This is a genomic window from Pseudolysinimonas sp. (assembly GCF_057350545.1).
The window spans coordinates 1-53,453 of the sequence record NZ_JBMRCP010000079.1; the positions used below are offsets into that span (position 1 = coordinate 1).

The window sequence follows — 53,453 nt, forward strand, 5'->3', positions numbered from 1 at the left end:
CCGCTCCTGGAAGTCGTGCGAGCCCATGAGCTCGTAGAGCGTCGGGATGAGGTCGGCGAACACGGCGTGCGCAGCACCCGCCGCGCGCGGCGCGGGAGACCCTGCGTCTCGGACGCCGCGCCGTCGAGGGTGCGTCGCACGCCGTGTTCGCCGACCTCATCCCGACGCTCTACGAGCTCATGGGCTCGCACGACTTCCAGGAGCGGCTCGCCGCGATGCGCGAAGGTCGCACGCCCGTCTACACGGGCGAGTAGCCCGGCGAGGGATCGAGAGAGCCGCGCCTCCGCCACCAGGGGCGCGGCTCTCTCAGCTTCGGGGGCCGTCGCCCCTCAGGTCGTAGAGGCGCTTGAGCTTGCCCTCACTGCGCGGCAGGTCGCCGGGTGCGGCGAGCACGACCGCGACGCTCGACCCGATGCGCTCCTTGATGCGGCGGCCCAGCAGCGCAGCGGCTTCGGCGCTCGCGGTGTCCCCGACCTCGGGCCGACGCTCGACCTTGACGGCGAGGGCATCCATTCGACCCTCCCGGGTGAGCTCGAGCACGAAGTGCGGGGCGAGCTCGGGGATGCCGAGCACGAGCTCCTCGATCTGCGTCGGGAAGAGGTTCACGCCGCGCAGGATGATCATGTCGTCGTTGCGGCCGGTGATCTTCTCCATGCGGCGCATCGCCGGGCGCGCGGTGCCGGGCAGCAGGCGGGTGAGGTCGCGCGTGCGATACCTCAGCACGGGGAACGCCTCCTTGGTGAGCGACGTGAACACGAGCTCACCGACCTCCCCGTCCGGCAGCGGGTTGCCCGCGTCGTCGATCACCTCGGGCAGGAAGTGGTCCTCCCAGAGGTGAGGACCGTCCTTCGTCTCGACGCACTCGTTGCCGACGCCCGGCCCCATCACCTCGCTCAGCCCGTAAATGTCGACGGCATCGATGCCGAGACGCTGCTCGAGCTCCTGCCGCAGCTCGTTGGTCCACGGCTCCGCACCGAGCACCGCGATCCGCAGGCTCGTCGAGCGCGGGTCGATGCCCTCCTCCTCCATCGCGTCGGCGATCGTGAGCAGGTAGGTGGGCGTGCACAGGATGACCTCGGGCTCGAAGTCGCGGATGAGCTGCACCTGGCGTGCGGTCATCCCGCCCGACACCGGGATGACGGTCGCGCCGAGTGCCTCGATGCCCGCGTGCGCGCCCAGCCCGCCCGTGAAGAGCCCGTAGCCGTAGGCGTTGTGCACCTTCATCCCGGGCCGCACGCCGGAGGCGCGCAGCGACCGCGCGACGAGCGACGCCCAGGTCTCCAGGTCGCGCGACGTGTAACCGACGACCGTCGGACGGCCGGTCGTGCCGGAGGAGGCATGGATGCGCGCGACCCGATCCATGGGGACGGCGAACATGCCGAACGGGTAGCTCTCGCGCAGGTCGTCCTTCGTCGTGAAGGGGAGGCGCCGGAGGTCGTCGAGCGAGCGGATGTCGTCGGGGCCGACGCCCGCGGCGTCGAGCTTGCGGCGGTAAAGGGGCACGTTCGCGTACGCGTGGGCGACGGTCTCCTGCAGCCGGACGAGCTGGAGCGCCTCGAGCTCCGGCCGGCTCAGGCGCTCACCCTCGTCGAGCTCGACGTTCATGCCCAGCCGAGCGCCTCGACCTCGGCGCCGAGCGCGAGCAGCGCGTCGTCGCCGAAGAAGCGCCCCTCGAGGGTGAGGCCGACGGGAAGTCCCGACTCCGCGCGCCCCGCCGGCAGCGTCAGCATCGGCACCCCGGCGACGGTGCCCGGCGCGGTGTTGCGGGTGAGCGTCGCGAAGAGCGGCTCACTGCGCCCGTTGAGCTGCACGACGTCGTCGACGCCGAGCGGCGGGGGCAGCACCGCGCACGACGGGGCGATCAGGGCATCCACCCCCGTCTCCTCGAAGACCCGGGAGTACCGGCGCCGCAGTTCCCAACGCCCCCGGCGAGCGGCTTCGTAGGCCTCCGCCGGGAACGGCTGTGCGGCGAGCATCTCGGCGAGTCCGCGCACGTCGGGCGATGCGATCTGCGCGGCGACCTCGGCGAAGGTCAGGTCGCGGCCGGCGGCTTCCCGCGCGCGAGCGAGCAGGGCGAGCACCGACTCGTAGAGCACGAGTTCGAGCCCCGGTCCGGCGCCGAGCGCGAGGTCGTCGGCGATATCGACGTCGACGAGGGTGACGCCAGCATCCCGCAGGCTGTCGAGCGCCCGAGACGCCACCGCGGCGACGTCGGGGTCGATGTCGTCGAAGCGCGAGCGCGGGATGCCGAGGGTCACGTCGCCGAGGGAGACGGCGGCCGCGCGGGGGGTGCGTGCGATCACGGCGTCGACGCGCCGGGCCTCGGCGACCGTGCGGGTGTGGAGCCCGACGGTGTCGCGCGTCCACGACAGGTTCACGAGGCCGTCGGCGGGGTAGCGCCCGACCGTCGGCCGGAACCCGACGATGCCGCAGAACGACGCCGGCAGCGTGATCGACCCGCCCGTGTCGGTGCCGAGGCTGAACGACACGTCGCCGAGAGCCACCGTCGCCGCACTCCCGCCGCTCGACCCGCCCGCGCTGAACGCGGGGTTCACGGGATTCTTCACGGGGCCGTACTTCGCGTTGTTCGACGTGACGCCGAACGCGAGCTCGTGGAGGTTGGTCTTGCCGATGACGACCGCTCCGGCCTCGCGCAGCACGCTCACGACGCCCGCGTCGACGGCGGGGAGGTGACCGGCGAGCAGCGGGCTCCCTCCGGTCGTGGGCAGCCCCGCGACGTCGATGTTGTCCTTCACCGCGAACGGGATGCCGGCGAGCTCGCCCGTCGACGCGGGATCGGCCGCGGCATCCTTCACCACCGCGATGTAGGCGTTGTGCGACTCCTGGGAGCGGGCGGCCGCGGCGACCGCCTCGGCGACGGTCACGCCTGCACGCCGATCGCGATCGGCGCGAAGCCGCGGGCACGCAGCACGTACGGCACGAGCAGCATGAGTGCCTCCGGGCCGCGCGCCGAGGCGATGCCGCCGAGGTCGAGCAGTTGCTCGGGCTTCCAGCCGAGGTCGGCCAGGAGCCCGGCGGTCAGCGCCTTCGCGTCGGCGTCGTCGCCCGACAGGAAGGCCGTGGCCGGATGCGTGAGCGCTCCGGGAGCGGTCATCACGGGGAAGAGCATCGTGTTGAGCGTCTTCACGACCCGCGTCGCCGGGAGGGCACGCTGGAGGTTCTCGGCGAGGCTGCTGTTCGGGTAGAGCAGGTCGCCGGGAGCCCCCGACGGGTCCTTCTCGGTCGCGTTCGACACGTCGATGAGCACCTTGCCCTCGAGCTCCGAGCGCAGCGCGGAGAGGTTGCCGAGCGCGACGTCGCCGGGGCTCGCGTTGATCACGACCTCGGCGCGCGCGACGGCGTCGGCGACGGTGCTGATCTCGGCGGGCGCGTCGGCCCACGCGGGGGTGGCCGCTTCGGGGTCGCGACTGCCGACGACGACCTCGTGGCCGGCGGCGGTGAGCCCGGTGGCGAGCGTGCGGCCGACGCGGCCGGAACCCAGGATGGCGATGGTGGTCATGGTGCTGCTCCTCTTCGAGTGGCGGGATGGGTGTTACGAGATGGCCGAGAGCACCGAGATGGCCTCGGCCTGGAGCGCCGGGGTCGTCGCGAGGAAGTCTCGGCTGCCGAGACCCCACGGTGCGCCGGCCGTGTCGGTGACGACCCCGCCGGCCTCGTGCACGAGCAAGGCACCGGCGAGGAGCCCCGAGCGCACCTGGCTGAACTGCCAGAACGCCTCCATGCGCCCCGCGGCGACCTGGATGAGTTGAAGGGTCGCGGGCACGGAGACGCGGATGACGAGGGCGGCGTTGAGCATCGCGGTCGTCGAATCGCCGATCCGTCGGAAAGTCTCCGCCGACTCCCCCGGCCTGGCCTGGCCGGTGCCGACGAGCGCGCCGTCGAGCGCGACCTTTCCCGAGGGGGTGAGCGGGACGCCGTTGCAGAAGGCGCCCCCGCCGGCGACGGCCGTGAAGGTCTCGCCGGTGAGCGGGAGATGCACGACGCTCACGACGGGCGCGTTGTCGCGCACGAGGGTCGCGGTGACGCCCCAGTCGTTCATCCCGTGAACGTGGTTGATGTTGCCCTCGACCGGGTCGGTCACCCACCATTCGCCGGGCGGCAGCGCGCCGCTCTCGAGTTCGTCCTCGACCCAGCCCGCCTCCGGTCGCAGCCGCGTGAGCATGGGCTGGAAGACCGCGAGCGACTGCTCGTCGTTGGCATGGATGGCGGCGACGACCTCGTCGCGGGTGCGGTATCCGGGGTGGCGGTCGAGCAGCTCGGCCATCCGTCGTCCGGCGGCCTGCACGGCGGCCGCGACGTCGAGGGCGAGCGCGCGGTCGTCGTCGAGCGAGGGGTTGGCTCCGCCGAAGGCGGCGGGGGCGAGGTTCTCACGGGAAGTCGGCACGGAGCCGACGGTATGGAGCGCGAAGGGCAACGTCAAATGCATTATTCGCACCAAACAGTTGCGTCAGACGCACTGTTTGTGACGGCAGGCCACAGCCGGGTAGATTTACCGCCGTGCAACTGGACCTCAACCTGCTCACCGCGCTCGACGCCCTGCTCGAAGAGGGCAGCGTCGCGGGTGCCGCGGCCCGCCTCCACCTGTCGGCCCCCGCGATGAGCCGCACGCTCAGTCGCATCCGCCGGGCGACGGGCGACCAGATCCTCGTGCGCACCGGGCGCACGATGACGCCCACGCCCCACGCCCTCGCGATGCGCGGCGAGGTGCACGACCTCGTCCAACGGGCGCAGGCGGTGCTCGACCCGGAGATCGAACTCGACCTGGCTTCGCTGCACCGCACCTTCACGATGCGCGGACACGACGCCGTGACGGCGGCGATCGGCCCGGCCCTTCTCGTCGCCATCCACCGCAGCGCACCCGGCGTCGCCCTGAGGATGCTCGCCGAGGGCAGCGTCGACACCAACGAGCTGCGCCACGGGCAGGTCGACCTCGAGGTTGGCTCGACGAAGCCGGAGCTCCCGGAGATCAACCACGTGCACATCGGCGACGACCACCTCGTCGCCGTGATGCGTCCCGATCACCCGCTCGCGGGCGGCGATCTCACCGTCGCGCGCTTCGCCTCGGCCGAGCAGCTCACGGTGTCGCGGCGCGGTCGCCTGCGTGACCCCATCGACGACGAGCTCGACCGGCTCGGGGTCACCCGACGCGTCGTCGCCTCGGCACCGACGAGCGCGGCCGCGATGCTCTTCGCGGCGCGGAGCGACCTCGTGGTGGCGATCCCCGAGCGGATGTGCGCGCACGCCCTCGACTCGCTCGGGCTCGTCACGAAGCGGCTCCCGTTCGTGACGCCACCCGTGTCGCTCTACCTCGCCTGGCACCAGCGCTACGACAACGACAAGGCCCACGCCTGGCTACGCGGCCAGGTGCGGGGAGCCTTCGCCGACGTGTTCGGCGGCACCGTCGCCTGAGCGAACGGCACCGCCGAACCGGGCTCAGCCGAAGAGCGCCGCGATGCGCGCGTGCTGGGCCGGATCGAGCCGGATGCTCTCCGCCGCCGTCACCCCGTCCCACTGCGCCGACGTGCGCGGTGCGACGATCGGCGCCGTCACGGCGGGATGGTCGCGCAACCAGGCGAGCGCGAGGCCGGAGACGCTCACGTTGAGTTCGCGGGCGATCTCGCGCAGCGCGGTGACCTTCTCGAGATTCTCGGGCGTGTGGAATCCCTTGTAGTACATGTTGCCGGCGACGGCGATGCGGCTGCCCTCTTCGGGCTCCGCCCCGTCGAGGTAGCGCTCCGAGAGCACCCCGCCGGCGAGTGGCGAGAACGGCGTGTAGCCGAGCCCTTCGGCGACGACGATCGGCAGCACCTCGGCCTCGTCGCCGCGGTCGAGCAGGTTGAGCCGATTCTCGACGGTGATCGGCCGGTGCAGCCCCCGCTCGTCGGCGACGTCGAGGATCTGCCGCAGCTTCTCGGCGCTCACGTTGCTGACGCCCCAGGCACGGATGCGTCCGGCATCCTGGGCCTCGCTCATGACGGCGAGCGACTGCTCGACCGGCGTGACCGGGTCGGGCGCGTGCCAGAGGTAGACGTCGACGCGCCCGAGTCGCTCGAGGCTCTGGGCGAGCTGCCGTTCGATGTGCTCGGGCGTGAGGTCGACGCCGCGGGTGCCGTCGGGTTTGCTGACGAGTCCGACCTTCGTCGTGACGATCATGTCGGCGGAGTCGCGCTCGTGCAGCCATCGTCCGACGGCCTTCTCGCTCTCGCCTCCGCCGTACGCGTCGGCGGTGTCGATGATCGTGATGCCGAGTTCGCGCGCCTCGTCGAGACGCTCGATGCCCTCGTCGGCGGTGAGGCCGAGACCGCGGGTGGCCGACGAGGTTCCGACGCCTCCGATCGAGCCCGCGCCGAAGACGAACTCGCTGACCTGGATGCCGGACGAGCCGAGGGGGACAGTGCGCATGGTGCGCTCCTTTCGATGTCGGGGGCGAGCCTAGGCAGGCCACTCGAATAACGGCAAGTGCATGCTCGACATCTGATTAGTTACCGTGATGCACTCGTGATGCGACCCGAAAAGCACTGGACTCCGTGGCGCGGGCTGGTCAGGATCGCCCCATGCACGTCTTGCTCGAAGGTCTTCCGATCGCGCGGGAGCTTCCCGGCTTCGAGGGCCGTTGGACCGAGTCGGGAGACTGGCACTTCGCGTACCAGAAGGCCGCCGCCGGCACGAACCTCGACCGGATGCTCGCCGGCCTGCCCGACCAGGCGTGCCCGGTCGAGCACTGGGGCTATGTCTTCTCGGGCCGGCTGCAGGTGCGCTACGTCGACGGGAGCGAGGAGATCGTCGAAGCCGGCGAGGCGTTCCACACCTCACCCGGCCACCGACCGCACATGCTCGACGACACCGTCATGCTGCAGGTGAGCCGCCGTGCCGACCACGACGAGCTGCTCCGCGCCGTCGCCGCGACGACACCGTCCTGACCTCTCCCCCACCCGACCACGAAGGAGTGCTCCCGTGAAGATCACCGTCCTCGGCGCGACCGGACGCACCGGCCGCCACGTCGTCCGCCAGGCGCTCGAACGCGGCCACACCGTGACCGCCGTCGTGCGCGACGCCTCCAAGCTCGAGCCCGCCACCGGCCTCACGGTCGTCACGGCCGACGTCCACGACGGCCCCGCGATCGCCGCCGCACTGCGCGGGTCCGAGGTCATCGTCTCGACGCTCGGGGTCGCGAAGGGCGAGAAGGGCGGCACCCTCGAGCTCGGCGCCCGGGCGGCGACCGCCGCGAAGCCGACGCGCCTGGTCTGGATGGGAGCCTTCGGCACCGGGCCTTCCGCGGGCCGCGCCGGCGGCTTCACGCGCCTCATGCTCAAGCTCGCGATGGGCTCCGAGCTGCCGGACAAAGTCGCGGCGGACGCGGGCGTGCTCGCCGCGGGCGGCACCGTGCTGCACTGCGGTCTGCTCGGCGACGGCGAGGCGAGCCCCACGCGCCGCTTCGTGCCGCTCGCCGAGGCGCCGACCGGTTGGCCGAAGAAGGTCAACGCCGCGACGGTCGCCGCCGCGATGCTGGATGTCGTGGAGGCCCCGTCGGCCAAGCCCGGCGTCTTCGCGCCGCTCGAGAGCTAGAGCGCGCGCACCGCCTCGAGCAGCGGTCCGGCGGCGTGCTTCAGGAACTCCTCCTGATACTCGTCGCCGACCTGCACGAGGGCCACATCCGTGAAACCCGCCTCGAGGTAGGGCCGCACCGCTTCCGCGAGCGTCGGGATGTCGGGGCCGCAGGCGATCGCCGCAGCCGTCATCTCGGGTGTCGCGTTCGCGGTCGCCTGCGCGAAGCTCGCGGGGGTCGGCAGCTCGGAGTTCACGCCCCAACCGAGACCCGACCAGCGGAACTGCTCGTGCGCGACCCTCACGGCATCCTTCTCGGTCGGTGCCCAGCACACCGGCACCTGCCCGATCTTGCGCGAGCCGGGGCCGTGCTCGGCGTCCCACTGCTCGACGAGTTCCTTCTCGGGCTGCACGGCGACCATGTGGTCGACGAGGCCACCCCAACGGTCGATGCCGGCGTCCCCCGAGACGGCGACGCCGATCTCGACCTCCGCGGGGTCCCAGATGCGCGCCGAGTCGACGCGGAAGTACTCGCCCTCCCACGTGATGAGCTCGCCCGTGAGCAGCTGCTGGATGAGCGTGATCGCCTCGAGCAGCATCTCCTGGCGCACGTGCACGCTCGGCCAACCCTGGCCGACGACGTGCTCGTTGAGGTTCTCGCCCGAGCCGAGGTTGAGCTGGAACCGGTTGCCGCTCAGCAGTTGAAGGGTGGCGGCCTGTTGGGCGACGACCGCCGGGTGGTAGCGCACCGTCGGGCAGGTCACGTAGGTCATGAGCTCCAGGCGCTCGGTCGCCTGCGCGACGGCACCGAGGGTCACCCACGCGTTCGGGGAGTGCCCCTGCTCGGTGAGCCACGGCGAGAAGTGGTCGCTCGACACGGCGAAGTCGAACCCGAGCCGCTCCGCCGCGACGGCGTAGTCGACGAGCGCCCGCGGGCCGCTCTGCTCGGTCATGAGGGTGTACCCGAAGTTCGTCATGCCCCCACTCCACGCGACGACCCGCGCTGCGTCACGGGCTTGACGCAGCCCCCCTTCGCGGGTTGAGTGCCCGCCGAAGGCGGGTGTATCGAAACCCACCCCGCGACCCCGCACGTGACGAAGCCCCGACCGCGTCCGGTTAGACTCTTGGACGCACCTTCGGGGCAGTAGCTCAATGGTAGAGCCTCAGTCTTCCAAACTGATTACGCGGGTTCGATTCCCGTCTGCCCCTCTCCGAACTTCGTCCCACCACTGTCTCTCCCGGCAGACTCAACCCATGGATGACGACCTGCCTCCGTCGATCGGCAAGGTCGCCGCGCGCGAGTTGGGCCTCCACGGATTGACCACCCTCGCCGCACTCGCCGCCGCCTCGGAGCGCGAGCTGCTCGACATCCACGGTGTCGGGCCGAAGGCGATCCGCATCCTGCGCGAGTCGCTCACCGAGCGCGGGCTGCACTTCCGCGAGTAGCGAGCAGCCCCACGTCAAGCCCGCGCGGTCGCGGCGCGCGCGCCGCACAGTGGCATCATGCCCGTCCGTTTCACCCCCGCATCCTTCGAGGGCGCGCTCCTCGCGTCGCTTCCGGCTGACGACGACCTGCCGACGACCGTCGAGGGCGGACTCGAGCTCGCCCTCGAACTCGGTCGTCGCGCTCCGGGTCCCGGCGAGGGCGCGACGCTCGACCTGTGGGAGACCCTCGCGACACTCGCCGCCGCCGACCTCGGCGCCGTCCGCGCCGTCGAGCCGCACCTCGACGCGATCGCGATCCTGCGCCAGGCCGAGCACGACCTTCCCGACGGGGTGTGGGGCGTCTTCGCGGCGGAGGGCGGCGACGCTCCCCTCACGGCGACCACCCGGGATGACGGGGTCACCCTCTCCGGCACGAAGCCGTGGTGCTCGCTCGCGAACCGCCTCGACCGCGCCCTCGTGACGGCGCACGTCGGCGACGCCGAGCGCGGACTGTTCGCCGTCGACCTGCACGCGCCGGGCGTCGAGGTGCTGTCCGGCACCTGGCACGCGCGGGGGCTCACCGAGATCCCGAGCGGGCCGGTGCGCTTCGACGGGGCGGCCGCGTCACCCGTCGGCGAGGCCGGCTGGTACCTCACCCGCGCGGGCTTCGAGTGGGGCGGCATCGGGGTGGCGGCGTGCTGGTACGGCGGCACCGTCGGAGTCGCGCGGGCCGTGCACGCGGCGGCGGTCGCGAAGCCCAACCCGTTCCTCACCATGCACCTCGGCGCGATCGACCGCGGGCTGCAGGACGCGCGGCGTGCACTCGCGGAGGCCGCGTCGATCGCCGACGCAGGGTCGCTCGACGGCCGGATCGTCGCGAAGCGTGTGCGTGCCACCGTCGCGGCGGTGGCCGAGGATGTACTCGCTCGCGCCGGCCATGCGCTCGGGCCCGCACCCCTCGCCCTCGACGCCGCGCACGCGAAGCGCGTCGCCGACCTGACCCTCTACCTCCGGCAGCACCACGCGGAGCGCGACCTCGAGTCGCTCGGCTCCGCGGTCGCCGCGAGCCCCGCACCGTGGTGACGTTCGACGCCCGCCTGCCCGGCACCCCCGTCGCCGACTGGGATGCGTCGGGCATCCGCGAGGCCCCTCCCCTCGACCTCACGGGCGTGACGTCGCTCGTCGTCGTCGCCGCGCATCCCGACGACGAGACCCTCGGCGCGGGCGGGCTGATGGCGGCCGCCGCGGAGGCGGGCCTGTCCGTGCGGGTCGTGCTCGTCACCGACGGCGGGGCCGACGGAGACCCCGCGACCCCCGAGCGACGCTCCGCCGAGCTGCGGGCCGCGCCCGACGAACTCGCTCCCGGCATCCCCGTCGACGAGCTCGGCTTCCCCGACGGCGGGGTGCTCGAGAATCGGGATGCCGTGGCCGCGGCGCTCGACCGCGCGTTGGCGGGCGAGCCGGCATCCACTCTTCTGGTCGCCCCGTGGACGGGCGACGGGCACCGCGACCACCGCGTCGTCGGCGAGGTCGTGCTCGAACGCGCGGGCGGGCGGCGTGTGGCGGGCTACCCGATCTGGGCGTGGCACTGGGACGACCCGACCGATCCGACCCTGCCCCGCGACACCCTGCGATCGCAGCCGGTCGACGTCGAACGGAAACGCCGGGCGATCGAGCGCTTCGCGAGCCAGGTCGGCGGCGACGACCCGCTGCTGCGCGCCGACGTGATCCAGCACTTCCTGCGCGACCGCGAGGTGTTCGTCGTCACCGAGCGCGGGGCGCTGCCGCCCGCGTACTTCGAGAAGGTGTACTCGCGCCGTGACGACCCGTGGCGCTATCGCGAGCGGTGGTACGAGGCGCGCAAGCGAGACGCGACCCTCGCCGCACTCCCCCGGCGTCGCTACCCCCGCACCCTCGAGGTGGGCTGCTCGATCGGGATGCTCACCGAGCGCCTCGCCGATCGCAGCGTCGACCTGCTCGCGATCGACGTCGCCGAGCGGGCGGTGGCGCAGACCCGCGAGCGGCTCCGTGACCGCGACGGCGCCCGCGTCGAGCTGCGCGACGCGTCCGTCGACTTCCCGCCCGGCCCGTTCGACCTCGTCGTGCTGTCGGAGGTGGGCTACTACTTCGGCGACGCGCTCGACCGTGTGCTCGCGGCGGCGCGCGACGCTCTCGCCCCGGGTGGTGAGCTGCTCGCCTGCCACTGGCGGCATCCCGTCGCCGACTATCCGCTGAGCGGCGACGAAGTTCACGCCCGCATCGCCCGCCTCGGCCTGCGGCGACTCGTGTCGCACGAGGAGGAGGACTTCGTGCTCGAAGTCTGGTCGAGCGACGACCGATCGGTCGCGCGACGGGAGGGGCTCTCGTGAGCGACCGCACCGTGAGCGAGCGCATCGCCGTCGTCGTGCCGGCCCGCGATGAGGCCGACCGCATCGACGCGTGCCTGCGCTCGATCAACGAGGCGGCGGCGCGCGTCCTGGTCCCCGTCGAGGTCGTCGTCGTCGCCGACGGCTGCCTCGACGACACGGCGGCGCGCGCCCGGTGCCACCGCGCGACCGTGCTCGAGACGACGGGCTCGAACGTGGGCGGCGCCCGGGCCGCCGGCGTCGCTCACGCGCTCGCCCGCGGCTCGACGTGGATCGCGAGCACCGACGCCGACTCGACGGTTCCCGAGAACTGGCTCACCGGGCAGCTCGACCTCGCCGCGTGGGGAGCGGAGGTCGTCGTCGGCACCGTGCAGCCGCGGTTCGACGAACTCACCGCCGAGCAGGTCGCCGCCTGGCACCGCACGCACGACGACGGGCAGTCGCTCGGACACGTGCACGGCGCCAACCTCGGCGTCGCGGCCGACGCCTACCGGCGGGTCGGCGGATTCCTCGCCGCCCCCGAGCATGAAGACACCGACCTCGTCGAACGGCTCTTCGACGCCGGCGCCGTCGTCGTCGCGAGCGACGGGTTCACGGTCGAGACCTCCGGACGCCACGTCGGCCGCACGCCGGGCGGGTACGCCCGCTACCTGCGCGAAGACCTGCTGCGCGCGGCGGGGGCTGTCAACCCCGTGACGTAGCGACCGGCCGGGAGTGGGATGAGAGCATGACCGACGACATCCAGACCAAGCCCCAGGTCGCGCGCACGAAGCGCGAACACGCTGAGAAGGGGTTCCTCGCCTCGGCGAAGCTCCGCGACTCGCTCCAGGCGGTGCTCGCCGACCTTCTCGAGCTCGCGTCGCAGGGCAAGCAGGCGCACTGGAACGTCGTCGGACCGAACTTCCGCGACCTGCACCTCCAGCTCGACGAGCTCGTGGATGCCGCGCGCGAGTTCAGCGACATGGTCGCCGAGCGGATGCGCGCCCTCCACGCGACCGCTGACGGGCGCAGCGGGGTCGTGCGGGCCACGACAGCCCTCGACGAGTTCCCTCCCGGCGAGCGCCGATCGATCGAGGTCGTCGACCTCATCACCGACCGCATCGACACGACCGTCGGCACCATCCGAGGTGTGCACGACGACGTCGACGAGGAAGACCCGACGAGCGCCGACATCCTGCACGCCATCATCGACCGGCTCGAGCAGCTGTCGTGGATGATCAGCGCGGAGCACCGCGAGCCGCGCGAGAGTTGATCTCCACCGCCCTTGCCGTCGAACTCCGCGACGCCGGACTGGCCTGGACGCCGGCACCCGGCGACTCGTTCCAGATCTCCTCGGACGACTTCGAGGGCGACGTCTTCTACGTGAGCGACATGACGATCGAGCCGCAGGTGCACTCGACCGGAACGGTGCTCGGCTTCAACGGCACGACGGAGTGGGCGCTCGACTCGGTCGCGCTCGACGACGCCCTGTGGCTGCCGCGCGAAGACCAGGTGCGCGACCTCCTGCGTGAGACGTTCGTGTCGCTCGAGCGACGGGGCGACGGCACGGCGACCCGCTACGTCGTCACGACCCGGTGGGGCGGCGAGGAGCACCGCGACGAACGCGACGATCCGGCGGAGGCGTACGGCCACGCCCTGGTGCGGTTGCTGCGCGCGAGCACCTGAGCCCGCCGGATCACGCGGGGAGGCTCGACGCATGGTCGGGCACGAAACGCTGCTCGTCGACGGGCGGGCGCACGTAGTCGACCGCGGCGGGCCGCGGCGGCAGCTTCACCTTCTCGGGCTTCGTCTTCTTCCACGGCACCTGCGAGACCAGGTGGTGGATCACGTTGATGCGCGCCGCACGCTTGTCGTCGCTGTCGATCGTCCACCACGGCGCGTGCTCCGAGTCGGTCGCGGCGAACATCGCATCCTTCGCGCGGGAGTAGTCCTCCCACCGGGTGATCGACTCGAGGTCGGTGGGCGAGAGCTTCCACCGTCGGATCGGATCGTCGAGCCGCCGCTTGAACCGGCGCTGCTGCTCCTTGTCCGACACCGAGAACCAGTACTTGATGAGCAGGATGCCGTCGTCGACGAGCAGTTTCTCGACCACCGGCACCTGCGCGAGGAACCGCTCGTACTCCTCGTCGGTGCAGTAGCCCATGACGTGCTCGACGCCCGCGCGGTTGTACCAGGAGCGGTCGAACAGCACGATCTCGCCGGTGGTCGGCAGGTGCGACAGGTGCCGCTGGAAGTACCACTGGCCGCGCTCCCGCTCGCTCGGAACGGGCAGCGCCACGACGCGGGCGCTGCGGGGGTTGAGGTACTGCACGATGCGCTTGATCGCACCGCCCTTGCCCGCGGCATCCCGGCCCTCGAAGATCACGACCACGCGCGCACCCGACTCGAGCACCCAGCGCTGCAGCTCGACCAGTTCGACCTGCAGCCGCGCGAGTTCCTCTTCGTAGGCGGCTTTCGCCATCCGTCGTGTCTTCGGGCTCATGCGCTCACGCTAGGCGGGCGAGCGGATGCGGCCCGGGGGCTTGCGCTCCGACTACGACACCCGCCATGCACCCACGGGGGCGTACGTCGAGTCGCTGCACTCGACATCCGGCACCGGCTGCGTGAGGTCGTAGTACTTCAGGTTGCCGCCCCAGTACCGCAGGATGCGGCCGAGCTCGGCTTCGGTGTCACCGTTCAGTGCCGTCAGGTCGATGTCCATCGTGAAGCGCATCCTTCGACGCTAGGGATGTCGGCGTCGGCTGCCGATTGACGGATTCACGAATTCGACCGCGGCTCGCGTTGTGCGAAGTCCACAACACTCCGACGGTGGGGCGGGGTCCGGCCGCCCGTACGCGACGGCCGGACGGATGGGGTCAGCAGCAGATGCAGCCGCAGCAGTCGTCGTTCATGACATCCTCCTTCCATCGATGTGTGTCGATGCAGCTACCGTGACCTATAGATCGATGGATGTCAATGCAGTGTGAGAGGATGTCCGCATGCCCGTGGCCGAGCTCATCCCGCTGACCGATCTCGCGTCGTGCTGCGCGCCGCTCACGCACGCGCCCATCGAGACCCAGAACGCCGAGAGCCTCGCCCGCTCGCTCAAAGCCCTCGCCGACCCCGCGCGGCTGCGAATCCTCTCGATGGTCGCCGCCCACGCCGACGGCGAAGCCTGCGTGTGCGACCTCACGGAGCCGCTCGACCTCGCCCAGCCGACCGTGTCGCACCACCTCAAGGTGCTGATGGATGCCGGCTTCCTCACCCGCGCCAAGCGCGGCACCTGGGCGTACTACCGCATCGTGCCCGGGTCGCTCGACACCGTGTCGGGGTTGCTCGCGAGCGTCTGACCGCCCGCCGCCTCGCCGCCTCGCTAGAGTCGCGCCATGGAACCCGTCTCGCTCACCCTCGGCGGCATCGTCGGCCTCATCATCTTCATCGTCACCGTCGTGTCGATCGTGAAGAACCCGAACCACGGCGGCTTCGGCAAATTCGTCTGGATCCTCGTCGCCTTCTTCCTGAGCGTCATCGGGTCGCTGCTCTGGCTGATCTTCGGCCGCGGCCGCGTGGCGAAGCGCTGAGCGGCGTGCCACCCCTCCTCCGCATCCTGCTCGTCGCGACGGCGGTGCTCAACGCGGGCGACGCGGTGCTGCACGTCGCGATCGACCAGGTCGAGCCGCTGCGCATCGCCGGCAACCTCGTCGTCATCGCTGGGGTGTTGGGGATGCTCGCCATCCCGAGCCTGCGGCGGCCCCTCGTGCCGATCGTCGTCGGCGGGGTGAGCCTCGTGCTCAACCTCGTCTTCATCGCGATGTCGGGCATCGGCGGGCTCGGCGCCGTGCTCGTCGCCGTCACGACGCTGCTGCACATCGCGCTCGCACTGCTGCTGCGTCGGCGGGCCTGAACCGTCCGGGCAGTCGCAGAACGCCGCCGGAGGACGCGACAATGTGCAACTAACCCGACAAAACCTCTAGCGCTGCAGCCAGGCGATCACGGCGAGCACTCGGCGGTGGTCGGTGCCCGAGTCTTCGAGCGCGAGCTTGCCGAAGATCGCCGTCACGTTCTTCTCGACCGCGCCGACGCCGATGAACAGCGCCTCGGCGATCGCGGCGTTCGTGCGACCCTCCGCCATGAGCTGCAGCACCTCGCGCTCGCGGGGTGTGAGCGTCGCGAGCGGGTCGTTGCGGCGGCCGATGAGCTGAGCGACGACCTCCGGGTCGAGCACCGTGCCGCCGTCGGCGATGCGGTCGATCGCATCCACGAGCTCACTGAGCGACGCGACCCGGTCCTTCAGGAGGTACCCGACACCCCCGCTGCCGCTGCCGAGCAGCTCCTGCGCGTACGCCACCTCGACGTACTGCGAGAGCAGCAGGATGCCCGTGCGCGGCACGAGCGATCGCAACCGGATCGCGGCGCGCACCCCCTCGTCGCGGAACGTCGGCGGCATCCGCACATCCAGCACCGCGAGATCGGGAGCGAGCTCCTCCACCTCCGCGAGCAGCGAGTCGGCGTCGCCGAACGAGCCGACCACCTCGTGACCCGCCTCGACGAGCACCCGCACGAGGCCCTCCCGCAGCAGCACCGAGTCGTCGGCCACCACCACGCGCAATCCACTCACCATGTCATTCTCCCCTCATGCCGCGGGTTGAGTGCCCGCGCAGCGGGTGTATCGAAACCTGACAGGTTGCCCGTGCTCGGTTTCGATACACCGCTTCGCGGCACTCAACCCGCGGAAGCGGTCCGCCTTCGGCGGCACTCAACCCGCGAAGGTCACCGGGAGGTGCGCCGTCACGACGGTCGGGCCGCCCTTCGGGCTCGAGATGTCGAGCGTGCCGCCCTGGCCGAGCACGCGCTCCTGAAGGCCCGCGAGACCATGACCCGCGACCGCCTTCGCCCCGCCGCGACCGTCGTCGGTCACCGTGATGTCGAGCCAGGTCTGGTCGGGCTCCGGGAGCCGCCGCAGGTCGATCCTCAGATCGATCGCCGACCCGCCGCTGTGCTTCACCGCGTTGGTGAGCCCCTCCGCGGCGATGAAGTACGCGTTCCGCTCGAGCTCCGTCGGCAGGCCCGTACCCGGAGGCAGCGACGAGACGACACGCACCGTGACGGCGCTGCGCACCGCGAGCGACTCGAGAGCCGCGACGAGACCGCGATCGAGCAGGATCGGCGGCGCGAACCCGCGCGACAGGGCACGCAGCTCCTCGAGAGCATCCTTCGACTGCTGCCGCGCCTCCTCCAGCAGCCGGCGGGCGGCGTCCGGGTCGGAGTCGAGCTGACGTTCCGCCGCCGCGATGTCCATCTGCAGCCGCACCAGCCGCTGCTGCGGACCGTCGTGGATGTCGCGCTCGAGCCGGCGCAACGCCGTGCCCTCCGCGGCCACCGCCGCCGTGCGCGACTCGCTGAGCGTCGCTACCTCCTGCTGGAGGGCCTCCGTGCGGAACGCGCCGAGCATCCCGCGGGCGACACCCCAGTGCATCCACGTGAGACCGTGCAGCACAAACGGCAGCAGCGCCGTGAAGACGAGGCCGAGCACGAACTGCAGCACGAGGTCGCCCACCCAGCCGTCGAACCCCGGCCCGATCGCCGTCGTGCGCTCGAGCAGCCACGTCGACAGATAGAAGTCCCGGCCGTCGGGAATGAAGGGATACCAGATCCACGCCGTCAGACCGCCGAGGGCGATCGACGTCCACGTCACCGCGATGACGAACGAGACCGTCGAGATGATGAACGACACGAAGGTCGCCCACACCGAATACAGCCAGTAGTGCCCGTTGCCGAACAGCGACCGCACCCACGGCAGGAACCCCGTGCCCGACTCGCGGTCACGCCAGTCGGGGCGACGGATGGCGGGGCGCCCGATCCACTGCAGCAGGATCAACTCGAGAGTGCCGCCGAAGCGGGCCACGTAGAACAGGGCGACGAGGAAGATGATCCCGAGGAAGAACGTCGCGATCGTGCCCGCCGCCGCCGAGAACAGGCCGATCGACACGCCGAACAGCACCGTCGAGATCGGGAACCCGATGAGCAGGAACAGCAGATCCTTCGGCGCGCCGCCCCACAGGCGCCAGTAGAGCGGCCGCGGCGTCGCGGGCAGAGTCTCGGTCGAGGTCGTCATGAGCGTCTCCATTGTGTCGGTACCCCCAGCCTCGCCACCCGGTCGCCACGACGGGAGGGAGCCCGCATCCCGAACCCATTCGGGGTAACCCCCGCGCTGCGACGGGTGAGGTAACCCATAAATAGGCCAGCCTCAACTCGCTTGCGGAACATTTCGCGCTGAGTACCGTTGAACCAGACACCACACCAGGGAGACACAAGCCATGACCGACGTGAAGACCGTACCCACCAGCGCCATCGACCCCGACGTCACCGCGGGAGTCGCCCAGTTCCTCGAGCCGATGGTCATCGACCTCGAAGCCATGGTCGTCAACGTGAAGCAGGCCCACTGGCACGTGCGCGGCGCCAACTTCCAAGCCATCCACGAGCTCCTCGACACCGTCGTCGAGCACGTGCAGGACTACGCCGACACCGCCGCCGAACGCGTCGTCGCCCTCGGCCTGCCGATCGACGCGCGCATCGCCACCGTCGCCGCCAAGACCACCGTGCCGCCGCTCAGCGCCGGATTCCAGCAGTCCGACACCACCGTCGCCGAAGTCATCGCCGGCATCGACGCCACCCTCAAGTCGGTGCGCGTCGCCATCGACGAACTCGCCGAACTCGACCCGGCGTCGCAGGACATCGCCATCGAGATCGCTCGGGGGCTCGAGAAAGATCGTTGGTTCCTGTTCGCGCACATCGCTGCGTAGTTTTCTCGTCCGTGCGAGGGGCTGGATGCCTTGCGCGAGTGAAGAGAGCGGGGACCCCTACCCCGATTCACTCGCGCAAGGCATCCAGCCCCTCGCTGCGTCACCCGGACGGCGATGTGGTCTCACAGTCGGTGGTTGAGTAGCGGGCGCAGCCCGCGTGTCGAAACCGCCTCGGGGTTACTCGTAGGGGCCGAAGGTCCACTCCCCCGCGACCATCGTCGCGTGCACGGGCATGTGCCGGAGGTTCTCCGGCACCAGGGGGTCGGCGTCGACGATGACGAGGTCGCCGGGGAGGTCGTGGGCGGTCGCGCGGAGGGCTTCGAGCGGGGTGAGCGCCTGCTCGGGATGCCACGGGTCGCGCCCGTCGCGGGAGCGGGTGACGGCGGCCGACATCGTGACCCACGGGTCGAGCGGGGCGACGGGCGCGTCGGAGCCGAGGGCGAGCTCCACCCCGGCGTCGGCGAGCGCCCGGAACGCGAACGCCCGCGAGGTGCGTCCCGCCCAGTAGCGTTCCGCGACATCCCGATCGTCCATCGCGTGCTCCGGCTGCACCGACGCGGTGATCCCGAGACGGGCGAGCCGCGGGATGTCCTCGTCGCGCACCAGCTGCACGTGCTCGATCGTGCCCGGGATGCCGAGGGATTCGAACACGTCGATCGCCTCGGTGACGGCTCGGTCTCCGATCGCATGGATGTCGGGCGAGAGTCCGCGGGCGACCCCCTCTCGGGCCGCCGCGAGCAGCTCGCCGGGGCCGTAGGTCGGCAGCCCGGCGCCGGTCGTGCCGGGATAGTCGTCCCAGCACCACGCCGTGCGCGTGTTGAGCGACCCGTCCGTGAAGAGCTTGTACGGCCCCGTTTCGAGCAGCGGCGAAACCGTCGGCGGCAGCGGCCACGCCTGATGCGGGTAGGCGACCGCCCGCACCCGCAACCCGCGGAAGCCCGCCCCGAAGCGCCGCACCCACGAGCCGGGGGCGTGTTCCATCTCGAAGTCGACGATCCCCGTCACCCCACGAGAGGCGGCGAGCGCCGCCCCCTCGACCGCCCACCCGTCCAGCACGTCGGCCGGAACCTCGGTGATCCGCCGTGTCGCATCGAACGCCGGCTGCTCGCGCAGGAACCACTCCCCCTCGGGCAACCCCAGAAGTCGCACGGCGGCCGCGTTGAGCCACAGCGAGTGCACATCCGCCGACAGCACCGCGATGGGGATGCCTCCCGCCTCGAGCAACTCCGGCGACGGCGCATCCGCCCACAACCCGTCACGGAACCCCGACGCGAGATACACCGTCCCCGCCGAAGGCGGATGCGCGGCGACGTGCGCCCGCACGAGCGAGGCGGCCTCCGCCGCCGATGCGGCCCCCGCCACATCCAGCCGCCGCGACGCCATCGCCCACTGCCCGAAGTGCACGTGATGATCCCACAACCCTGGGAGGATCCAGCGACCTTCGACATCGACCTCCACCCCCTCGGGCCCGGGAACCTCGAGGTCCGCGACAGGGATGCTGGGGAGCGTGCGCGAGTCAATCGGGGTAGGGGTCCCCGCTCTTGACTCGCGCGCGCTCCCCAGCAGCCCGACCAGGGAACGGACATTTCGAAGGATCACGGCACCCGCCGCATCTCGGCGGCCAGCGCGGAGTCCGAGTAGGGGCCGGTGCCCTCGAGGGCGGTCATGATCGACTCCCGCACCTCGGGCGTCTTGTTCTGCGAGAGCTTCGCCCGGGCGTCGAAGCGGGTGACCCGCAGGCGGAGCCCGACGGTGCCCCGAGCCATCCGTTTCGCCTTCTCCTCGTCGATCTCGAGCGAGACGGGGGTCGGCATCCGCTGCTCGAAGTGGTCGACGAGTTCGCCGAGGATGCGGAAGTTCTCGTCGTCGCTGAGCAGCTCGGGCACGCCGTAGAGGTGGGCGGTGACGTGGTTCCAGGTGGGCACGAAGTCGCCTTCGGCGTACCAGTTGGGCGAGATGTAGCCGTGCGGGCCCTGCACGATGACGAGCACCTCGTGCTTGCCGAGCTCGTGAGCGACTTCGTCGGGGCGACCGAAGTGGGAGACGAGCGAGATCGAGTCGTCGCCGGTCTCTTCGAGCAGGGTCGCGTAGTGCGACGCGACGAGGCCGGTCGACGCGGGTGAGACGTAGGTCATCCACGGGTTGGCTCGGATGAGCCGCTTCACCTCGGCCGGGTCGTCGAGCAGGTAAGTGGGGGTGTGACGCATCAGACCTGATCCTTCGGGCACCAGTAGAGGTTGCGCGTCGCCATCTCGGCCATCGCGATCGGTGTGCCGCACAGGCGGCAGGGTTCGCCGGTGCGGTGGTAGACCCAGTGGCGGTCGTCGCGGGATGCTCTCGCCCGTTCGAGTTCTTCGCCGGTGAGGCCGTCCATGGTGAGCATCTGACCGGTCTCGACGCCGACGCCGAGCAGGTACGACCAGTCGCGCCACAGTTCGCGCAGCAGCTCGACGGGAACATCCTTGCCGGGTCGGTAGGGGTCGAGTCGCGCGCGGAACAGCAGTTCGGCTCGGTACACGTTGCCGATGCCGGCGACGACCTCCTGGTCCATGAGCAGCTGCCCGATCGCGACGTTGCGCTTGCGCACGTTGTCGACGAAGGCGTCCTCGCCGGCTGGGCCGTCGACGAGCGGGTCGGGGCCGAGCCGCGCAATCGTCGCGTCGACCTCCTCCACCGTCTGCACCTGGCACGCGGTGGGGCCGCGCAGGTCGGCGACGGCGGTGGAGGTCAGCAGCCTCACCCGCACCTGGCCGATCGGAGCGGGGGGCCATTCCTGGAGCTCGGGTTGCAGCTTCTCGCTCTCCGCCATCCTGAGCCGTGTGCGCCGCGGCGCGCCGATCGACCAGGGGGAATCCTCGTTCGCACCGACGACCTTCGCCGCGCGGGCCCCACGCTCCGCGGGCGACACGGGATCGACGGCGATGTCACCCGCGAAATCCCAAGCGCCGTACATCCCGAGGTGCACGCGCAACCAGAGCTGGTGGTCGAATTCGAGGAACAGCTGCTTGCCGACGGCGCGCGCCTGCACGATCGCGTGCCCGTCGAGCGCTTCGGCGCCCGCGGCGAAGCGTCCCTGCGGCGACGACACCGCGACGGGCGGGCCGGTGAACGACCGCTCGAACTGCCGAGCGATCCGATGGACGGAATGTCCCTCGGGCATCGGTCAGACGATCTCGTGCCCGGAGATGGCCCCGGTGGTCTCGTACTCGGCGAGCTGCGCGATGCGTCGCGCGTGCCGCTCCTCACCGGAGAACGGGGTCTTGATGAACGCGTCGATGAAACGCTTGACCTCGTCGAACGAGTGCTGGCGGGCGCCGATCGCGATGACGTTGGCGGCGTTGTGCTCACGTGCGAGTTCGGCGGTGGCGACGCTCCAGACGAGAGCCGCGCGGATGCCGTGCACTTTGTTCGCCGCCATCTGCTCGCCGTTGCCCGAGCCGCCGAAGACGATGCCGAGCGCCGCCACGTCGGCTTCCTCGTCGCGCACGACCGCGCGGGCGGCGTTGATGCAGAAGCTCGGGTAGTCGTCGAGGGCGTCGTACTCCTTCGGGCCGTGGTCGACGACCTCGTAGCCCTGCGCCGCGAGATGGTGCTGCAGGTCGGTGGAGAACTCGAGTCCGGCGTGGTCGGTGCCCAGATGAATACGCATGGTACGGCTGAGCTTATTGACCCCCCTTGCCGCGCGCTCCCGACGGGGGGAGAATCGGCCCCAGACGGCGTCGGCGGGGTCGCCCTGGACCCCGCCGACGCTCCTAGGCGGGAGGCGATGCGCGTGATCGAGCCCACGACGGCCCCTGACGGGATGCCGCAACTCTCCCGCGGTCGGCACCGGTCGGCGAAGACCGGCGCGTGCTTCATGGAGTTCGCGTCGTACCTCGCGGGTGAGCCGTGGAGCGACGCGCCGCAGTGCACCGACCCGATGCTCGCTCACCTCGCGCGCGCGGTGAACGACCAGCTCTCGGATGCCCGACGCGGCGAGCTCGCCCCCGACATCCCGAGGGTGGTCGGTCTGCGGGGCGACCACCGCATCCTCGCCCCGATCGTCGCGATGCGCGCCGCGGCATCCGCGCTCCCCGTCGTCGCGGCGAGACGTCAGCAGGCGCTCGCGGTGACGCTGCTCTCGCTCCCGCGGCTCGTGCCCGGCGACCTGCCCGACCGGCTGCGCGTCGACGTCGACGCCGCCCTCGCGTCGGCCCCGCACGCGACGGCGTGGGCCGAGAAGCATCTGCGCGCGCATCCCGTGCGGGAGCGCGACCTGCGCCGAGGCGCGAGCTCCGTCGCGGTGCAGCTCGCGACCGCCGGGCTGGCCGAGGCGTGCGTCGACGATCCCGAGACGCTGCTCGTCGAGCTCCTGCGCGACGCCATCACGGATGTCGAGGACGTGCTGAGCACCCCGGAGCCGTCGCCTCAGGTCGCGACGAGAGTGCTGCAGTCCGCCTGACCGCGCTGCGGAGCCTGCCCGGCGATATCGTGGACGGATGCCAGGAGAGAACCTCACCCGCGTCGAAGCCCAAGAGCGCAAGACGCTCGTCGCCGTCGAGTCCTACGACATCCAGCTGGACCTGACGACCGGCCCCGAGACGTTCCGGTCGACCACGACCGTCGTCTTCACGGCCACCCCGGGAGCGTCGACGTTCATCGACGCGCTCACCGCGAAGGTGCACGCGATCAAGCTCAACGGAGCCGACCTCGACGTGTCGATCGCCGACGGGGCGCGCATCCCGCTCGACGGTCTCGCCGCGAGCAACACGCTCGTCGTCGACGCCGACTTCGCTTACACGAACACCGGTGAGGGGCTGCATCGCTTCGTCGACCCCGTCGACGACGAGGTGTACCTCTACTCGCAGTTCGAGGTGCCCGACAGCCGCCGCGTCTTCGCCGTGTTCGAGCAGCCCGACCTCAAGGCGACGTTCGCGTTCACCGTGACCGCGCCCGCCAACTGGGCGGTCGTGAGCAATTCGCCCACCCCCGCCTCGACGTTCGTCTCCGACGGCACCGCGAGGTGGGCGTTCGAGCCGACCCCGCGCATCTCGTCGTACATCACCGCGCTCGTCGCCGGCCCGTACCAGAAGATCGAGTCGCAGCTCACGTCGTCGAACGGCAAGGTCATCCCGCTCGGGGTGTACTCGCGCAAGTCGCTCATGCAGTACCTCGACGCCGACTACATCTTCGACATCACGCGCAAGGGCTTCGCCTACTTCGAGGAGAAGTTCGGCTACCCCTATCCGTTCGCGAAGTACGACCAGCTCTTCGTGCCGGAGTTCAACGCGGGCGCGATGGAGAACGCGGGTGCGGTGACGTTCACCGAGACGTACGTGTTCCGCTCGAAGGTGACCGACGCGATCAAGGAGCGTCGCGTCGTCACGATCCTGCACGAGCTCGCCCACATGTGGTTCGGCGATCTCGTGACGATGAAGTGGTGGAACGACCTCTGGCTCAACGAGTCGTTCGCCGAGTGGGCGTCGACGATCGCGACGGCTGAGGCCACCGAGTGGACCGAGGCCTGGGCGACGTTCCAGGCCATGGAGAAGAGCTGGGCCTACAAGCAGGACCAGCTGCCGAGCACCCATCCGATCGTCGCGACGATCAACGACCTCGAGGATGTGCAGGTCAACTTCGACGGCATCACCTACGCCAAGGGCGGCTCGGTGCTCAAGCAGCTCGCGGCGTTCGTCGGCATCGACGAGTTCTTCGCCGGCGTGGGGGCGTACTTCCGCAAGTACGAGTACCAGAACACCGAGCTGAACGACCTGCTGCGCGAGCTCGAGGCGACGAGCGGGCGTGACCTCGCGACGTGGTCGAAGCTGTGGCTCGAGACGGCGGGCGTGAACACGCTCAAGCCGCTCGTCGAGGTCGACGCGGACGGCGTGATCACGAAGTTCGAGATCGTGCAGACGGCGATCGAGGAGCAGCCGACCATCCGCCCGCACCGCATGGCGATCGGGTTCTACGACGTCGCCGACGGCGCCCCCAACGCCGGCGTCGAGGGCGACCTGTCGCCGAAGGTCGTGCGCACGCATCGCGTCGAGCTCGACATCGACGCCGACGCGTCGACGACCGTCGCGGAGCTCGTCGGGCTGAAGCGCCCGGCGCTCATCCTGCTCAACGACGACGACCTGGCCTACGCGAAGATCCGCATGGACGACGCCTCGTGGGAGTTCGCGATCGACAAGCTCGCCGACATCGAGGAGCCGCTCGCCCGCGCCCTCGTCTGGGGTGCCGCCTGGGACGCGACCCGGGATGCCGAGGTGCCCGCGAGCGACTACGTCGACCTCGTGCTCGGCAACATCGCGACCGAGACCGAGTCGACCACCATCCGCCTCTCGCTCACGCAGCTCACGCAGGTGGCGCGGTTCTACGTCGCGCCTGAGAAGCAGGCGGCGACGATCGAGCGGGTCGGCGACGCGCTCTGGGAGCTCGCGTCCACCGCTCGGGCCGGGTCGGATGCGCAGTTCCAGTTCGTGAAGTTCTTCGCCAACATCCCGTCGACCCCCGCCCACGCGGCGACGCTGCGGGGGCTGCTCGACGGGTCGGTGAGGCTCGACGGGCTCGAGATCGACGCCGACCTCACCTGGGAGCTGCTCGAGGGTCTCGTGCTGCTCGGCGAGGCCGGGGAGTCGGAGATCGCCGCCCAGCTCGACAAGGACAACACGGCGAACGGCCAACAGGCCGCCGCCCGAGCCCGGGCCACCGGCGACAAGAAGGGCGCGCTCGAGCAGGCGCTCACGGATGCGTCGATCGCGAACGTCGTGCTGCGGTCCTCGGGTGTGGGCTTCCAGCACGCGAACGGCCCTGCCGGATTCGAGGAGCTCGTCGCACCGTACTTCGACGCGCTCGACCGCATCTGGAAGGAGCGGTCGTACAAGATCGCCGAGTACGTGATCTTCGGGTTCTACCCCGCGGCGCTTGCCTCGCAGGAACTCGTGGACGCGACGAACGCGTGGCTCGACGCCCACCCCGACGTCCCCGCGCTGCGACGTCTCGTGATCGAGAACCTCGCCGGCGTGGAGCGCGCCCTCCGCGCCCAACAGCGCGACCGCTCCGCCTGACCGCCGAGTTCACCGATTTGCGTCGAGCGCACTTGGGCTATGCCCGGGGCTCGACGCAAATCGGTGCAGTGGCCGGGGTCAGGGCACCAGCACGAGCTTTCCGGGGTGGGTCGCCGCGCGGAGGTCGTCGACAGCCTGAGCGGCTTCCGCGAGGGGGTACGTGCGCGCGAGCGGCGACCGCAGCTCCCCCGACGCGAGCAGCGTCGCGAGCTCGGCGAGGTCGTCGCCCTTCGTCGCCGCCACGAGCGTGACGACTTTGAGCCCGCGGGTGAACAGCGCGCCGATCGATCGGGACAGCGGCCCGAGCACCGCGCCGCCGTTCTCCGCACCGCCGAGCACGAGGATGCCGCCCGGCTTGATCACCCGGCGCCAGCGCGTCAGCGGCAGGCCGCCCGCGAAGTCGAGCACGTGGTCGAAGCGCCGCTCGCCGTCGGTCGGGTCGGTCGTCGCGTAGTCGATGACGTCGTGCGCACCGAGTCGGCGCACGAACTCCGCTTTGCCCGCGCTGCACACCGCGGTCACGCGGGCACCTCGTGTCGAGGCGAGCTGCACGGCGAACGAGCCGACTCCCCCGCCGGCTCCCGTCACGGCGACGTGCTTCCTCTCGAGCGATCCGACGACGCGCAACGCCTGAAGGGCCGTGTAGCCCGCCATCGGCACCGCCGCGGCCTCCTCGAACGACACGTTCGCGGGTTTGACGTGCAGGAGGTCGGCGCGCACTCGCGCGAACTCCGCCCACGTGCCGGCACCTGATCCGAACACCTCGTCGCCGACCGCGACGCTCGTGACGCCGGGGCCGACGCGTTCGACGACGCCCGCGACATCCTGACCGAGCAGCGGGTCCTTCGGGCGGCGCAACCCGAACGCAAGCCGCGCGATCGTCGGCAACCCGGTCATGAGGTGCCACTCCGCCATGTTGACACCCGCGGCCTTCACCTTCACGAGCACGCGGCCCTCGGTGAGCTCGGGGAGCTCGACCTCCTCGACGCGCAGCACGCCGGTCTCGCCGTACTGTCGGCGGGTCACTGCTCTCATCACTTCATCTCCTCGTCGGGTTCGTAGCTGAAGACGTCGTCGAGGCCGACCCCGAAGACGCGGGCGATCTGGAACGCCATCTCGAGCGACGGCGAGTAGCGCCCCTGCTCGATCGCGATGACGGTCTGGCGGGTGACGCCGATCCTCTCGGCGAGGTCGGCCTGGGTCATCTCGTCGGCGGCGAACCGCAGCGCGCGGATGCCGTTGGTCACGCGGGTGGGCTTGACCACGTCAGAGCCCCCGGTGGTAGGCGCCGAGCTTCGCCATGGTCTGCAGGATCGCGCCGAGCACGAACCCGAGGAAGAGAACGTTCGCGATCCAGACGTGGGGCGCCTGCACGAAGCACAGGATGAGCGCCGCGATGCCGCCGATCACGATCATCGAGTTGCCGACGCGCTCGCCGAACCAGGTGATCTCCCGGTCGCGCTGGTCGACCTTGCCGGGGTTCTTGTCACCCGCGATGCCGTCGCCGATCCCGATCGCGATCCCGGCGAGGATGCCGGCGACGATCGCACCCCCGATCGAGCCGACCATCGGCCACAGGTAGGTCGAGCCGTCGAGCGGCCCGCCGCCCACGACGAAGGTGAGCACGAGGTAGGTCAGGTAGCCGAGGACGGCGATGATGCCGAACGCCCAGGTGTTCTTCTCTTCGTATGACATGGAGCGCATCCCTTCGAGGCATGTCAAGGATTCTTGACATGCCGACTGTAAAGAAGGGCCGACACCATGTCAAGCTTTCTTTACACAGACACCGACTCACCGGGCTCCCTAAGCTGAGACCGTGCATCTCCAAGTCGACCCGGACGCTCCGGCGCCCTTCGACTTCTGGGTGTGGCTCGACGCCTTCCTCGCCTCACCGCTCGGGGTCCCGCTGCGGATCGCCGCCATCATCCTCATCGCCGGCATCATCCGGCTGCTCCTCCAGATCGTCATCAGCCGCACGGTCAACCGCGTCGTCACGGGCGTCAAGAAGAAGCAGAACGTCGACGACACCCGCGAACTGCAGGCGTCACCGGTCGCGGCGGTGCGCGTCGTGCAGCGCACCCGTGCACTCGGCGGTGTGCTGTCGAGCGCCGTCACGACCGTCGTCGTGCTCGTCTCGCTCGTGCTCATCGTCTCGGCCATCGACCCCAATGCGACGGGCGCCTTCTCGCTCATCACCGCCGCCCTCGGCGCCGGCCTCGGCTTCGGCGCCCAGAACGTCGTGCGCGACGTGCTCAACGGCCTCTTCATCGTCGCCGAGGACCAGCTCGGGGTCGGGGATGTCGTCGACCTCGGTCAGGCGACCGGCGTCGTCGAGGCGGTCGGCATCCGCGTCACCCGCGTCCGCGACGTCGGCGGCACCGTCTGGTACGTGCGCAACGGCGAGATCCTGCGCGTCGGCAACATGTCGCAGGGCTGGGCGCGCGTCATCCTCGACCTCGCCGTGCCCTACGACGCCGACCCCGACGCCGTGAAGCTCGCCCTGCTCGACACGGCGCTGACGATGCGCGAAGACGGTCGCTGGAAGCGTCTCATGCTCGAGAAGCCCGAGGTGTGGGGCATCGAGTCGATCACCGCCGAGGCCACCGTGCTGCGGCTCGTCGTGAAGACCCGCACCGGGTCGAAAGACGAAGTCGCCCGAGAGCTGCGCGGCCGACTCCGCAAGACGCTCGACGAACTCGGGATGCGCCTCCCCTCGCTCCTCACCGCCGGCGGCCTCGTCAAGACCGACGGCGCGGGCGGCTCGAGCGACACGCCCGTCATCCCGGGCATGGTCAAGGGCGCGCCGTCGCCGGCCAAACCGAGCACCGCCCGTCCCACGACCCCGCCATCCGGAGGCCGCACGTGAACACCTTCATGATCCGCAGCGGACCCGGCGGCGAGCCCGTCGGCTCCAACTTCTGGCGCGAGGTCGGCGGTCGCGCGACGTTCGAGAAGCTCGTGCGCGACTTCTACGTCGGTGTGCGGAACGACGACGTGCTGTGGCCGATGTACCCGGAAGACGACCTCGAGGGCGCGATCCAGCGCCTCACCGGGTTCCTCGAGCAGTACTGGGGCGGACCCGGAACGTACAGCGAGGAGCGCGGCCATCCCCGGCTGCGCATCCGACACCAGCCGTTCAAGGTCAACCCGGAAGCCCGCGACCGATGGCTGCTGCATATGCGCGCCGCCGTCAACGGCTTGGGCCTCGCGCCGCTGCACGAGAACATGCTCTGGGACTACCTCGAGCGCGCCGCGCACGCGATGGTCAACACGCACGAAGAGTGACGCTCCGGCGGGTCCACCCCGGGGATGACACCCGCACGAGGCACAGCCGTTAGCCTCGAAGTTCAGGGAAGGGGACGCACCGACATGACCGCACATGCCGACGTCATCGTGATCGGGGCGGGTCTCGCGGGGCTCGTCGCCACCGCCGAGCTCGTCGAAGCCGGGAAGCGCGTGATCGTGCTCGAACAGGAGCCGGAGACGAACCTCGGCGGGCAGGCGTTCTGGTCGTTCGGCGGCCTCTTCCTCGTCGACTCGCCCGAGCAGCGGCGCCTCGGCGTCAAAGACTCGCACGACCTCGCCCGCCAAGACTGGTTCGCGAGCGCCGAGTTCGACCGCGACGACGAAGACCTGTGGGGCCGGCAGTGGGCGGAGGCGTACCTCGCCTTCGCCGCCGGCGAGAAGCGGTCGTGGCTCGCCGCGAAGGGCGTGAAGTTCTTCCCCGTCGTCGGCTGGGCCGAGCGCGGCGGATACACGGCCACCGGCCACGGCAACTCAGTGCCACGCTTCCACATCACGTGGGGCACCGGTCCCGGCATCCTCGAGCCCTTCATCGCCGCCGTGCGCCAGGGGGTCGAGAAGGGACTCGTCGACCTGCGCTTCCGCCACCAGGTGGATGCCCTCACCGTCACGAAGGGTGCCGTCACGGGCGCGAGTGGCAGCATCCTCGCCCCCTCGGATGCCGCGCGCGGTGAGGCCTCGTCGCGCGAGGTCGTCGGCGAGTTCACGCTCGAGGCACCCGCGGTGCTGGTCACGAGCGGCGGCATCGGCGGCAACCACGACCTCGTGCGCAAGTTCTGGCCCGCATGGCTCGGCACCGCCCCCACCTCGATGCTGAGCGGAGTTCCCGCGCACGTCGACGGTCGCGGGCTCGAGATCGCCGAGGCCGCCGGAGCTCGCCTGGTGAACTCCGACCGCATGTGGCACTACGTCGAAGGCATCGAGAATCACACACCCGTGTGGGAGCGCCACGGCATCCGCATCCTCCCCGGCCCGTCGAGCCTGTGGTTCGACGCGACGGGTCGCCGCCTGCCGATCCCGCTGTTCCCCGGGTTCGACACGCTCGGCACCCTCGAGCATCTCCGCTCGACAGGCCACGACCACTCCTGGTTCGTGCTCACCCAGAGCGTCATCGAGAAGGAGTTCGCCCTCTCCGGTTCGGAGCAGAACCCCGACCTCACCGGCAAGAGCGTGCGGGAGCTCGCGAAGCAGCGCCTCGGCAAGGGCGCGACCGGGCCCGTCGAGGCGTTCAAGGAGAAGGGTCCCGACTTCGTCGTCGCGACCACCCTCGACGAACTGTTCGCCGGCATGAAGAACCTCTCCCCCGACGTCGAGATCGACTTCCTGGAGATGAAGTACGAGATCGAGGCGCGCGACCGCGAGATCGACAACGCGTTCACGAAGGATGCCCAGATCACCGCCCTGCGCGGCGCGCGCAAGTACCGGGGCGACAAGCTCATCCGCGTCGCGAAGCCGCATCGATTCCTCGACCCGTCCCACGGTCCGCTCATCGCCGTGAAACTCCACGTGCTCACCCGCAAGACCCTCGGCGGCATCCAGACCGACCTCTCGTCCCGCGCCCTCGGAGCAGACGGTGAGCCGATTCCCGGCCTCTACGCCGCGGGCGAGGTCGCCGGCTTCGGCGGCGGCGGCGTGCACGGCTACCGCTCCCTCGAGGGCACCTTCCTCGGCGGCTGCCTCTTCAGCGGCCGCACCGCGGGCCGCGCCATCGCCGACACCGTCTAACCGACTTCGGTGGTCGAGTAGCGCCGAAGGCGCGTGTCGAGACCCCGCCTTCGGGCAGCTCGGGGCGGGTCTCGACACGCCGCTGCGCGGCTACTCGACCACCGAGGGGCTAGCGAAGAAGGTTCCAGGCCCGGCGCTTCACGAGCACGTGACCGCGGGCGGTGGTGAGGCGGGTCCACGGGCCGCTCTCGTAGACCTTGACGGCGTCCTCGCCGAGGAACCCGAGGGCGAACGCCGCGAAAGCCGCGCTCGACGGCACGTGCTCGGCGCCGGCGATCGGCTTGCCCCACACCTCGGCCCGTACTTTGCGCACGATCTGCTCGCCGGCACCGTCCGGAACGGCCGAGGCGACATCCCGGATGCCGGCGCGCGCCGTGCTGTCGAGCAGTGCCGCGGGCACGTCGTCGAGCGCCGACCAGCCGCCGCGCGGGGGCGAGATCGCGGCCCAGGTGGCGGTGTTGACCTCCATCGGCAGCCCGACCGTCGTGCCCGCCTCCTGCTGCGCGCGTTCGAGACGCTGGATGAGGGAACGCACGGGCACGACGACGTCGAACGTCGTGGGCTCGGTGAGCGCGAGGGTGCGCAGCCCGAGCACGGTCGCGCTCTCATCGAGCAGACCCGCGGGGGTGAACACCGAGCAGTAGACAGCCAGAACGCCCGATCCGGCGATGAGCCGCACCGAACCCTCCTCGACACGCGCGGCGCGGGAGAGGAAGACGTGCAGGTCGTCGAGCGATCGGGTCTCGGTGAGGGAGAAGGTACCGGCCATCCTGGCTCCTAAACTACACAGCGTGAGCGACCCCCTGGCGGGCTTCCTGGCCGCCCTCGACCTGACCGACACCGGAGCGCGCACGCGCGAGGACATCTTCACCGGTCCTTCGCAGTGGATGCCGGGAGGACGCGTGTTCGGCGGGCAGGTGCTCGCGCAGTCGCTCGTCGCCGCGACCCGCACGATTCCCGAAGACCGCCGGGTGCATTCGATGCACGGCTACTTCCTGCGACCGGGGAACGTCGACCTGCCCATCACGTTCTCGGTCGACCGCATCCACGACGGCCGATCGTTCTCGACGCGCCGCACCCAGTGCTACCAGAACGGCGAACCGATCCTGTCGATGATCGCGTCGTTCCAGGACGACGACCCGGGCCTCGAGCACACGGTCGAGATGCCGTCCGACCTGCCCGACCCCGAGTCGCTGCCGAGCACGGCCGAGGTGCTGGGGGCGATCGATCATCCGGTCGCGAAGTTCTGGGCGACGCAGCGGGCGTTCGACATCCGTCACGTGCAGCGGCCCGTGTACTTCCCGGGCGACGGCGAGCACACGACCCGCCAGGCGGTGTGGATGCGCGCGATCGGCCGGTTGCCCGACGACCCGAACCTGCACCGCGCGGCCCTCGCGTACGCGAGCGACTACTCGATCCTCGAACCGATCCTGCGCGGCCACGGGCTGTCCTGGGCGGCGCCGGGACTCAAAGCGGCGAGCCTCGATCACGCCATGTGGTGGCACCGTGACGGCCGTGTCGACGAGTGGCTGCTCTACGAGCAGGAGTCGCCCGTCGCCCAGGGCGGACGCGGGCTGTCGTTCGGTCGCATCTTCACGCAGGACGGAACCCTCCTGGCCACGGTGGGCCAGGAGGGCATGATCCGCGTTCCGACGGTCTAGGAGCTTCGCTCCATCCGGTCGGCCTTCACGGCCTTCCAGACGGTGTCGCCGATCGCCCAGATCGCGATGGCCCCGAGGGCGACGGAGGCACCGATCGCACCGACCGATCCCGCGCCGACCGTGGCGGTCCAGCCGAGCTCGTCGAGGAAGGCCGGGCTCACGAGCTGTCCGGTGAGCACGAGCCAGACGAGCGGCACCGTCGCGGCGATCGCGATCGCCGCGTGGAGGCCGACGAGCAGCCACGTCCAGCGGCCCCGGCGGAAGAGCACGACGGCGAGCACCGCGGCGAGCACCGTGAGGATGAGGAAGTAGGTCACCCAGAAGGGCATCGTCCCCTCGTGCAGCAGCGGGATCGCGGCGCCCTGCGCGTCGCGCAGCGGCGGTGCGACGAACTGCCAGATGAGCGCGATCGGGATGAGCGCGAGGAACACGAGAGACGCGATGAGGTCGCTGCGCCCGCTGCCCGTCGTCGTCGTGATCGACGGCAGCTGGGCGGGGTCGAACGGCGCGTCGGGACCGAGGTGCGGCACGTTTTTCATCGAGGTGCCCGCACGCTCGGCGATCGCGAAGATCAGCGTCGTCCAGAACCCGAGGTGCACGATGAGGCTCATCGCGATCGCGATGGTGCCGCCGATGAGCCCACCGGGCTCGGCGCCCGTGATCGCCTGCACCGCGAAGTACGCGACGGTGGCGAGCGGCAGCACGATGGCGTACAGCATCTTCATGAGGCCGAGCCAGCCCGGGTAGAGATCGGGTCCGATGAGTGCGAGCACGCGACCCGTGTAGCCGGCGGCGAGCTTCGAGGGCTCCCCGAGCTCGAGCAGCACCGCGTGCTCGGCGGCCGCGGCGTCCTCACCCGACGCGACGCGGGCATCCACATCGTCGGCGATGCTCGCGCGGAGCTCGCGGTCGATGTCGGTGCGCTTCGCCTCGGGCAGACCCTTGAGCACGGCCCAGACGTAGCGGTCGGTGAGGGTGTCGGTGGTGGGGCGACCGACGTCGCTGCCCGACCAGTTGATGGTGGTGGCGTTCATGAGTTCTCCTTGGCGATGCGATCGATCGACTGCTGGAGGGTCTTCCAGTCGTCGAGCAGGACGGTGGCGAGGGAGTCGCCGGCGAGGCTCGTGCGGTAGAACTTGCGCGGCCGCGATTCGTCGGTGTTCCACTCGCTGATGAGCAGCCCCTGCGCCTCGAGGCGTCGGAGCAGCGGGTACAGCGTGTTGCCTTCGACGGGGATGCCGGCTGCCGCGAGCTGCTCGAGCAGGGCGTACCCGTACTGGGGTGCGCGCAGCATGAGGAGGCAGGCCAGCACGGCGGTGCCGCGGCGGAGCTCCTGGAGCTGTGCGCTCTCGTTGTCGTTCACGAGCGACACGTTACTGTGCGTCACACACTATCGTCAACTGGCAATACTGGGTGACGTAGTCGCGAGGGTTTTGTCGGGTTAGTTGCACATTGCTGCGTACTCCAGGCGTGGGATGCAACTGGGCACGCGGCGACTTCCCGGCTCGACGACGCAGTTGCAGAATCACCCCGGAAGACGGGGCAATGTGCAACTAACCCGACAAAAGTGTCAGGAGCGCTTCGTGAACTCCACGGGGGCACCGACGTGGGCACCCCAGGCTTCGCGCTCGCGGTCGGTGATGCGGCGCGGGCGGCCGGAGGCGGCATCCACCAGCACGATCGTCGTGAGGGCCTTCGCGAACAGCGTCGCCGGCTCGTCGCCGACGGGTGAGCAGACCTCGTAGCAGACGTCGAGGCTCGCCCCGCCGAAACGCCCGATCCAGAGTTGCACGTCGAGCGGCTCCCGCAGGTACGGGATCGGCGCGAGGTACTCGACCTCCTGCCGCGCGACGAGGGTCACCGTCGACGGGTCCTGCTCGGTCGGCGCGGCCGCGTCGTTCACCCCGTCGACCCCGAGGTCTCCGCCACCCCAGAACACCGAGATGCGCGACTCTTCCAAGAGGGTGAGCATCGCGGCGTTGTTGACGTGACCGTAGGCGTCGAGGTCACTCCAGCGGAGCGCCACAGGGACATGGATGCGGGACACGCCTCTACGCTATCGCGGCGATCCCGTAACGATCCTGCAACGACTGACCCCTCGCATCGGCCCCGATCAACCCGCCCGAATCCCTGACATCGCGGGGCAGCGCGGGGTCTCGGGCCGACGATCACGCGTCCCGGCGGCCCCCGGGTTGTTGCTACGTTGGGGCACTGCTCCGAGGTCGCCGACACGCGACGCGGTGCCTGCTCCACCTAGGGCCGCGCCCGAGTCCCCTCCCGCACCGGGACGGAGACGGGCGTATGGCCGGCACGACGCGGGATGCAACCCGGCATCCCGAGGCCCGCGACAGCGGGGCGCGTCGTCCGCCCGGACCGTGACCGAGTCCCGCAGCGTTCAAGGCTGCGGGAGCGGAGAAACGTGACCGACAGCGACATCGCCCTGCGCGCCGAAGGGCTCTACAAGGTCTTCGGGCGTCGACCCCAGGATGCCGTCGAGCGCCTGCGCGACGGCGCGGACCGCGACGACCTCGATCCGTCGACGACGGCTGCGGTCATCGACGCGTCCTTCGACGTGCGACGCGGCGAGATCTTCGTCGTCATGGGTCTCTCCGGGTCGGGCAAGTCGACGCTCATCCGCACTCTCAACGGGCTGCAGCCCGCCACCGCCGGCGAGATCACGATCGGGGGCGAGTCGATCACCGGCGTCGCCCCGGCACGCCTCCGCGACGTGCGCCGCGAACGCGTGTCGATGGTCTTCCAGCATTTCGCGCTGCTCCCCCACCGCACGGTGCTCGACAACATCGCCTACCCGCTCGAGCTGCGCGGCGTCGGAAAGGTCGAGCGCACCGCGAAGGCGGAGGAGTTCCTGCGACTCGTCGGGCTCGACGGATGGGGCGACTCACGTCCCTCGGCCCTCTCCGGCGGGATGCAGCAGCGCGTCGGGATCGCCCGCGCGCTCGCCGCCGAGACCGACATCCTGCTCATGGACGAGGCGTTCAGCGCACTCGACCCGCTCATCCGCCGGGAGATGCAGGAGCAGCTGCTCGACCTGCAGGCCCGCCTGCAGAAGACCATCGTCTTCATCACGCACGACCTCAACGAGGCGATGTTCCTCGGCGACCGCATCGCGGTGATGCGGGACGGTCGCATCGTGCAGATCGGCACCCCCGAAGACATCCTCACCGACCCGGCCACCGACTACGTCGCCCAGTTCGTGCAGGATGTCGACCGCGCGCGCGTGCTCACCGCCGCGAACGTCATGGAGCGCCCCCGACTCACCGTCGCCGAGAGCGCAGGCCCGCGCACGGCACTGCGCACGATGCGCGACGGGTACTCCTCCGCGGTCTACGTCGTCGGTCGCGACCGGCGCCTGCTCGGGATGGTGCGCGACCGTGACGCCCTGCGCCAGGTGCAGCGAGGCGAGAACGCGCTGAGCGCGATCCTGCGCCCGGTACCGCAGGCGGTGAGCGTCGACGACGTGCTCGTGGATCTGTTCGTGCCCTCCGTCGAGTCGCCGCTGCCGCTCGCGGTGACGGATGCCGACGGCCGCCTCGTCGGCGTCATCCCGCGCGTCACCCTGCTCGCCGCGCTTGGACCCGTCTCGACGGCGACGGGCGAGATCACACTGCCGGGTCCGCCGATCCCGATCACCGTGATCGACGAGGCGCTCGCGCTCGGCGCGTCCGACGACGAGCCCACGACGACCGAGGAGGTGCGCTGATGGACGGCTTCCGCCTGCCCGTCGGAGAGTGGGTCGACGCCGCGCTCGACTGGGCCAAGGCCAACCTCGGGGCGCTGTTCGACGCCGTCGACACGACGTTCGAGTGGATGGTGGACTCGCTCACGGCGGTGCTGCTCGTCGTCCCACCGGTCGCACTGATCCTCGTGCTGGCGCTCATCGGTTGGGGGCTGCGGTCGTGGAAGCTCGCCGTCGGCACGGTCGTCACCTTCCTGCTCATCGTCGCGATGGACCAGTGGGAGACGTCGATGCAGACCCTCTCCCTCGTGCTCGTCGCGGCGCTGATCGCCGTCGTGATCGCGGTGCCCACCGGCATCCTCATGGCCAAGAGCGACCGCGCGAGCGCCGTGCTGCGCCCCGTGCTCGACTTCATGCAGACGATGCCCGCCTTCGTGTACCTGATCCCCGCGATCACGTTCTTCAGCATCGGGGTCGTGCCCGGCGTGGTCGCGACGATCATCTTCGCGCTGCCTCCCGGGGTGCGCTTCACCGAGCTCGGCATCCGCGGCGTCGACTCGGAGCGCGTCGAGGCGGGGCAGGCCTTCGGCGCGACGCCGGGGCAGATCCTGCGCGGCATCCAACTGCCGCTCGCGGCGCCGACCATCATGGCCGGGATCAACCAGGTCATCATGCTCTCGCTGTCGATGGCGGTCATCGCCGGCATCGCCGGCGCCGACGGTCTCGGCAAGGAGGTCGTCGCCGCCGTCTCCACGCTCAACGTGCCCCGCGGGGTCGAAGCGGGGTTGAGCGTGGTGATCCTCGCGATCTTCCTCGACCGCGTCACCTCCGCGCTCGGCACTCCTGCCGATCACCCGACTTCGCTGCGCGCGATGATCGCGGGCCGTCGCGCCCGCGCCGCAGCTTGAGCCTCCGCGCTCCCCAGACCCGCATTCCGGGAATCCCAACAAGAGAGGACACTCACATGACGAACCGACGCACGTTCGCACGCCGCGGCGCCGTGATCGGAGGTGCTCTGGGCCTCACGGTCGCCCTGGCCGGTTGCGCCGCCGGCGCCCCCGCCGACAACGACGGCGGGAACGGCGACGACAAGGGCACCATCACCCTCGGCTTCATCCCCAGCTGGACCGACGGTCTGAGCACCGCCTACCTGCTCGAGGACCAGCTCACCAAGCTCGGCTATACGGTCGAGATGGAGACGCTCACCGAGGCGGCGCCGCTGTACACCGGTCTCGCCAACGGCGACGTCGACATCTACCCGTCGGCCTGGCCCGAGGTCACGCACGCCGACTACATGACGGAGTACGGCGACGACATCGAAGACCTCGGCGCGTACTACGACAACGCGAAGCTCACCATCGCGGTGCCGTCGTACACCGACATCTCGTCGCTCGATGAGCTCGCCGGCAACGCCGACCGCTTCGGCGGTCGCATCATCGGCATCGAGCCGGGTGCGGGTCTCACCGGGATCACGCAGGACTCGATGATGCCCGCCTACGGGCTCGACGGCGAGTACGAGCTCGTCACCTCGTCGACCGCGGCGATGCTGACCGAGCTCGGCAACGCGATCGACGCCGGCGAGGACATCGTCGTCACCCTGTGGCGGCCGTTCTGGGCCAACTCGGCGTTCGACATCAAGGACCTCGAGGACCCGCAGGGTGCCATGGGTGACTCCGAGGCGCTCCACTTCCTCGGCACCGCCGGCTTCGCGGAGGAGTTCCCGGAGGCCGCGGAGCTGATCGCGAACATCAAGCTCGACGACGCGCAGTACGGCGCGCTCGAGGACCTCGTGGTCAACGAGTTCGGCGAGGGCAACGAGGCCGAGGCGATCGACGCCTGGCTCGAGGCGCACCCGGATGCTTTCGAGGGCATCCTGCTCGACTGAGCGCCACCACAGCACAAGGGCCGCCCGGAGGAATCCGGGCGGCCCTTGTGGCTTGCTCAGTCGCGCGTCAGGCGGCGATGGGTGGCGCGGTGCGGCGCGGCCGCCTCCGGTCCGAGACGCTCGATCTTGTTCGCCTCGTACGACTCGAAGTTGCCCTCGAACCAGTACCAGTTCGCCGGGTCCTCGTCGGTGCCCTCATAGGCGAGGATGTGCGTCGCGATCCGGTCGAGGAACCACCGGTCGTGGGTGATGACCACCGCGCAGCCGGGGAACTCGAGCAGGGCGTTCTCGAGGCTCGAGAGCGTCTCGATGTCGAGGTCGTTGGTGGGCTCGTCGAGGAGGAGCAGGTTGCCGCCCTCCTTGAGGGTGAGCGCGAGGTTGAGGCGGTTGCGCTCACCACCGGAGAGCACTCCGGCCTTCTTCTGCTGGTCGGGACCCTTGAAGCCGAACTTCGACACGTACGCGCGCGACGGGATCTCGACCTTGCCGACGGTGATGATGTCGAGCCCTTCTGAGACGACCTCCCACAGCGTCTTGTTCGGATCGATGTTGGCGCGGCTCTGGTCGACGTACGAGATCTTGACGGTGTCGCCGATCTTGAGCTCGCCGCCGTCGAGCGGCTCGAGGCCGACGATCGTCTTGAACAGCGTCGTCTTGCCGACACCATTGGGGCCGATGACGCCGACGATGCCGTTCGGCGGAAGCGTGAACGACAGTCCGTCGATGAGCTTGCCGCGCTTGTCGAAGCCCTTCTCGAGGTTCTTCGCCTCGATGACGACGTTGCCGAGCCGCGGTCCGGGCGGGATCGTGATCTCTTCGAAGTCGAGCTTCTTCGTGCGGTCGGCCTCGGCCGCCATTTCCTCGTAGCGAGCGAGGCGTGCCTTCGACTTGACCTGGCGACCCTTCGCGTTGGAGCGCACCCACTCGAGCTCCTCCTTGAGTCGCCTCGCGAGCTTGGCATCCTTCTTGCCCTGGATCTCGAGGCGCTCGCCCTTCTTCTCGAGGTAGGTCGAGTAGTTGCCCTCGTACGGGTAGAGGCGTCCGCGATCGACCTCGGCGATCCACTCCGCGACGTTGTCGAGGAAGTACCGGTCGTGGGTGATCGCGATCACGGCGCCCTTGTAGGAGCTGAGATGCTGCTCGAGCCAGAGCACGCTCTCGGCGTCGAGGTGGTTGGTCGGTTCGTCGAGCAGCAGGAGATCCGGCTTCTGCAGCAGGAGCTTCGCGAGCGCGACGCGCCGCTTCTCACCGCCCGAGAGCTGCGGGATGGCGGAGTCGCCCGGCGGGGTGCGGAGGGCATCCATCGCCTGCTCGAGCTGGGAGTCGAGGTCCCACGCGTCGGCGGCGTCGATCTCCTCCTGCAGCACGCCCATCTCGGCGAGCAGCGTGTCGAAGTCGGCGTCGGGTTCGGCCATCTGGGCCGAGATCTCGTTGAACCGGTCGAGCTTCGCCTTGATCGCGAGCCCTTCCTGGATGTTCTCGAGCACCGTCTTCGACTCGTCGAGCTCAGGCTCCTGCATGAGGATGCCGACGGTGTAGCCGCGCGTGAGCTTCGCCTCGCCGTTCGAGGGCTGGTCGAGTCCCGCCATGATCTTGTGGTTCGTCGACTTACCCGCGCCGTTGGGGCCGAGCATGCCGATCTTCGCGCCGGGGATGAACGCCATCGTGACGTCGTCCAGGATGAGCTTCTCGCCGACCGCTTTGCGGGCGCGCACCATCGAGTAGATGTATTCGGCCATGACTCCAGCTTAGGAGCGTGCGCGCGTCGTGCTCGACGGCGACGGATGCCGCGCGGAAGGGCTACCAGTCGATGAGGCGGGTCTGCCCGACGAGGCAGCGGCCGGTGGCGAGCAGCGGCGCGGTCGTCGACTGGTAGCCGACGTTGCCGTACTGGCCGATGAGGCATCCGCCGTTGAGGCGCACGGCGAACTGGATGTTGTCCGCCGTGCCGTTGATCGCGGTCACGTCGTTCGTGACCTCCATGTCGGTCTTCGCGAAGCCCGCGGCCACGAGGTTGTCGATGAACGCCCGGCCGTCGAGCGCGCCCCCTGCCGCGACGAGCTCGGCGTTGACCGCGTCGAAGTACTCGAGGTTGTCGCCGGCCGTGCCCTCGAGGTCGAGCTCGGGCTCGGTGGGCTCGACCGGCCCCGAGGTCGGCTCCGTCGTGGGCTCGGGAGTCGGCTCGGGAGCATCGACACAGCCCGCGAGCAGGAGAGCGGCGAGCGCCGCGATGACGCCGGCGCCGACGATCCGGTTGCGCATGCCAAGAACTCCCCGTCCGACCCGTCGGATCCGGGTCGGCACGAGTCTACGGGCGGCGCGACGTGCGCAGGGTCTGCCCAGGCCGCCGGACTAGCGTGGAGCGACGGCGCGAAGGGCGCCGACCGGACGAGGGCACCCAGTACCCGGACAGACACGACTGGCCCGAAGGGTTCGGTCATGTCCTGGATCATCCTCATCTTGTCCGGCGTGCTCGAGGCGGTGTGGGCCACCGCGCTCGGCAAGAGCGAGGGCTTCACGAAGCTGTGGCCGTCCGTCGTGTTCGGCGTCGGCCTCGTGCTCAGCATGGGCGGGCTGGCCTTCGCGATGCGCGACATCCCGACCGGCACGGCCTACGCGGTGTGGGTCGGGATCGGCGCCGCGCTCACCGTCGTGTACGCGATGTTCAGCGGTGCCGAGGCGGTGACCGTGGCGAAGGTGCTGCTCATCCTGGGGCTCGTCGCGTGCGTCGTCGGGCTCAAGGTCGTGAGCGACGTCGAGCACTGAGCCGCAGGTCAGCCTCGGAAGATCGAAGCGGAATCGGCCACGGTGCTGACGACCCTCGGGGTCGATCGATCCCGTTCGGTCAGAACGGCACGGGCAACTCGCTCGGGCGCTTCGCCCGCGCTTCGGCGAGGTCGTCGACCGAGGCGCCGACCTCGGGCTCCGGCGCGTCGGGGCCGTCGGGAACCGCCTCCGCGGCGGCCGCGCTCTCCGCGGTGTCGGGCGTCGAGGTGGCGGCGGGCGTGCGGGTGAACTCCGACGTACCGAAGGTGAGGTCGTGGCCGAGCGCGTCGGCGTCCACCTCGATCGACGTGCCCGACTTCTCGTCGGTCTGCCAGTCGCGGATGCGGAGCCGTCCGGTCACGATCACCCGCTGACCCTTGAGGATCGAGCCGATCGCGTGGGCGGCGAGGTTGCGGAAGGCGGTGACGGTGTACCAGTTGGTATCGGCGTCTTCCCACTTCTGCTCGACGCGGTTGAAGCGTCGCTGGGTCGAGGCGAGGCGGAACGAGGTGATCTGCAGGTTCTCGCTCGTGACGATGTGCTTCGGCGCCGTGGCGACGATGCCGGTCAGGGTGATGGTGTCGGACATCCGAGGTCTCCTTGTCGTGGGTGGACTCGGATGCCGGGCCGACCCGTGCCGTGAGGCGACGCCGGCATCCGAGAACCCCACTGTGACGACGGCGCGCACGCACGACGACGCCCGGCTCACGATCTGCGGATCGTGGCCGGGCGTCGGCGTATGGGGAGGACGGCGGCGTCCTCCGGGGATCAGTGCTCGCGGATCAGTGTTCGCGGAACTCGGGCCGGTCGCTGCCGGCCGGGAGTGTCGCGATGAGGGCGCTCTTCGCGACCTCGAGCGACGGGTACTCGCGCTCCTCTGAACTGTCGAGCAGGCGAACGAGGAATCCTGAGTCGGTGCGGTGGATGGAGCCCAGGGCTCCCGCGGGCCCGAAGGCCACCCAGCGCTGCCCCGACATGGTCGTGTTCTCGGACATGACCCCGACGCTAGCTCTGCAGACGGGCTCGCGGTGCGGGTTGACAGGAGGCACTCAGGAGCGCTCGCGCGGATCGCGGACGGCGGACGTTCGCTCCTGCGAACATCCGAGAGACCGTCGCATTGCGGCAGGCGACCGCATGCGTCAGGTTGGCTGAGGAAAGGTGCCTGACGGTTCGGGGGAACCGTCGGACCTCGCTCCCAGCGCGAGGCCCAGCGCCACGGTCGGCTCCGCGAACAGGATGTGAACGGGGCCGACCTCTCTTCGGGGGTCGCAGGACACAGACTCGACGAGGAGTGGAGAATGCTCGCATGAGCACCCCGGTGCACGCTCGCGCCGCGTGGGCGTCGCTCTCTCGAAGCCTCACCGGACCGACGTCGATCAACCTGGCCGGCTGGCTCGGCACCCTCGTTCCCGCGACCGTGCTGGTGATCGTGCAGGAAGCGACCACGCCGTTCGCGTCGTTCCTGTTCGTGCTGGCCTCCGCGCTCGTGCAACAGGCGCTCGACGGCCTCCTCGCTGTGGCCGCCCTCGCAACCCAACGCATGTTTCCCCGCACGAATCGCCTGCTCATCCGCTTCCTGCTGTGGACGGGGATCGGCGTCGGCCGGGGGCTGATCGGAGGAGCATGGGCGGCGGCGTTCGCCGACGTGTCGCCGGACTTCGGGTACCGGATCGCATTCTGGCTGCTCGTCACCTGGGCGTGGATGCCCACGCTCGGCTACACGCTCGCACAGCTCGACGTCCGCCGTGAGCTGCTCGGACGACGCGACGCCGAGCAGCGCGCCCTCATCGAAGCGGAAGCGCGCGACGACGCACGGCAGGGGGGCCTGCGAGCTCAGCTGCTCGACGCCTTGCGCGCCGGGGTCGCACCCGCGGTGGAGGAGGTACGGGTGCGGCTGCTGCGGCTGGGCTCGAGTCTCGACGCCGCGGCCACGCGAGAGATCGGCGCCCGGATCACGGGGATCGTCGAGGAGACGGCGCGCATCGTCCACGGTCCACGACGGCACGGGTCGGGCAGCGTCACCGAGCCCCAGCCGCGCGTCTCGCTGTGGGCGGCGATCGCCGTGAGCCAGCAGCGACCGTTCCGGGTGGCGGGAGTCATGACCGTCGGGATGGCGACCCTCCTGCTTCCCAGCGCTCTGCACGTCGGGGGTCCGGTCGCCGCGATCCCGGTCGCCGCGGGGATCGCGGCCAGCGTCGCCGTGGTGTCGGTCGGCTCGCTCGTCGAGCAGCGCGTGACCCTGCGGTCGCTGACGAGCCAACTCCTCGCCTTCGTGCTCCGGGTGACCTCCGCGGGCGCCCTGGGCGCGGTGACGACGCTCGTCCTCGGCGACCTGGTCGACGCCGAGGTCGCCATCGCCGCTGCGCTGTTCCCCGTCGTCGCGGGCCTCGCCGCCGCGATCGTCCCGACGATCATCGGCCTCCGCCGCGCCAACGAGGCCGTGCGGGTGCAGATCACCCGCCTCCGAACCGAACGCCGCCACCTGGAGGCGCGCGGCGAGACCGACGAGCAGCGCGTGCGGTCGCACGTCGCGCAACTGCTGCACGGTCCGATCCAGGGCCGCCTCAGCGCGTGCGCCATGGCGCTCAGCTTCCACGCCGCGGCGGAGCCTCGGCCCGATGCCGAACGCACCGCCTTCATCACGGCCTCGGTGCTCGACCACCTCGAGGCCGTCGCGCGCGACCTGGAAGCGCTCGCCGTGAGCGGCGACCTGCGAGAGGCCCGCCCCGGAGAGGGGGGTGGCGCACCCGAGGGTCGCGGCTAGACTCACGCGCATGGTCGAGCGGCCTGGCCCGAATCGAATCGCTCTCGTCACCGACGACGATGGTCTCGTTCGTCGCGTCGTCGGAATGGCGCTCGAATCCGACGGTTGGACGGTCGTCGAGGCCGCAGATGCCGAAGCCGAGCGGGACGCGCTCGCCCGGATGTCCGTCGAACTCTGCGTGATGGATCGCCACCTCCCCGGGCAGGCTCTCGAGGCGCGGCTCGCCGACGTCGCACTCCTGCGTCCGAGGGCGGCGGTCGTCGTGTTGAGCGGTGACCCCGAGACGGTCGTCTCCGGGGCGGTCCAGCTCGTCAAGCCGGTCGAACTCGAGGCGTTTCAGCGAGGCGTGGAGCGCGCCGTGGGCATAGCCCGTACGAGCGCATGATCGAGCCCGCTCGCCTCGACGCGGTCGCTGCGAGCGGGCTGTTCTCCGCGAACAGCGATGCGATCTACCAACTCGACCTCGCGGGCCGGTTCACGACCGCGAACGAGTCGCTCTGCGCCCTCACCGGGTACGACCTGGCGGAGTTGACGACCCTCGGGTTCCGCGACGTCATCGACCCGAGCGACCTCCGGCGGGTCGAGGAGCACTTCGACGCGGTCCTGCGCGGGGAACGGCGTCGTTACCAGACCCGGGTCGTCGCCAAGGACGGTCGCACCTTCTCCGCCGACGTCACCAAGTTCCCCGTTCGAGACGCCTCGGGCGCCGTGACCACGATCCTCGGAGTCGCGCGCGACCTCGGACCGCTCCGGGATGCGCTGGCCGAAAGCGATCGCGTGACGACGCTGCTGCGCATCGCGAGCCGCCTCAGTCGCCTCGCGGGGTGGTCGCTCGAGGTGGACGGTGCGCAGTTCTCCTGGTCGCCCGAGTTGTACGGCCTCCTCGACGCGACCCCGGCCGACGGGTCTCCGGAAGAGCTCAGCCGCCGACTCGTCGACCCCACCGACCTCGCGCGCCTCGAGGCCGCGATCGAGGCGTCCACGCGATCGGGCCACCCTGTCGAGCTGCTCCTCTCGGCTCGAACCCTTGCCGCTCGCGACGTGGTGATCCAGGTCATCGGCGAGGCCGTGCGCGACGAGCACGGCGCGGTGGTGCGCATCCACGGCGGCTTCATCGACATCAGCAGCGCCGTCGCCGAGCAGGAGGAACGACTGCGGGCCGAGAAGAGGTTGCGCTCGACCCTCGACCAGATGCCCGACGGCATCGTCTTCCTCGACCGCGAGTGGCGACTCACGTTCCTCAATAGAGCAGCCACCGCCACGTCGGGTGTCAAGGCGTCCGAGGCGGAGGCGCGCACGGTCTGGGAGCTCTTTCCCGAGATCACGGACAACGAGGTCGGGGAGCTGTACCGCGCCGTCATGGCCGACGGCGAGCCCGGAACCGTTCGCACCTACTCCGAGCGATTCGGGATCTGGCTGGAGATCTCGGTCGCGCCGACCGACGACGGCATCGCCGCGGTGCTCCGGGACGTGACGGGTGACCAGCAGCGGCGCGACCGTATCGCCGAGTACACGCGTGAGCTCGAATGGCAGGCCGGGCTCATCGAAGCGACGAGCGACGCGATGATCGTCTGCTCCGCAGACGGCACGGTCGAGTCCTGGAACACCGGCGCGGAGCAGCTCTACGGCTGGTCCCGGAGCGAGGCAATCGGTCACTCCCTACTCGAACTCGTCGGCGACGAAGTCCCCGACTCGCTGCGCCGCTCGATGCGAACCCGGGGCCGCTGGTCAGGTGAGCTGGCGACCCGTCATCGCGACGGACGCGCCCTCGTCGTCGAGTCGAGACTCCAGACCCTGCGGGGCGATGCGGAGGCCATCCGTGTCATCCGTGTCGACCTGGACATCACCGCGCAGTTCGCGGCCCGCCAAGCGGCGCGCGTTCTCGAGCTGCGGCTGCAGACCACGCTCAACCAGATCCGCGACGGTGTCGTCTTCTTCGACCACGACTGGCGCATCACCTTCGTCAACGACGCCGGCGAGCGCTTCATGCAGAAGCCGCGCACGGAGACACTCGGCGAGGTGCTGTGGGAGCTGTACCCAGGTCTCGACGAGACCGATTTCGGTGGGGCCTACCGGCGCGCCATGGACGCGCGCGTGGTGTCGAACGCCCACGACTTCTACCCGGAGCTCGGGACCTGGTTCGACATCACCGCCTACCCGACCGACGAGGGCGTGATGGTCTACTTCCAGGACGTCAGCGAGCGCGAGAGCGCACGAGCCGAGCTCGAGGAGCAGAACCGCCGCCTCGGCTTGCAGCGCCGTCTGCTCGACGCGGCGCGTGACGCCATGCTCGTGCGCGACCTCGACCACGTCATCAGCTATTGGAACCGCGCCGCCGAGGACCTGTACGGCTGGACCGCGGACGAGGTCATCGGACGATCGGTGGTCGACACGGTCTACTCCGACCGCGCCCCGTACGAGGCCGCCCACGCCCACGTGCTGCGCGACGGATACTGGACAGGCGAGCTGCGGCAAGTGCGGCGCGATGGGACGCCTCTGATCGTGGAGTGCCGGTGGCAGCTCATCGTCGACGATCACGGCGTGCCTACCGGGGTGTTCGCGGTCAACGCCGATGTGACGGAGACCCGCCGCCAACAGGAGCAGAGCGTCCGGGCGCAGCGGATGGAGAGCCTCGGCACCCTCGCGGGCGGCATCGCCCACGACCTCAACAACGTGCTGACCCCCATCCTCATGTCGGTGCAGCTTCTGCGCACCGGCGAGACCGACCCCGCACGGCTCTCGCTGCTCGACACGATGAATGCCGCGGTCAAACGGGGCGCGGACATGATCAGGCAGGTGCTCTCGTTCGCTCGCGGCATCGACGGCGAACGTGCTGTTCTGCACGTCGAGGACCTCGTCGACGACCTCGTCGCGTTCTGCCGCGACACTCTGCCGAAGTCCGTCGTCGCCGACGCGAAGGTGGACGGCGAGCTCTGGCCGATCGTCGGCGACCACACCCAGCTGTTGCAGGTGCTCATGAACTTCGTCACCAACGCGCGCGACGCGATGCCCGACGGCGGCACCATCTCCATCCGTGCGCGCAACATGCACCTGGCCGAGGAATACCGCGCGGTCACGAGCCTCGCGCCGCCGGGACGGTACGTCACCATCGACGTCGAGGACCACGGCACGGGGATGGATTCCAACACCATGTCGAAACTGTTCGAGCCCTTCTTCACCACGAAGCCTCAGGGCGAGGGCACCGGACTCGGCCTGCCGACGTCGATGGCGATCGCGCGCAGCCACGGCGGCTACATCCAGGTGTACAGCGAGCCCGACAAGGGTTCGCGATTCCAACTGCACGTCCCCGCATCCGACATCGCCCCCTCGGCCCCTGCGCCCGAGGAGTCGGCCGGCCAGGTGCCGCGCGGCGTCGGCGAGCGCATCCTCGTCGTCGACGATGAGGCGGCGATCCGACAGATCGTGCGGCAGACGCTCGTCGCGTACGGCTACGTGACAGTCGAAGCGAGCAACGGCCGGGAGGCCATCGATCTCATCGAGTCGGGCGGCGAACCCATCGACCTCGTCCTCACCGACATGATGATGCCGGTCATGGACGGTGCTGCCACCGCGAAGTACCTGGTCGAGCATCATCCGGACATCCGAGTGGTCGCCGCGAGCGGTCTCAATGCGAACGGTGGCGTCGTACGGACGCGCGAACTCGGGGTCGCTCACTTCATCGCGAAACCATTCACGACCGATGCCCTCCTCCGCACACTCCGGGAGGCATTGGATGACCACTGAGCAGCCCGGGGCGGGCCTGACCGTGGTCGTCGCCGAGGACGACTCGTTCACCCGCTCCCTCGTCGGCGACGGCCTGCGCGCCGAGGGATTCGAGGTGCGCACAGCTGCCGAGCCTGACGCGGCGTGGGACCTGCTGGCCGCTGCCGACGTGCACGCCCTGATCAGCGACCTCGACTTCGGCGACGGCGTCTCGGGCGCCCCGCTGCTCCGACGGGTGGCCGCGGAGCAGCCGTGGATCGCGCTCGTCGTGCTCACCTCGCACATCTCGCCCGAGCTCGCCGTCAGCGACGCCGACGCTCTGCCCGACGACCTCGTCTACCTCGTCAAGTCGCGGCTGCGCCACGTGGGTGACATCACCTCCGCCGTGCACGAGGCTCTCACCGGTCGCCGCGCGGGGGACGAGGGCACGTCGCCCACCACCGGCCCCGACACCGTCGCCATCACGCCCGCCCAGGCGGAGATGCTGCGGATGCTCGCCGGAGGCATGACGACCCGCGCGATCGCGGAGCACCGCGGCACGTCGGTGCGCGCCGCCGAGACGATGATCGCGCGGCTCTATGCGGCGCTCGGCCTGCACGACGACACCTCCAACCCGCGGGTCGCGGCGCTGCGGCTCTGGCAGCAGGGCCGGGTGCGCGTGCGCTGAGACTCGCGTTCGCTCTACCGAACATCGCGGGGCTGCCTCGATTGCGGCGCGGAGCGCGGCGGAGGATGCTGAATCCAGGCGAAATGCGTCGGCGATTCGGGGGACTCGCCGGATCCGAACCGAGGGGATGACGGATCCAGCGCATGGGCCCGACCGCAGTCGGGGGACCGTGGTCGGGCCCACGCCGGGCCGCCGCAACGGCCCGATTCTCGAGGCGACAGGGCCCCGAGCGGAGGAGGACGGCATGCGATCAGGAATCGACCTCACCGGCATCCGCGTGCTGGTCGTCGACGACGACGACGACGTGGTCGCCATCTGCCGACTCGCGCTCGGCACCCGGGGCGCCGACACGGTCGGTGCCTGCGACGCCGAGGAGGCTCGCGGTCGGCTCGACACCACCGACATCGACGTGGTCGTCACCGACCTCGTCATGCCCGGCGTGACGGGCCGACGCTTCCTCGACTGGATCGCGCAGACGCATCCCGCCACGCCCGTCGTCGTCATGTCGGGGGTCCCCGATCAGGTGCAGGCCGCCGCGTCACGCCCGAACGTGCGGGCCGTTCTCGACAAGCCCTTCGACGCCTCGGCTCTCCTCGAGGCAGTCTCCACGGCCAGCGCCGCGACCGTCCCCTGAGCCCTACAACGCGAGCACGTACTCCGCGTACGACTTGCGCACCTTGTTGACCTTCGGCAGGGCGACGGCGAGGCAGTAGCCCTGGGTGGGGTTCTTGGCGAAGAAGTCCTGGTGGTACTCCTCGGCGTCGTGCCAGTCTCCGAGGGGCTCGAGGGTCGTGACGATCCCGCCGTCCCAGTATTCGGCGGCGCGCTCGAGCGACGCCTCGTAGCGGGCCTTCTCCTCGTCGGAGGTGTAGAACATCGCCGAACGGTACTGCGTGCCGACGTCGTTGCCCTGCCGATTGAGCTGGCGCGGGTCGTGGAGGGTGAAGAACACGTCGAGGATGACGGACTCGGGGATGACGGTCTCGTCGAAGACGACCTTGACCGCCTCGGCGTGGCCCGTGCGGCCGGTACAGACCGCCTCGTACGACGGGTTCGCCGTCTCGCCCCCGGTGTAACCCGAGACGACGTCGTGCACGCCCTTGAGGGTGCGGTAGACGGCGTCGAGACACCAGAAGCAGCCGCCGGCGAGAACGAAAGTGCGCATGGGGAGGACCCTACTTTCTGCGGCTCGGAGTTCGGAGTGAACTGCGCCGCCGCACGGGATGCAACCCACGAGACGTCGGGAAAGTTCCTAGGCTGAGCGGGTGCCCTCCCCCCTCATCCAGCCGTACTCCGCCGCCGCCGACCGCTACGAGCGGATGAGCTATGCCCGCACCGGGCGATCGGGGCTGCTGCTCCCCGAGATCTCGCTCGGCCTCTGGAACAACTTCGGCGACGACAGGCCGCTCAGCACGCAGCGCGCCATCCTGCGCCACGCGTTCGACCTCGGGGTCACGCACTTCGACATCGCCAACAACTACGGTCCGCCCGCGGGCAGTGCCGAGAAGAACTTCGGCCGCATCTTCGCCGAAGACTTCCGACCCCACCGCGACGAACTCATCGTCTCGAGCAAGGCCGGCTACGACATGTTCGGCGGCCCGTACGGCGAGTGGGGATCACGCAAGCACCTCCTCGCGTCGCTCGACGCCTCGCTCGCCCGCACCGGACTCGACTACTTCGACATCTTCTACTCGCACCGCCCCGACCCCGAGACGCCGATCGAGGAGACGATGGGCGCGCTCGCCCACGCGGTGCGCAGCGGCAAGGCGCTCTACGCGGGCGTCTCGAACTACTCCCCCGAGCAGACCCGCGCCGCCGCAGCCGCCCTCGCCGCGGAGGGGGTGCCGCTGCTCATCCACCAGCCGCGGTACAACATGTTCGACCGGCACATCGAGCACGGCCTGTTCCCGGTGCTCGACGAGGTGGGCGCGGGCAGCATCGTGTTCTCCCCGCTCGCTCAGGGCATGCTGACCGACCGCTACCTCGACGGCATCCCGTCGGATTCGCGCGCCGCCGAAGGTCGCTGGATCAGCGAGAAGAACATCTCCGACGACTATCTCCGGCACGCCCGGGCCCTCGAGGCGATCGCGAAGGAGCGCGGGCAGTCGCTCGCGCAGCTCGCCCTCACCTGGGTGCTGCGGCACGCGCAGGTGACGAGTGCGCTCATCGGGGCGTCGAGCGTCGCGCAACTCGAGGCGAGCCTCGGCGCGCTCGAGGCGCCCGCACTCACCGCCGACGAGCTCGCGGCGATCGAGCCGCACGCCGTCGACGGCCTCGGTCGCTGACCCGCGCGTGGGCTATCTCTACGCGCTGATCGGCGCGCTGCTCTTCGGCGCCAATGGGAGCCTCATGAAGCTCCTCATCGAAGGCGGGCTGACGGCGACGCAGCTCACGCAGTTCCGCACGCTCGGAGCCGCCGTGATCGCGGGCGTCATCCTGCTGCTCACCGACCGGAAGGCGTTCCTCCTCTCGCCCCGGATGCTCGCCGTGATGGCCGTGCTCGGCATCGCCGGCGTCGCCGTGCTGCAGGCGGGCTACGCCGCCGCGATCGCGCTGCTACCGGTCGGGATCGCACTCCTGCTCGAGTACCTGGCCGTGCTGTTCGTCGCCCTCGTCGCGTTCTTCGTGTTCCGGGAGCGCGTCAAGCCACGGCTGTGGGTCGCCATCGGGCTCGTCCTGCTCGGGCTCGTCGCGGTCGCGCGACCCTGGGAGGCACGGCTCGATCCGTTCGGCGTCGTCATGGCGCTCATCGCCGCGGTGAGCCTGACCATCTACTTCGTCGTCGGCGAGCGCCAGGTGGCCCGCACGTCGCCGCTCGCGGTCGCGTTCTGGACGACGCTCTTCGCCGCAGCGTTCTGGGCGTTCTTCAGCGGCTGGTGGGAGCTCGACACCGCGACCTTCGCCGCGCCGGTCGAGCTCGGCGGACAGTGGGGCGAGTGGATGCTGCCGCTCGCGATCCCGCTCGTCGCCACGGTCGTCGTCGGGTCGTTCCTTCCGTTCTGGTTGTCCTTCACGGCGCTCAAGCACCTCACCGCGACGGCGGCGGGCGTCGTCGACTCGTCGGAGGTCGTGTTCGCCTTCGCGGTCGCCTGGGTGTGGCTCGGCGAATCGCTCGACACGTTCGGACTGGTGGGCGCCGCGGTCGTCCTCGCGGGGATCCTGCTCGCGCAGACCGCTCGCGCGACGAAGACCGTGGTCGATGCGGAGCTCGTTCTCCCGGCCGTGCCGAGTGTCGGTGGTCGAACGTAGCTTCGAGATGTGAACCTCCCCGCGACTGCTCTCGATGTGCGCACGCCGGGCGTGCGCGTCGTGCCGCTCGCCAGCGGCAAGTGGCGCGTCGTCGGGCTGACCGGCGCGCTCCTCGGGCACCTCGAGACCGACGCGGACGGCGAGTTCCGGGCGATGCGGTTCAGTGTGCGCGAGCGCGGGTTCCGCACGCTGGGTCGGTTCCGCACGGCGACGGATGCCGCCGACGCGCTGCGTTTCGGGTGAGCATTCCCCTCACCCGGGGTTAGGGTCCGGGCATGAACTGGTGGAACGACCTGGTCGACTGGATCACCTCCGACGACGGCTGGCGCCTCCTGTCGGGAGCGATCATCCCGTTCGTCGCGATCGTGCTGGCCGGCATCATCGCCGCCGCCATCGGACGCTCCGGCATCAAACGCCTCGTCGCTCAGCGCGACTTCGAGACGCGCGTCGCGGCGGTCGCCGCCCTTGTGAGCGCGGGTCAGAACGCCGCCCGCTGGCACAGCCAGGGGCCGGAGGCGCGCGAGCACGCGCAACAGGTCGCGACGGAGGCGCACGTCGCGGCGCGGCTCCTCCCCGTTCCGGGCGCCGACCTCGCCGCCGACTGGGCGGCGCATCAACTCGAGGCGATGCGCGTCAACTCGGTCAACTTCGGGCTGACCTCGGATGCCACCCTCGGCGAATACCAGAACCGTCTCGTCGAGTGGGTACGGCATCCGCGTCGGGCGAAGCAGCTCTTCGGCTCCGACCTCGACCGCTGGGACTACGAGAACGTCCCCGTGGAGGAGCTGCAGAAGCCCGCCCCGACGACCTAACGGTCGATCGAGACGATCTCCGCGCTCCACGGGCAGAAGTCGGGCGAGGTGACGGTCTCGTCCTCGACGTAGGACGGGAGGCCGTCGCACACCTCGATCGTGATCTCGGCGAACTCGAGCGTCGCGGGGTCGATGTGCCACGACCACGGGGCGTTGGGCCCGGGATCGTCACGCACGACGCGGCCGAGCGGGATCGACGCGACCTCCTCACCTGCGAGCAGGGCCTCGGCGTGGGCGACGAGCTCGGGCGTCGCGAGCTCGATCTTGTACTGCTCGCCGACGACGTCGAACGTCGCGACCGGATTCCCCTGGGGCCCGCACCCGGCGAGGGCGAGCGAGGCGACGACGGCGACGAGCGCGGCCCGGGCGACGGTCCTCGTGTTCACGTCCCCCTGGAGAGATTCGAACTCCCGACCAGCCGGGTAGAAACCGGATGCTCTATCCACTGAGCTACAGGGGGCCGCCGCCAGTCTAGGGAGCCCCGCGCCGGTGAACGAGTGCGGGCGTCCGGTGAACTCTCCGTGACGTCTCGGCGCTGGGGCTCGCGACACGCACCACGGCATCCCGAGCCCCTCCACACTGGTGCCGTGACGGACGCTACGACCCCGCGCTGGACACGTTTCGCCGCCCTCGGAGACTCGATCACCGAAGGATGGTGCGATCCCGTCCTCGGCGACGGGGAGCCGTGGTTCGGCTGGGCCGACCGGCTCGCGCTCGAGCTCGATCGCCGGCAACGGGCGGCGGGCGGCCCGCGGCTCGAGTTCGCCAACCTCGCCGTACGCGGCCGTCGGGTGCGCCACGTCGTCGCCGACCAGATCCCCGCCGCGATCGCGATGCGGGCCGACCTCGTCTCGGTGCTCGTCGGCGGCAACGACCTGTCGGCGCTGCGCCCCGATCCGGATGCCCTCGCCGCCGAGCTCGACACCGGTGTCGCGCAACTCGCCGCGTGTGGGGCGACCGTGCTGCTCGCCACGGCCTACGACCCCGGATTCTCCCCCTACCTGCGCATGCTCCGCGGTCGCGCGGCCGCCTTCAGCGCGCACATGTACGCGATCGCCGCGCGGCACGGCTGCCTCGTGCTCGACCTCTGGACGATCCCGGGGCTCGCCGACCGCGGGATGTGGTCGGAGGACCGGCTGCATCCCTCCACCCGCGGCCACCTCGCCCTGCTCGACGCGGCCTGCCGAGCGCTCGACATCCCCGCCCCTCCGTCGCACACCGAGCCTCCGCCGAGCCCGCGCCTGCCGACGGCGGTGTGGTTCCGACGCCACGCGCTGCCGTGGCTCGTGCGCCGGGTGCGCCAGGTGTCGAGTGGGGACGGCCGAGGCCCGAAGCAGCCTCATCCGGCTCCGGTCACCGCTCTCTCGCCGGTCGGGCAGCCTGCGCCGGACAGAGTGGGCGCCCCGAACTAGACTCGCGGGGTGGCAGCGAACACCGACCGTCTCGTCTGGATCGACTGCGAGATGACCGGCCTCGACCTCGCGGTCGACGAGCTCGTCGAGGTGGCGGTGATCATCACCGGCTACGACCTCGTGCCGGTCGACCCCGGACTCCAGATCGTCATCAAGGCCGATCAACCCGTGCTCGACCAGATGAACGACATCGTCCGCACGATGCACACGACGAGCGGGCTGCTCGACGAGATCCCGAACGGCGTCAGTCTCGCCGACGCGGAGTACCAGATCAACGAGTACATCCTGCGCTTCGTACCCGAGCCGCAGACCGCGCCGCTCGCCGGTAACACGATCGGCACCGACCGCGCGTTCCTCGCGAAGTACATGCCGCGCGTCGACGCGCACCTGCACTACCGCAGCGTCGATGTCTCGAGCATCAAGGAGCTCGCCCGCCGCTGGTTCCCGCGCGTGTACTTCCAGGCGCCGGCGAAGAACGGCGGGCACCGGGCACTCGCCGACATCCTCGAGTCGATCCGCGAGCTCGACTACTACCGGCGCGCTCTCTTCATCGCCGAGCCCGGTCCGAGTTCCGAGCAGGCGCAGTCGGCCGCCACCGCCA

Annotated in this window: 61 protein-coding genes and 2 tRNA genes (1 of these 63 running past the window's edge); 35 read left to right on the forward strand and 28 right to left on the reverse strand. The window is 70.4% G+C overall.

Going from position 1 to position 53,453, the window contains the following annotated elements; genetic code table 11:
* Positions 1–306: 306 nt before the first annotated feature.
* Genes paaK through ACO1X9_RS11205 form a run of 4 tightly spaced genes read right to left on the reverse strand, consistent with a single transcriptional unit; the run spans position 307 to position 4,405 of the window.
* On the reverse strand, positions 307–1,605 hold the full coding sequence (gene paaK / locus ACO1X9_RS11190) for a phenylacetate--CoA ligase PaaK (protein ID WP_486350917.1): 1,299 nt from the start codon (positions 1,603–1,605) through the stop codon (positions 307–309).
* Positions 1,602–2,885, reverse strand: a complete 1,284-nt coding sequence (locus ACO1X9_RS11195; RefSeq protein WP_486350918.1) for an amidase family protein — start codon at positions 2,883–2,885, stop codon at positions 1,602–1,604. Before ACO1X9_RS11195 ends, paaK begins: the two co-directional genes overlap by 4 nt.
* Complete coding sequence (locus ACO1X9_RS11200; protein WP_486350919.1) at positions 2,882–3,520, reverse strand: NADPH-dependent F420 reductase; 639 nt, start codon at positions 3,518–3,520, stop codon at positions 2,882–2,884. Before ACO1X9_RS11200 ends, ACO1X9_RS11195 begins: the two co-directional genes overlap by 4 nt.
* Before the next feature lie 33 nt (positions 3,521–3,553).
* Positions 3,554–4,405, reverse strand: coding sequence for an inositol monophosphatase family protein (locus tag ACO1X9_RS11205; RefSeq protein WP_486350920.1), 852 nt, complete (start codon positions 4,403–4,405; stop codon positions 3,554–3,556).
* Between the two features lie 113 nt (positions 4,406–4,518).
* On the opposite strand from ACO1X9_RS11205, the gene ACO1X9_RS11210 reads away from it, so the two are divergent.
* Positions 4,519–5,430 (forward strand): LysR family transcriptional regulator, encoded by a 912-nt coding sequence (locus tag ACO1X9_RS11210; protein ID WP_486350921.1) that lies wholly within the window; start codon positions 4,519–4,521, stop codon positions 5,428–5,430.
* A 24-nt stretch (positions 5,431–5,454) separates the two neighbouring features.
* Here the strand turns inward: ACO1X9_RS11210 and ACO1X9_RS11215 are convergent, their stop codons facing one another.
* Complete coding sequence (locus tag ACO1X9_RS11215; RefSeq protein WP_486350922.1) at positions 5,455–6,423, reverse strand: aldo/keto reductase; 969 nt, start codon at positions 6,421–6,423, stop codon at positions 5,455–5,457.
* A gap of 152 nt (positions 6,424–6,575) precedes the next feature.
* Here ACO1X9_RS11215 and ACO1X9_RS11220 point away from each other — a divergent pair, with 152 nt between their 5' ends.
* The gene (locus tag ACO1X9_RS11220) at positions 6,576–6,941 is read left to right on the forward strand and encodes a cupin domain-containing protein (protein WP_486350923.1); all 366 of its coding nucleotides are present in this window, start codon (positions 6,576–6,578) and stop codon (positions 6,939–6,941) included.
* A 34-nt stretch (positions 6,942–6,975) separates the two neighbouring features.
* Positions 6,976–7,587, forward strand: coding sequence for an NAD(P)-dependent oxidoreductase (locus ACO1X9_RS11225; RefSeq protein ID WP_486350924.1), 612 nt, complete (start codon positions 6,976–6,978; stop codon positions 7,585–7,587).
* Here the strand turns inward: ACO1X9_RS11225 and ACO1X9_RS11230 are convergent.
* Positions 7,584–8,543, reverse strand: coding sequence for a TIGR03557 family F420-dependent LLM class oxidoreductase (locus tag ACO1X9_RS11230; RefSeq protein ID WP_486350925.1), 960 nt, complete (start codon positions 8,541–8,543; stop codon positions 7,584–7,586). The two genes, ACO1X9_RS11225 and ACO1X9_RS11230, sit on opposite strands and share 4 nt — an antisense overlap.
* Before the next feature lie 161 nt (positions 8,544–8,704).
* Between ACO1X9_RS11230 and ACO1X9_RS11235 the strand changes: the two genes are divergently transcribed.
* From ACO1X9_RS11235 to ACO1X9_RS11265, 7 genes are all read left to right on the forward strand, one after another.
* Positions 8,705–8,775, forward strand: a tRNA-Gly gene (locus ACO1X9_RS11235).
* A 45-nt stretch (positions 8,776–8,820) separates the two neighbouring features.
* A complete protein-coding gene (locus ACO1X9_RS11240) occupies positions 8,821–9,012 on the forward strand; it encodes a helix-hairpin-helix domain-containing protein (protein ID WP_486350926.1) in 192 nt (63 codons plus the stop codon).
* Positions 9,013–9,069: 57 nt separating this feature from the next.
* Positions 9,070–10,074, forward strand: coding sequence for an acyl-CoA dehydrogenase family protein (locus tag ACO1X9_RS11245; protein WP_486350927.1), 1,005 nt, complete (start codon positions 9,070–9,072; stop codon positions 10,072–10,074).
* Positions 10,068–11,360: a PIG-L family deacetylase gene (locus ACO1X9_RS11250; RefSeq protein WP_486350928.1), complete on the forward strand. Its 1,293-nt coding sequence runs from the start codon at positions 10,068–10,070 to the stop codon at positions 11,358–11,360. The genes ACO1X9_RS11245 and ACO1X9_RS11250 overlap by 7 nt, the downstream gene beginning before the upstream one ends.
* Positions 11,357–12,058 carry a glycosyltransferase family 2 protein gene (locus tag ACO1X9_RS11255; protein WP_486350929.1) on the forward strand — a complete coding sequence of 234 codons (702 nt, stop codon included), beginning with the start codon at positions 11,357–11,359 and terminating at the stop codon, positions 12,056–12,058. The genes ACO1X9_RS11250 and ACO1X9_RS11255 overlap by 4 nt, the downstream gene beginning before the upstream one ends.
* A 26-nt stretch (positions 12,059–12,084) precedes the next feature.
* Entirely contained in the window at positions 12,085–12,609 is a 525-nt protein-coding gene (locus ACO1X9_RS11260; protein ID WP_486350930.1) for a Dps family protein, read from the forward strand.
* A complete protein-coding gene (locus tag ACO1X9_RS11265) occupies positions 12,606–13,022 on the forward strand; it encodes a pilus assembly protein CpaE (protein ID WP_486350931.1) in 417 nt (138 codons plus the stop codon). The genes ACO1X9_RS11260 and ACO1X9_RS11265 overlap by 4 nt, the downstream gene beginning before the upstream one ends.
* Before the next feature lie 10 nt (positions 13,023–13,032).
* Here the strand turns inward: ACO1X9_RS11265 and ppk2 are convergent, their stop codons facing one another.
* Positions 13,033–13,839 (reverse strand): polyphosphate kinase 2, encoded by an 807-nt coding sequence (ppk2, locus tag ACO1X9_RS11270; protein ID WP_486350932.1) that lies wholly within the window; start codon positions 13,837–13,839, stop codon positions 13,033–13,035.
* 51 nt (positions 13,840–13,890) lie between these two features.
* Positions 13,891–14,070, reverse strand: a complete 180-nt coding sequence (locus tag ACO1X9_RS11275) for a hypothetical protein (protein WP_486350933.1) — start codon at positions 14,068–14,070, stop codon at positions 13,891–13,893.
* Positions 14,071–14,335: 265 nt separating this feature from the next.
* On the opposite strand from ACO1X9_RS11275, the gene ACO1X9_RS11280 reads away from it, so the two are divergent.
* From ACO1X9_RS11280 to ACO1X9_RS11290, 3 genes are read left to right on the forward strand one after another with little or no spacing between them, the layout of a single operon-like run.
* Entirely contained in the window at positions 14,336–14,686 is a 351-nt protein-coding gene (locus ACO1X9_RS11280; RefSeq protein ID WP_486350934.1) for an ArsR/SmtB family transcription factor, read from the forward strand.
* A gap of 36 nt (positions 14,687–14,722) precedes the next feature.
* Positions 14,723–14,917, forward strand: a complete 195-nt coding sequence (locus ACO1X9_RS11285) for a PLDc N-terminal domain-containing protein (protein ID WP_486350935.1) — start codon at positions 14,723–14,725, stop codon at positions 14,915–14,917.
* Positions 14,918–14,922: 5 nt separating this feature from the next.
* Positions 14,923–15,240 (forward strand): hypothetical protein, encoded by a 318-nt coding sequence (locus tag ACO1X9_RS11290; protein ID WP_486350936.1) that lies wholly within the window; start codon positions 14,923–14,925, stop codon positions 15,238–15,240.
* Between the two features lie 66 nt (positions 15,241–15,306).
* On the opposite strand, the gene ACO1X9_RS11295 is transcribed toward ACO1X9_RS11290, so the two are convergent.
* Positions 15,307–15,957 (reverse strand): response regulator transcription factor, encoded by a 651-nt coding sequence (locus ACO1X9_RS11295; RefSeq protein ID WP_486350937.1) that lies wholly within the window; start codon positions 15,955–15,957, stop codon positions 15,307–15,309.
* Between the two features lie 135 nt (positions 15,958–16,092).
* Positions 16,093–17,451: a sensor histidine kinase gene (locus ACO1X9_RS11300; RefSeq protein ID WP_486350938.1), complete on the reverse strand. Its 1,359-nt coding sequence runs from the start codon at positions 17,449–17,451 to the stop codon at positions 16,093–16,095.
* Between the two features lie 202 nt (positions 17,452–17,653).
* Here ACO1X9_RS11300 and ACO1X9_RS11305 point away from each other — a divergent pair, with 202 nt between their 5' ends.
* Positions 17,654–18,139 carry a Dps family protein gene (locus ACO1X9_RS11305; protein WP_486350939.1) on the forward strand — a complete coding sequence of 162 codons (486 nt, stop codon included), beginning with the start codon at positions 17,654–17,656 and terminating at the stop codon, positions 18,137–18,139.
* A gap of 177 nt (positions 18,140–18,316) precedes the next feature.
* On the opposite strand, the gene ACO1X9_RS11310 is transcribed toward ACO1X9_RS11305, so the two are convergent.
* The 4 genes from ACO1X9_RS11310 to ACO1X9_RS11325 are packed head-to-tail and all read right to left on the reverse strand — an operon-like array spanning position 18,317 to position 21,788.
* Positions 18,317–19,738: an amidohydrolase gene (locus tag ACO1X9_RS11310; RefSeq protein WP_486350940.1), complete on the reverse strand. Its 1,422-nt coding sequence runs from the start codon at positions 19,736–19,738 to the stop codon at positions 18,317–18,319.
* Positions 19,735–20,346 carry an FMN-binding negative transcriptional regulator gene (locus ACO1X9_RS11315; protein WP_486350941.1) on the reverse strand — a complete coding sequence of 204 codons (612 nt, stop codon included), beginning with the start codon at positions 20,344–20,346 and terminating at the stop codon, positions 19,735–19,737. Before ACO1X9_RS11315 ends, ACO1X9_RS11310 begins: the two co-directional genes overlap by 4 nt.
* Positions 20,346–21,299 carry an Fpg/Nei family DNA glycosylase gene (locus tag ACO1X9_RS11320; protein ID WP_486350942.1) on the reverse strand — a complete coding sequence of 318 codons (954 nt, stop codon included), beginning with the start codon at positions 21,297–21,299 and terminating at the stop codon, positions 20,346–20,348. The genes ACO1X9_RS11315 and ACO1X9_RS11320 overlap by 1 nt, the downstream gene beginning before the upstream one ends.
* 3 nt (positions 21,300–21,302) lie before the next feature.
* Entirely contained in the window at positions 21,303–21,788 is a 486-nt protein-coding gene (locus ACO1X9_RS11325; RefSeq protein ID WP_486350943.1) for a ribose-5-phosphate isomerase, read from the reverse strand.
* A 123-nt stretch (positions 21,789–21,911) separates the two neighbouring features.
* Between ACO1X9_RS11325 and ACO1X9_RS11330 the strand changes: the two genes are divergently transcribed.
* Both ACO1X9_RS11330 and pepN read left to right on the forward strand, forming a co-directional pair.
* A complete protein-coding gene (locus ACO1X9_RS11330; protein ID WP_486350944.1) occupies positions 21,912–22,580 on the forward strand; it encodes a hypothetical protein in 669 nt (222 codons plus the stop codon).
* 37 nt (positions 22,581–22,617) lie between these two features.
* Positions 22,618–25,188, forward strand: coding sequence for an aminopeptidase N (gene pepN, locus ACO1X9_RS11335; protein WP_486350945.1), 2,571 nt, complete (start codon positions 22,618–22,620; stop codon positions 25,186–25,188).
* Positions 25,189–25,266: 78 nt separating this feature from the next.
* Here the strand turns inward: pepN and ACO1X9_RS11340 are convergent, their stop codons facing one another.
* From ACO1X9_RS11340 to ACO1X9_RS11350, 3 genes are read right to left on the reverse strand one after another with little or no spacing between them, the layout of a single operon-like run.
* Positions 25,267–26,223: an NAD(P)-dependent alcohol dehydrogenase gene (locus ACO1X9_RS11340; RefSeq protein ID WP_486350946.1), complete on the reverse strand. Its 957-nt coding sequence runs from the start codon at positions 26,221–26,223 to the stop codon at positions 25,267–25,269.
* Complete coding sequence (locus tag ACO1X9_RS11345) at positions 26,223–26,453, reverse strand: helix-turn-helix transcriptional regulator (protein ID WP_486350947.1); 231 nt, start codon at positions 26,451–26,453, stop codon at positions 26,223–26,225. Before ACO1X9_RS11345 ends, ACO1X9_RS11340 begins: the two co-directional genes overlap by 1 nt.
* 1 nt (position 26,454) lies before the next feature.
* Complete coding sequence (locus ACO1X9_RS11350) at positions 26,455–26,883, reverse strand: hypothetical protein (protein ID WP_486350948.1); 429 nt, start codon at positions 26,881–26,883, stop codon at positions 26,455–26,457.
* A gap of 121 nt (positions 26,884–27,004) precedes the next feature.
* Here ACO1X9_RS11350 and ACO1X9_RS11355 point away from each other — a divergent pair, with 121 nt between their 5' ends.
* The 3 genes from ACO1X9_RS11355 to ACO1X9_RS11365 all read left to right on the forward strand — a co-directional run bounded on the left by ACO1X9_RS11355 (position 27,005) and on the right by ACO1X9_RS11365 (position 30,216).
* Positions 27,005–28,054, forward strand: a complete 1,050-nt coding sequence (locus ACO1X9_RS11355; protein WP_486350949.1) for a mechanosensitive ion channel family protein — start codon at positions 27,005–27,007, stop codon at positions 28,052–28,054.
* Positions 28,055–28,062: 8 nt separating this feature from the next.
* Positions 28,063–28,473: a globin gene (locus ACO1X9_RS11360; RefSeq protein ID WP_486350982.1), complete on the forward strand. Its 411-nt coding sequence runs from the start codon at positions 28,063–28,065 to the stop codon at positions 28,471–28,473.
* A gap of 84 nt (positions 28,474–28,557) precedes the next feature.
* A complete protein-coding gene (locus ACO1X9_RS11365) occupies positions 28,558–30,216 on the forward strand; it encodes an FAD-binding dehydrogenase (RefSeq protein ID WP_486350950.1) in 1,659 nt (552 codons plus the stop codon).
* A gap of 109 nt (positions 30,217–30,325) precedes the next feature.
* Here the strand turns inward: ACO1X9_RS11365 and ACO1X9_RS11370 are convergent, their stop codons facing one another.
* Positions 30,326–30,985, reverse strand: a complete 660-nt coding sequence (locus ACO1X9_RS11370) for a DUF8185 domain-containing protein (RefSeq protein WP_486350951.1) — start codon at positions 30,983–30,985, stop codon at positions 30,326–30,328.
* A gap of 22 nt (positions 30,986–31,007) precedes the next feature.
* Between ACO1X9_RS11370 and ACO1X9_RS11375 the strand changes: the two genes are divergently transcribed.
* Complete coding sequence (locus ACO1X9_RS11375) at positions 31,008–31,877, forward strand: acyl-CoA thioesterase (RefSeq protein ID WP_486350952.1); 870 nt, start codon at positions 31,008–31,010, stop codon at positions 31,875–31,877.
* Here ACO1X9_RS11375 and ACO1X9_RS11380 read toward each other — a convergent pair.
* The 3 genes from ACO1X9_RS11380 to ACO1X9_RS11390 form a co-directional block, all read right to left on the reverse strand.
* Entirely contained in the window at positions 31,874–32,911 is a 1,038-nt protein-coding gene (locus tag ACO1X9_RS11380) for a permease prefix domain 1-containing protein (protein ID WP_486350953.1), read from the reverse strand. The two genes, ACO1X9_RS11375 and ACO1X9_RS11380, sit on opposite strands and share 4 nt — an antisense overlap.
* Positions 32,908–33,240 carry a PadR family transcriptional regulator gene (locus ACO1X9_RS11385; protein WP_486350954.1) on the reverse strand — a complete coding sequence of 111 codons (333 nt, stop codon included), beginning with the start codon at positions 33,238–33,240 and terminating at the stop codon, positions 32,908–32,910. Before ACO1X9_RS11385 ends, ACO1X9_RS11380 begins: the two co-directional genes overlap by 4 nt.
* A 207-nt stretch (positions 33,241–33,447) precedes the next feature.
* Positions 33,448–33,924 carry an acyl-CoA thioesterase gene (locus ACO1X9_RS11390; RefSeq protein ID WP_486350955.1) on the reverse strand — a complete coding sequence of 159 codons (477 nt, stop codon included), beginning with the start codon at positions 33,922–33,924 and terminating at the stop codon, positions 33,448–33,450.
* A gap of 372 nt (positions 33,925–34,296) precedes the next feature.
* Here ACO1X9_RS11390 and ACO1X9_RS11395 point away from each other — a divergent pair, with 372 nt between their 5' ends.
* From ACO1X9_RS11395 to ACO1X9_RS11405, 3 genes are read left to right on the forward strand one after another with little or no spacing between them, the layout of a single operon-like run.
* Complete coding sequence (locus tag ACO1X9_RS11395; RefSeq protein WP_486350956.1) at positions 34,297–35,598, forward strand: quaternary amine ABC transporter ATP-binding protein; 1,302 nt, start codon at positions 34,297–34,299, stop codon at positions 35,596–35,598.
* Entirely contained in the window at positions 35,598–36,482 is an 885-nt protein-coding gene (locus ACO1X9_RS11400; protein WP_486350957.1) for an ABC transporter permease, read from the forward strand. The genes ACO1X9_RS11395 and ACO1X9_RS11400 overlap by 1 nt, the downstream gene beginning before the upstream one ends.
* A 56-nt stretch (positions 36,483–36,538) precedes the next feature.
* Positions 36,539–37,459 carry a glycine betaine ABC transporter substrate-binding protein gene (locus tag ACO1X9_RS11405; protein WP_486350958.1) on the forward strand — a complete coding sequence of 307 codons (921 nt, stop codon included), beginning with the start codon at positions 36,539–36,541 and terminating at the stop codon, positions 37,457–37,459.
* Positions 37,460–37,515: 56 nt separating this feature from the next.
* Here the strand turns inward: ACO1X9_RS11405 and ettA are convergent, their stop codons facing one another.
* Positions 37,516–39,198, reverse strand: coding sequence for an energy-dependent translational throttle protein EttA (gene ettA, locus ACO1X9_RS11410; protein ID WP_486350959.1), 1,683 nt, complete (start codon positions 39,196–39,198; stop codon positions 37,516–37,518).
* A gap of 61 nt (positions 39,199–39,259) precedes the next feature.
* Entirely contained in the window at positions 39,260–39,721 is a 462-nt protein-coding gene (locus ACO1X9_RS11415; RefSeq protein WP_486350960.1) for a DUF6993 domain-containing protein, read from the reverse strand.
* A gap of 177 nt (positions 39,722–39,898) precedes the next feature.
* On the opposite strand from ACO1X9_RS11415, the gene ACO1X9_RS11420 reads away from it, so the two are divergent.
* On the forward strand, positions 39,899–40,225 hold the full coding sequence (locus ACO1X9_RS11420; RefSeq protein WP_486350961.1) for a DMT family transporter: 327 nt from the start codon (positions 39,899–39,901) through the stop codon (positions 40,223–40,225).
* Positions 40,226–40,304: 79 nt separating this feature from the next.
* On the opposite strand, the gene ACO1X9_RS11425 is transcribed toward ACO1X9_RS11420, so the two are convergent.
* Both ACO1X9_RS11425 and ACO1X9_RS11430 read right to left on the reverse strand, forming a co-directional pair.
* Complete coding sequence (locus ACO1X9_RS11425) at positions 40,305–40,814, reverse strand: single-stranded DNA-binding protein (RefSeq protein WP_486350962.1); 510 nt, start codon at positions 40,812–40,814, stop codon at positions 40,305–40,307.
* 193 nt (positions 40,815–41,007) lie between these two features.
* Positions 41,008–41,220, reverse strand: a complete 213-nt coding sequence (locus ACO1X9_RS11430) for a methyltransferase (RefSeq protein WP_486350963.1) — start codon at positions 41,218–41,220, stop codon at positions 41,008–41,010.
* A 311-nt stretch (positions 41,221–41,531) separates the two neighbouring features.
* Between ACO1X9_RS11430 and ACO1X9_RS11435 the strand changes: the two genes are divergently transcribed.
* The 5 genes from ACO1X9_RS11435 (at position 41,532) to ACO1X9_RS11455 (ending at position 48,013) form a co-directional block, all read left to right on the forward strand.
* Positions 41,532–42,989 (forward strand): hypothetical protein, encoded by a 1,458-nt coding sequence (locus tag ACO1X9_RS11435; protein WP_486350964.1) that lies wholly within the window; start codon positions 41,532–41,534, stop codon positions 42,987–42,989.
* A gap of 10 nt (positions 42,990–42,999) precedes the next feature.
* Complete coding sequence (locus ACO1X9_RS11440) at positions 43,000–43,374, forward strand: hypothetical protein (protein ID WP_486350965.1); 375 nt, start codon at positions 43,000–43,002, stop codon at positions 43,372–43,374.
* Complete coding sequence (locus ACO1X9_RS11445) at positions 43,371–46,733, forward strand: PAS domain-containing hybrid sensor histidine kinase/response regulator (protein ID WP_486350966.1); 3,363 nt, start codon at positions 43,371–43,373, stop codon at positions 46,731–46,733. Before ACO1X9_RS11440 ends, ACO1X9_RS11445 begins: the two co-directional genes overlap by 4 nt.
* Entirely contained in the window at positions 46,723–47,379 is a 657-nt protein-coding gene (locus ACO1X9_RS11450) for a response regulator (RefSeq protein WP_486350967.1), read from the forward strand. Before ACO1X9_RS11445 ends, ACO1X9_RS11450 begins: the two co-directional genes overlap by 11 nt.
* 244 nt (positions 47,380–47,623) lie before the next feature.
* The gene (locus tag ACO1X9_RS11455) at positions 47,624–48,013 is read left to right on the forward strand and encodes a response regulator (protein ID WP_486350968.1); all 390 of its coding nucleotides are present in this window, start codon (positions 47,624–47,626) and stop codon (positions 48,011–48,013) included.
* Between the two features lie 3 nt (positions 48,014–48,016).
* Here the strand turns inward: ACO1X9_RS11455 and msrA are convergent, their stop codons facing one another.
* Entirely contained in the window at positions 48,017–48,544 is a 528-nt protein-coding gene (gene msrA, locus ACO1X9_RS11460; protein ID WP_486350969.1) for a peptide-methionine (S)-S-oxide reductase MsrA, read from the reverse strand.
* A 154-nt stretch (positions 48,545–48,698) separates the two neighbouring features.
* Here msrA and ACO1X9_RS11465 point away from each other — a divergent pair, with 154 nt between their 5' ends.
* Genes ACO1X9_RS11465 through ACO1X9_RS11480 form a run of 4 tightly spaced genes read left to right on the forward strand, consistent with a single transcriptional unit; the run spans position 48,699 to position 51,440 of the window.
* Positions 48,699–49,664, forward strand: a complete 966-nt coding sequence (locus ACO1X9_RS11465; RefSeq protein ID WP_486350983.1) for an aldo/keto reductase — start codon at positions 48,699–48,701, stop codon at positions 49,662–49,664.
* Positions 49,665–49,671: 7 nt separating this feature from the next.
* Positions 49,672–50,628: a DMT family transporter gene (locus ACO1X9_RS11470; RefSeq protein WP_486350970.1), complete on the forward strand. Its 957-nt coding sequence runs from the start codon at positions 49,672–49,674 to the stop codon at positions 50,626–50,628.
* 9 nt (positions 50,629–50,637) lie between these two features.
* A complete protein-coding gene (locus tag ACO1X9_RS11475) occupies positions 50,638–50,871 on the forward strand; it encodes a hypothetical protein (RefSeq protein WP_486350971.1) in 234 nt (77 codons plus the stop codon).
* A 32-nt stretch (positions 50,872–50,903) separates the two neighbouring features.
* Positions 50,904–51,440: a hypothetical protein gene (locus ACO1X9_RS11480; protein ID WP_486350972.1), complete on the forward strand. Its 537-nt coding sequence runs from the start codon at positions 50,904–50,906 to the stop codon at positions 51,438–51,440.
* Here ACO1X9_RS11480 and ACO1X9_RS11485 read toward each other — a convergent pair.
* Entirely contained in the window at positions 51,437–51,826 is a 390-nt protein-coding gene (locus ACO1X9_RS11485) for a BP74-related protein (protein ID WP_486350973.1), read from the reverse strand. The genes ACO1X9_RS11480 and ACO1X9_RS11485 overlap by 4 nt on opposite strands.
* A 1-nt stretch (position 51,827) precedes the next feature.
* Positions 51,828–51,900, reverse strand: a tRNA-Arg gene (locus ACO1X9_RS11490).
* 127 nt (positions 51,901–52,027) lie between these two features.
* Here ACO1X9_RS11490 and ACO1X9_RS11495 point away from each other — a divergent pair.
* Positions 52,028–52,852: an SGNH/GDSL hydrolase family protein gene (locus ACO1X9_RS11495; RefSeq protein ID WP_486350974.1), complete on the forward strand. Its 825-nt coding sequence runs from the start codon at positions 52,028–52,030 to the stop codon at positions 52,850–52,852.
* Positions 52,853–52,861: 9 nt separating this feature from the next.
* Positions 52,862–53,453, forward strand: partial view of an oligoribonuclease gene (gene orn / locus ACO1X9_RS11500; RefSeq protein WP_486350975.1) — the 5' portion only. 32 nt of this gene lie beyond the right edge of the window; the window shows 592 of its 624 coding nt (coding positions 1–592); it begins with the start codon at positions 52,862–52,864; the stop codon falls past the right edge of the window.

Bases quoted from the DNA above. Each gene is read 5' to 3' on its own strand.
- ACO1X9_RS11200 (WP_486350919.1), bottom strand. From the start codon at position 3,520: ATGACCACCATCGCCATCCTGGGTTCCGGCCGCGTCGGCCGCACGCTC.
- ACO1X9_RS11450 (WP_486350967.1), top strand. From the start codon at position 46,723: ATGACCACTGAGCAGCCCGGGGCGGGCCTGACCGTGGTCGTCGCCGAG.
- ACO1X9_RS11360 (WP_486350982.1), top strand. From the start codon at position 28,063: ATGATCCGCAGCGGACCCGGCGGCGAGCCCGTCGGCTCCAACTTCTGG.
- ACO1X9_RS11400 (WP_486350957.1), top strand. From the start codon at position 35,598: ATGGACGGCTTCCGCCTGCCCGTCGGAGAGTGGGTCGACGCCGCGCTC.
- pepN (WP_486350945.1), top strand. From the start codon at position 22,618: ATGCCAGGAGAGAACCTCACCCGCGTCGAAGCCCAAGAGCGCAAGACG.
- ACO1X9_RS11285 (WP_486350935.1), top strand. From the start codon at position 14,723: ATGGAACCCGTCTCGCTCACCCTCGGCGGCATCGTCGGCCTCATCATC.
- ACO1X9_RS11365 (WP_486350950.1), top strand. From the start codon at position 28,558: ATGACCGCACATGCCGACGTCATCGTGATCGGGGCGGGTCTCGCGGGG.
- ACO1X9_RS11435 (WP_486350964.1), top strand. From the start codon at position 41,532: ATGAGCACCCCGGTGCACGCTCGCGCCGCGTGGGCGTCGCTCTCTCGA.
- ACO1X9_RS11240 (WP_486350926.1), top strand. From the start codon at position 8,821: ATGGATGACGACCTGCCTCCGTCGATCGGCAAGGTCGCCGCGCGCGAG.
- ACO1X9_RS11275 (WP_486350933.1), bottom strand. From the start codon at position 14,070: ATGCGCTTCACGATGGACATCGACCTGACGGCACTGAACGGTGACACC.
- ACO1X9_RS11315 (WP_486350941.1), bottom strand. From the start codon at position 20,346: ATGCGTCACACCCCCACTTACCTGCTCGACGACCCGGCCGAGGTGAAG.
- ACO1X9_RS11245 (WP_486350927.1), top strand. From the start codon at position 9,070: ATGCCCGTCCGTTTCACCCCCGCATCCTTCGAGGGCGCGCTCCTCGCG.
- ACO1X9_RS11325 (WP_486350943.1), bottom strand. From the start codon at position 21,788: ATGCGTATTCATCTGGGCACCGACCACGCCGGACTCGAGTTCTCCACC.
- msrA (WP_486350969.1), bottom strand. From the start codon at position 48,544: ATGCGCACTTTCGTTCTCGCCGGCGGCTGCTTCTGGTGTCTCGACGCC.
- ACO1X9_RS11260 (WP_486350930.1), top strand. From the start codon at position 12,085: ATGACCGACGACATCCAGACCAAGCCCCAGGTCGCGCGCACGAAGCGC.
- ACO1X9_RS11465 (WP_486350983.1), top strand. From the start codon at position 48,699: ATGAGCTATGCCCGCACCGGGCGATCGGGGCTGCTGCTCCCCGAGATC.
- ACO1X9_RS11300 (WP_486350938.1), bottom strand. From the start codon at position 17,451: ATGACGACCTCGACCGAGACTCTGCCCGCGACGCCGCGGCCGCTCTAC.
- ACO1X9_RS11425 (WP_486350962.1), bottom strand. From the start codon at position 40,814: ATGTCCGACACCATCACCCTGACCGGCATCGTCGCCACGGCGCCGAAG.
- ppk2 (WP_486350932.1), bottom strand. From the start codon at position 13,839: ATGAGCCCGAAGACACGACGGATGGCGAAAGCCGCCTACGAAGAGGAA.
- ACO1X9_RS11415 (WP_486350960.1), bottom strand. From the start codon at position 39,721: ATGCGCAACCGGATCGTCGGCGCCGGCGTCATCGCGGCGCTCGCCGCT.
- ACO1X9_RS11420 (WP_486350961.1), top strand. From the start codon at position 39,899: ATGTCCTGGATCATCCTCATCTTGTCCGGCGTGCTCGAGGCGGTGTGG.
- ACO1X9_RS11295 (WP_486350937.1), bottom strand. From the start codon at position 15,957: ATGGTGAGTGGATTGCGCGTGGTGGTGGCCGACGACTCGGTGCTGCTG.
- ACO1X9_RS11455 (WP_486350968.1), top strand. From the start codon at position 47,624: ATGCGATCAGGAATCGACCTCACCGGCATCCGCGTGCTGGTCGTCGAC.
- ACO1X9_RS11280 (WP_486350934.1), top strand. From the start codon at position 14,336: ATGCCCGTGGCCGAGCTCATCCCGCTGACCGATCTCGCGTCGTGCTGC.
- ACO1X9_RS11305 (WP_486350939.1), top strand. From the start codon at position 17,654: ATGACCGACGTGAAGACCGTACCCACCAGCGCCATCGACCCCGACGTC.
- ACO1X9_RS11405 (WP_486350958.1), top strand. From the start codon at position 36,539: ATGACGAACCGACGCACGTTCGCACGCCGCGGCGCCGTGATCGGAGGT.
- ACO1X9_RS11480 (WP_486350972.1), top strand. From the start codon at position 50,904: ATGAACTGGTGGAACGACCTGGTCGACTGGATCACCTCCGACGACGGC.
- ettA (WP_486350959.1), bottom strand. From the start codon at position 39,198: ATGGCCGAATACATCTACTCGATGGTGCGCGCCCGCAAAGCGGTCGGC.
- ACO1X9_RS11445 (WP_486350966.1), top strand. From the start codon at position 43,371: ATGATCGAGCCCGCTCGCCTCGACGCGGTCGCTGCGAGCGGGCTGTTC.
- ACO1X9_RS11430 (WP_486350963.1), bottom strand. From the start codon at position 41,220: ATGTCCGAGAACACGACCATGTCGGGGCAGCGCTGGGTGGCCTTCGGG.
- ACO1X9_RS11215 (WP_486350922.1), bottom strand. From the start codon at position 6,423: ATGCGCACTGTCCCCCTCGGCTCGTCCGGCATCCAGGTCAGCGAGTTC.
- ACO1X9_RS11370 (WP_486350951.1), bottom strand. From the start codon at position 30,985: ATGGCCGGTACCTTCTCCCTCACCGAGACCCGATCGCTCGACGACCTG.
- ACO1X9_RS11340 (WP_486350946.1), bottom strand. From the start codon at position 26,223: ATGAGAGCAGTGACCCGCCGACAGTACGGCGAGACCGGCGTGCTGCGC.
- paaK (WP_486350917.1), bottom strand. From the start codon at position 1,605: ATGAACGTCGAGCTCGACGAGGGTGAGCGCCTGAGCCGGCCGGAGCTC.
- ACO1X9_RS11220 (WP_486350923.1), top strand. From the start codon at position 6,576: ATGCACGTCTTGCTCGAAGGTCTTCCGATCGCGCGGGAGCTTCCCGGC.
- ACO1X9_RS11320 (WP_486350942.1), bottom strand. From the start codon at position 21,299: ATGCCCGAGGGACATTCCGTCCATCGGATCGCTCGGCAGTTCGAGCGG.
- ACO1X9_RS11440 (WP_486350965.1), top strand. From the start codon at position 43,000: ATGGTCGAGCGGCCTGGCCCGAATCGAATCGCTCTCGTCACCGACGAC.
- ACO1X9_RS11380 (WP_486350953.1), bottom strand. From the start codon at position 32,911: ATGAACGCCACCACCATCAACTGGTCGGGCAGCGACGTCGGTCGCCCC.
- ACO1X9_RS11230 (WP_486350925.1), bottom strand. From the start codon at position 8,543: ATGACGAACTTCGGGTACACCCTCATGACCGAGCAGAGCGGCCCGCGG.
- ACO1X9_RS11350 (WP_486350948.1), bottom strand. From the start codon at position 26,883: ATGTCATACGAAGAGAAGAACACCTGGGCGTTCGGCATCATCGCCGTC.